The organism is Dickeya undicola (genome assembly GCF_000784735.1).
Classification (GTDB): Bacteria; Pseudomonadota; Gammaproteobacteria; order Enterobacterales; family Enterobacteriaceae; genus Dickeya; species Dickeya undicola.
The window spans coordinates 1-57,671 of the sequence record NZ_JSYG01000032.1 but is presented as its reverse complement, the minus strand read 5'-3'; the positions used below and the strand labels follow the sequence as shown (position 1 = coordinate 57,671).

The 57,671-nt window shown below is 54.4% G+C and carries 51 protein-coding genes, 8 tRNA genes and 1 other RNA gene (1 of these 60 running past the window's edge); 36 read left to right on the top strand and 24 right to left on the bottom strand.

Going from position 1 to position 57,671, the window contains the following annotated elements:
• Positions 1 to 151, bottom strand: the 5' end (the start) of a protein-coding gene (locus OB87_RS14285) for a PhoH family protein (protein WP_033570092.1). It extends 902 nt beyond the left edge of the window; 151 of the gene's 1,053 nt are visible here — the first part of the coding sequence; its start codon is at positions 149 to 151; the stop codon falls past the left edge of the window.
• Between the two features lie 230 nt (positions 152 to 381).
• Positions 382 to 1,806 (bottom strand): tRNA (N6-isopentenyl adenosine(37)-C2)-methylthiotransferase MiaB, encoded by a 1,425-nt coding sequence (miaB, locus tag OB87_RS14280; RefSeq protein ID WP_033570273.1) that lies wholly within the window; start codon positions 1,804 to 1,806, stop codon positions 382 to 384.
• A 223-nt stretch (positions 1,807 to 2,029) separates the two neighbouring features.
• On the opposite strand from miaB, the gene ubiF reads away from it, so the two are divergent.
• Together ubiF and OB87_RS14270 are read left to right on the top strand one after the other, a co-directional pair.
• Positions 2,030 to 3,196: a 3-demethoxyubiquinol 3-hydroxylase gene (gene ubiF, locus OB87_RS14275; RefSeq protein WP_033570091.1), complete on the top strand. Its 1,167-nt coding sequence runs from the start codon at positions 2,030 to 2,032 to the stop codon at positions 3,194 to 3,196.
• A gap of 161 nt (positions 3,197 to 3,357) precedes the next feature.
• On the top strand, positions 3,358 to 3,687 hold the full coding sequence (locus OB87_RS14270) for a DMT family transporter (protein ID WP_033570090.1): 330 nt from the start codon (positions 3,358 to 3,360) through the stop codon (positions 3,685 to 3,687).
• A gap of 129 nt (positions 3,688 to 3,816) precedes the next feature.
• Here OB87_RS14270 and OB87_RS14265 read toward each other — a convergent pair.
• The 10 genes from OB87_RS14265 to nagB form a co-directional block, all read right to left on the bottom strand.
• Positions 3,817 to 3,891, bottom strand: a tRNA-Gln gene (locus OB87_RS14265).
• An 8-nt stretch (positions 3,892 to 3,899) separates the two neighbouring features.
• A tRNA-Met gene (locus tag OB87_RS14260) sits at positions 3,900 to 3,976 on the bottom strand.
• A 42-nt stretch (positions 3,977 to 4,018) separates the two neighbouring features.
• Positions 4,019 to 4,093 (bottom strand) — tRNA-Gln (locus tag OB87_RS14255).
• Positions 4,094 to 4,131: 38 nt separating this feature from the next.
• A tRNA-Gln gene (locus OB87_RS14250) sits at positions 4,132 to 4,206 on the bottom strand.
• Between the two features lie 56 nt (positions 4,207 to 4,262).
• A tRNA-Leu gene (locus OB87_RS14245) sits at positions 4,263 to 4,347 on the bottom strand.
• Positions 4,348 to 4,356: 9 nt separating this feature from the next.
• Positions 4,357 to 4,433, bottom strand: a tRNA-Met gene (locus OB87_RS14240).
• Between the two features lie 218 nt (positions 4,434 to 4,651).
• Positions 4,652 to 6,316: an asparagine synthase B gene (gene asnB / locus OB87_RS14235; protein WP_033570089.1), complete on the bottom strand. Its 1,665-nt coding sequence runs from the start codon at positions 6,314 to 6,316 to the stop codon at positions 4,652 to 4,654.
• A gap of 294 nt (positions 6,317 to 6,610) precedes the next feature.
• Positions 6,611 to 7,834, bottom strand: coding sequence for a DNA-binding transcriptional regulator NagC (gene nagC, locus OB87_RS14230; protein WP_033570088.1), 1,224 nt, complete (start codon positions 7,832 to 7,834; stop codon positions 6,611 to 6,613).
• Positions 7,835 to 7,864: 30 nt separating this feature from the next.
• Positions 7,865 to 9,016 carry an N-acetylglucosamine-6-phosphate deacetylase gene (gene nagA / locus OB87_RS14225; protein ID WP_033570087.1) on the bottom strand — a complete coding sequence of 384 codons (1,152 nt, stop codon included), beginning with the start codon at positions 9,014 to 9,016 and terminating at the stop codon, positions 7,865 to 7,867.
• 22 nt (positions 9,017 to 9,038) lie between these two features.
• Positions 9,039 to 9,839 (bottom strand): glucosamine-6-phosphate deaminase, encoded by an 801-nt coding sequence (gene nagB / locus OB87_RS14220; protein ID WP_033570086.1) that lies wholly within the window; start codon positions 9,837 to 9,839, stop codon positions 9,039 to 9,041.
• Between the two features lie 336 nt (positions 9,840 to 10,175).
• Here nagB and nagE point away from each other — a divergent pair, with 336 nt between their 5' ends.
• Entirely contained in the window at positions 10,176 to 11,648 is a 1,473-nt protein-coding gene (gene nagE, locus OB87_RS14215; RefSeq protein WP_033570085.1) for an N-acetylglucosamine-specific PTS transporter subunit IIBC, read from the top strand.
• A gap of 165 nt (positions 11,649 to 11,813) precedes the next feature.
• Positions 11,814 to 13,472 (top strand): glutamine--tRNA ligase, encoded by a 1,659-nt coding sequence (glnS, locus tag OB87_RS14210; protein WP_033570084.1) that lies wholly within the window; start codon positions 11,814 to 11,816, stop codon positions 13,470 to 13,472.
• A 78-nt stretch (positions 13,473 to 13,550) separates the two neighbouring features.
• Here glnS and fur read toward each other — a convergent pair whose 3' ends face one another.
• On the bottom strand, positions 13,551 to 13,997 hold the full coding sequence (fur, locus tag OB87_RS14205) for a ferric iron uptake transcriptional regulator (protein ID WP_033570083.1): 447 nt from the start codon (positions 13,995 to 13,997) through the stop codon (positions 13,551 to 13,553).
• A gap of 346 nt (positions 13,998 to 14,343) precedes the next feature.
• Positions 14,344 to 14,871, bottom strand: a complete 528-nt coding sequence (gene fldA, locus OB87_RS14200; RefSeq protein WP_033570082.1) for a flavodoxin FldA — start codon at positions 14,869 to 14,871, stop codon at positions 14,344 to 14,346.
• Positions 14,872 to 15,290: 419 nt separating this feature from the next.
• On the opposite strand from fldA, the gene OB87_RS14195 reads away from it, so the two are divergent.
• Positions 15,291 to 16,982 (top strand): methyl-accepting chemotaxis protein, encoded by a 1,692-nt coding sequence (locus OB87_RS14195; RefSeq protein ID WP_033570081.1) that lies wholly within the window; start codon positions 15,291 to 15,293, stop codon positions 16,980 to 16,982.
• 62 nt (positions 16,983 to 17,044) lie between these two features.
• Here the strand turns inward: OB87_RS14195 and ybfE are convergent, their stop codons facing one another.
• On the bottom strand, positions 17,045 to 17,326 hold the full coding sequence (ybfE, locus tag OB87_RS14190) for a LexA regulated protein (protein ID WP_033570272.1): 282 nt from the start codon (positions 17,324 to 17,326) through the stop codon (positions 17,045 to 17,047).
• Between the two features lie 288 nt (positions 17,327 to 17,614).
• Positions 17,615 to 18,385 (bottom strand): esterase, encoded by a 771-nt coding sequence (gene ybfF / locus OB87_RS14185; RefSeq protein WP_033570080.1) that lies wholly within the window; start codon positions 18,383 to 18,385, stop codon positions 17,615 to 17,617.
• Positions 18,386 to 18,641: 256 nt separating this feature from the next.
• On the opposite strand from ybfF, the gene seqA reads away from it, so the two are divergent.
• Together seqA and pgm are read left to right on the top strand one after the other, a co-directional pair.
• Positions 18,642 to 19,184, top strand: coding sequence for a replication initiation negative regulator SeqA (gene seqA / locus OB87_RS14180; RefSeq protein ID WP_033570079.1), 543 nt, complete (start codon positions 18,642 to 18,644; stop codon positions 19,182 to 19,184).
• Positions 19,185 to 19,209: 25 nt separating this feature from the next.
• Positions 19,210 to 20,853, top strand: a complete 1,644-nt coding sequence (gene pgm, locus OB87_RS14175) for a phosphoglucomutase (alpha-D-glucose-1,6-bisphosphate-dependent) (RefSeq protein ID WP_033570078.1) — start codon at positions 19,210 to 19,212, stop codon at positions 20,851 to 20,853.
• Positions 20,854 to 20,919: 66 nt separating this feature from the next.
• Here the strand turns inward: pgm and OB87_RS14170 are convergent, their stop codons facing one another.
• From OB87_RS14170 to kdpF, 7 genes are all read right to left on the bottom strand, one after another.
• A complete protein-coding gene (locus OB87_RS14170) occupies positions 20,920 to 21,348 on the bottom strand; it encodes an EamA family transporter (RefSeq protein WP_033570077.1) in 429 nt (142 codons plus the stop codon).
• Positions 21,349 to 21,432: 84 nt separating this feature from the next.
• On the bottom strand, positions 21,433 to 22,122 hold the full coding sequence (kdpE, locus tag OB87_RS14165) for a two-component system response regulator KdpE (protein ID WP_033570076.1): 690 nt from the start codon (positions 22,120 to 22,122) through the stop codon (positions 21,433 to 21,435).
• Entirely contained in the window at positions 22,119 to 24,848 is a 2,730-nt protein-coding gene (gene kdpD, locus OB87_RS14160; RefSeq protein WP_033570075.1) for a two-component system sensor histidine kinase KdpD, read from the bottom strand. Before kdpD ends, kdpE begins: the two co-directional genes overlap by 4 nt.
• A gap of 28 nt (positions 24,849 to 24,876) precedes the next feature.
• Positions 24,877 to 25,452 carry a potassium-transporting ATPase subunit KdpC gene (kdpC, locus tag OB87_RS14155; protein WP_033570074.1) on the bottom strand — a complete coding sequence of 192 codons (576 nt, stop codon included), beginning with the start codon at positions 25,450 to 25,452 and terminating at the stop codon, positions 24,877 to 24,879.
• A 15-nt stretch (positions 25,453 to 25,467) separates the two neighbouring features.
• On the bottom strand, positions 25,468 to 27,534 hold the full coding sequence (gene kdpB / locus OB87_RS14150) for a potassium-transporting ATPase subunit KdpB (protein WP_033570073.1): 2,067 nt from the start codon (positions 27,532 to 27,534) through the stop codon (positions 25,468 to 25,470).
• 14 nt (positions 27,535 to 27,548) lie between these two features.
• Positions 27,549 to 29,234 (bottom strand): potassium-transporting ATPase subunit KdpA, encoded by a 1,686-nt coding sequence (kdpA, locus tag OB87_RS14145; protein WP_033570072.1) that lies wholly within the window; start codon positions 29,232 to 29,234, stop codon positions 27,549 to 27,551.
• Positions 29,234 to 29,323, bottom strand: a complete 90-nt coding sequence (gene kdpF, locus OB87_RS14140) for a K(+)-transporting ATPase subunit F (protein ID WP_023637686.1) — start codon at positions 29,321 to 29,323, stop codon at positions 29,234 to 29,236. Before kdpF ends, kdpA begins: the two co-directional genes overlap by 1 nt.
• A gap of 387 nt (positions 29,324 to 29,710) precedes the next feature.
• Between kdpF and OB87_RS14135 the strand changes: the two genes are divergently transcribed.
• From OB87_RS14135 to pxpA, 7 genes are all read left to right on the top strand, one after another.
• Positions 29,711 to 29,917, top strand: coding sequence for a YbfA family protein (locus OB87_RS14135; protein WP_123251218.1), 207 nt, complete (start codon positions 29,711 to 29,713; stop codon positions 29,915 to 29,917).
• Positions 29,918 to 30,182: 265 nt separating this feature from the next.
• A complete protein-coding gene (locus OB87_RS14130) occupies positions 30,183 to 31,142 on the top strand; it encodes a YbgA family protein (RefSeq protein WP_033570070.1) in 960 nt (319 codons plus the stop codon).
• A gap of 28 nt (positions 31,143 to 31,170) precedes the next feature.
• Complete coding sequence (phrB, locus tag OB87_RS14125) at positions 31,171 to 32,601, top strand: deoxyribodipyrimidine photo-lyase (RefSeq protein WP_033570069.1); 1,431 nt, start codon at positions 31,171 to 31,173, stop codon at positions 32,599 to 32,601.
• A gap of 31 nt (positions 32,602 to 32,632) precedes the next feature.
• Positions 32,633 to 33,376 (top strand): type 2 GTP cyclohydrolase I, encoded by a 744-nt coding sequence (locus OB87_RS14120; RefSeq protein ID WP_033570068.1) that lies wholly within the window; start codon positions 32,633 to 32,635, stop codon positions 33,374 to 33,376.
• A 69-nt stretch (positions 33,377 to 33,445) separates the two neighbouring features.
• Entirely contained in the window at positions 33,446 to 34,105 is a 660-nt protein-coding gene (pxpB, locus tag OB87_RS14115; RefSeq protein WP_033570067.1) for a 5-oxoprolinase subunit PxpB, read from the top strand.
• Positions 34,099 to 35,028 carry a 5-oxoprolinase subunit PxpC gene (pxpC, locus tag OB87_RS14110; protein WP_033570066.1) on the top strand — a complete coding sequence of 310 codons (930 nt, stop codon included), beginning with the start codon at positions 34,099 to 34,101 and terminating at the stop codon, positions 35,026 to 35,028. Before pxpB ends, pxpC begins: the two co-directional genes overlap by 7 nt.
• On the top strand, positions 35,018 to 35,755 hold the full coding sequence (pxpA, locus tag OB87_RS14105; RefSeq protein ID WP_033570065.1) for a 5-oxoprolinase subunit PxpA: 738 nt from the start codon (positions 35,018 to 35,020) through the stop codon (positions 35,753 to 35,755). The genes pxpC and pxpA overlap by 11 nt, the downstream gene beginning before the upstream one ends.
• An 87-nt stretch (positions 35,756 to 35,842) precedes the next feature.
• On the opposite strand, the gene OB87_RS14100 is transcribed toward pxpA, so the two are convergent.
• Positions 35,843 to 37,129, bottom strand: coding sequence for a citrate synthase (locus OB87_RS14100; RefSeq protein WP_033570064.1), 1,287 nt, complete (start codon positions 37,127 to 37,129; stop codon positions 35,843 to 35,845).
• Positions 37,130 to 37,776: 647 nt separating this feature from the next.
• On the opposite strand from OB87_RS14100, the gene sdhC reads away from it, so the two are divergent.
• The 22 genes from sdhC (at position 37,777) to OB87_RS19985 (ending at position 57,611) form a co-directional block, all read left to right on the top strand.
• Positions 37,777 to 38,166 (top strand): succinate dehydrogenase cytochrome b556 subunit, encoded by a 390-nt coding sequence (gene sdhC / locus OB87_RS14095; RefSeq protein WP_033570063.1) that lies wholly within the window; start codon positions 37,777 to 37,779, stop codon positions 38,164 to 38,166.
• Positions 38,160 to 38,507 carry a succinate dehydrogenase membrane anchor subunit gene (gene sdhD / locus OB87_RS14090; protein ID WP_033570062.1) on the top strand — a complete coding sequence of 116 codons (348 nt, stop codon included), beginning with the start codon at positions 38,160 to 38,162 and terminating at the stop codon, positions 38,505 to 38,507. Before sdhC ends, sdhD begins: the two co-directional genes overlap by 7 nt.
• Entirely contained in the window at positions 38,507 to 40,273 is a 1,767-nt protein-coding gene (sdhA, locus tag OB87_RS14085) for a succinate dehydrogenase flavoprotein subunit (RefSeq protein ID WP_033570061.1), read from the top strand. Before sdhD ends, sdhA begins: the two co-directional genes overlap by 1 nt.
• Positions 40,274 to 40,291: 18 nt before the next feature.
• Positions 40,292 to 41,008: a succinate dehydrogenase iron-sulfur subunit gene (locus OB87_RS14080; RefSeq protein WP_033570060.1), complete on the top strand. Its 717-nt coding sequence runs from the start codon at positions 40,292 to 40,294 to the stop codon at positions 41,006 to 41,008.
• 240 nt (positions 41,009 to 41,248) lie between these two features.
• Entirely contained in the window at positions 41,249 to 44,056 is a 2,808-nt protein-coding gene (gene sucA / locus OB87_RS14075) for a 2-oxoglutarate dehydrogenase E1 component (RefSeq protein ID WP_033570059.1), read from the top strand.
• 17 nt (positions 44,057 to 44,073) lie between these two features.
• Positions 44,074 to 45,300 carry a 2-oxoglutarate dehydrogenase complex dihydrolipoyllysine-residue succinyltransferase gene (gene odhB, locus OB87_RS14070; protein WP_033570058.1) on the top strand — a complete coding sequence of 409 codons (1,227 nt, stop codon included), beginning with the start codon at positions 44,074 to 44,076 and terminating at the stop codon, positions 45,298 to 45,300.
• A 138-nt stretch (positions 45,301 to 45,438) separates the two neighbouring features.
• Positions 45,439 to 46,605, top strand: a complete 1,167-nt coding sequence (sucC, locus tag OB87_RS14065) for an ADP-forming succinate--CoA ligase subunit beta (protein ID WP_033570057.1) — start codon at positions 45,439 to 45,441, stop codon at positions 46,603 to 46,605.
• Complete coding sequence (sucD, locus tag OB87_RS14060) at positions 46,605 to 47,477, top strand: succinate--CoA ligase subunit alpha (protein WP_033570056.1); 873 nt, start codon at positions 46,605 to 46,607, stop codon at positions 47,475 to 47,477. The genes sucC and sucD overlap by 1 nt, the downstream gene beginning before the upstream one ends.
• 703 nt (positions 47,478 to 48,180) lie before the next feature.
• Positions 48,181 to 49,746 (top strand): cytochrome ubiquinol oxidase subunit I, encoded by a 1,566-nt coding sequence (gene cydA, locus OB87_RS14055; RefSeq protein ID WP_033570055.1) that lies wholly within the window; start codon positions 48,181 to 48,183, stop codon positions 49,744 to 49,746.
• Between the two features lie 12 nt (positions 49,747 to 49,758).
• Positions 49,759 to 50,898: a cytochrome d ubiquinol oxidase subunit II gene (gene cydB, locus OB87_RS14050; protein ID WP_033570054.1), complete on the top strand. Its 1,140-nt coding sequence runs from the start codon at positions 49,759 to 49,761 to the stop codon at positions 50,896 to 50,898.
• 16 nt (positions 50,899 to 50,914) lie between these two features.
• Positions 50,915 to 51,031 carry a cytochrome bd-I oxidase subunit CydX gene (gene cydX, locus OB87_RS19990; protein WP_012770583.1) on the top strand — a complete coding sequence of 39 codons (117 nt, stop codon included), beginning with the start codon at positions 50,915 to 50,917 and terminating at the stop codon, positions 51,029 to 51,031.
• Positions 51,028 to 51,321 carry a cyd operon protein YbgE gene (gene ybgE / locus OB87_RS14045; protein WP_033570053.1) on the top strand — a complete coding sequence of 98 codons (294 nt, stop codon included), beginning with the start codon at positions 51,028 to 51,030 and terminating at the stop codon, positions 51,319 to 51,321. Before cydX ends, ybgE begins: the two co-directional genes overlap by 4 nt.
• Before the next feature lie 134 nt (positions 51,322 to 51,455).
• Positions 51,456 to 51,860 (top strand): tol-pal system-associated acyl-CoA thioesterase, encoded by a 405-nt coding sequence (gene ybgC, locus OB87_RS14040; RefSeq protein WP_033570052.1) that lies wholly within the window; start codon positions 51,456 to 51,458, stop codon positions 51,858 to 51,860.
• The gene (gene tolQ, locus OB87_RS14035) at positions 51,857 to 52,543 is read left to right on the top strand and encodes a Tol-Pal system protein TolQ (RefSeq protein ID WP_033570051.1); all 687 of its coding nucleotides are present in this window, start codon (positions 51,857 to 51,859) and stop codon (positions 52,541 to 52,543) included. The genes ybgC and tolQ overlap by 4 nt, the downstream gene beginning before the upstream one ends.
• A gap of 12 nt (positions 52,544 to 52,555) precedes the next feature.
• The gene (gene tolR, locus OB87_RS14030; protein WP_012770579.1) at positions 52,556 to 52,981 is read left to right on the top strand and encodes a colicin uptake protein TolR; all 426 of its coding nucleotides are present in this window, start codon (positions 52,556 to 52,558) and stop codon (positions 52,979 to 52,981) included.
• 110 nt (positions 52,982 to 53,091) lie between these two features.
• Positions 53,092 to 54,288: a cell envelope integrity protein TolA gene (gene tolA, locus OB87_RS14025; protein ID WP_033570050.1), complete on the top strand. Its 1,197-nt coding sequence runs from the start codon at positions 53,092 to 53,094 to the stop codon at positions 54,286 to 54,288.
• A gap of 132 nt (positions 54,289 to 54,420) precedes the next feature.
• The gene (tolB, locus tag OB87_RS14020; RefSeq protein ID WP_033570049.1) at positions 54,421 to 55,707 is read left to right on the top strand and encodes a Tol-Pal system beta propeller repeat protein TolB; all 1,287 of its coding nucleotides are present in this window, start codon (positions 54,421 to 54,423) and stop codon (positions 55,705 to 55,707) included.
• A gap of 38 nt (positions 55,708 to 55,745) precedes the next feature.
• Positions 55,746 to 56,252 (top strand): peptidoglycan-associated lipoprotein Pal, encoded by a 507-nt coding sequence (pal, locus tag OB87_RS14015; protein WP_012770576.1) that lies wholly within the window; start codon positions 55,746 to 55,748, stop codon positions 56,250 to 56,252.
• 9 nt (positions 56,253 to 56,261) lie between these two features.
• Positions 56,262 to 57,083: a cell division protein CpoB gene (gene cpoB / locus OB87_RS14010; protein WP_033570048.1), complete on the top strand. Its 822-nt coding sequence runs from the start codon at positions 56,262 to 56,264 to the stop codon at positions 57,081 to 57,083.
• A 174-nt stretch (positions 57,084 to 57,257) separates the two neighbouring features.
• Positions 57,258 to 57,333, top strand: a tRNA-Lys gene (locus tag OB87_RS14005).
• Positions 57,334 to 57,366: 33 nt separating this feature from the next.
• Positions 57,367 to 57,442, top strand: a tRNA-Lys gene (locus OB87_RS14000).
• A gap of 44 nt (positions 57,443 to 57,486) precedes the next feature.
• Positions 57,487 to 57,611: non-coding RNA, RtT sRNA (locus OB87_RS19985), on the top strand.
• Positions 57,612 to 57,671: the final 60 nt, after the last annotated feature.

The window sequence follows — 57,671 nt, the reverse complement described above, 5'->3', positions numbered from 1 at the left end:
CTACCAGCTTGAAGTTGTTGTCGCGATGATTGATCTCTATGCCGAGACGGCGTTCCAGCTGTTTGATGTTGTCGTCAAACGGGCCGCACAGACTGAGCAGGCGTTTGTTGTCCGCGGGTTCGAGGGCAATTTCTTTTATCGTTACGTTCAAACTATTCCTCTTGGGTTTAAGCAGAATGAGCAATGACGCTGTGCCACAGGCAGTGATGTCTGCCCGGATGTGGCGCAGAGATTACCCTGATTATTTATCGTGAACCCCGTAGGGTGCAAGTCACATTCGGTATAAAGGCAGCGGGGGAGATGAATCTAGTCTGGATGTTGCCGTAAAGAAAAAGCGGGCCGCTTGACGGCCCGCCTGAGAACAATCATCCGAACTCTGTATTACGGTTGATAGAGGCCAACGCCAAGCTCGTTCTCTTTACGGGTACGTGCGATAACCGACGTCGGCGATTCGCTAACACGCAACTCCATTTGATCTTCAGTACGGACAACCACGCCACGCAACGAGTTCGGGTAAACATCGACAATTTCCACGTCGACGAATTTGCCGATCATGTCGGGCGCGCCTTCAAAGTTCACTACGCGGTTGTTTTCAGTACGGCCTGACAATTCCATCACGCTCTTGCGTGAGGTGCCTTCTACCAGAATGCGTTGTACTGTGCCCATCATCCGGCGGCTGTATTGCATCGCTTGCTGGTTGATGCGTTCCTGCAGAATGTACAGCCGCTGCTTTTTCTCGTCTTCAGTTACGTCGTCCACCATGTCGGCGGCCGGGGTGCCAGGGCGAGGTGAGTAGATAAAGCTGAAGCTTATGTCGAAATCGACATCGGCGATCAGTTTCATGGTCTGCTCGAAATCTTCCTGCGTTTCACCCGGGAAACCGACGATAAAGTCGGAACTGATCTGGATATCCGGGCGGGCTTTGCGCAGTTTGCGGATGATAGCTTTGTATTCCAGCGCGGTGTGGCGGCGCTTCATCATGGTCAGTACGCGGTCGGAGCCGCTCTGAACCGGCAGGTGCAGGAAGCTTACCAACTCCGGCGTATCTTCGTACACGCTGATGATATCGTCGGTGAACTCGATCGGGTGGCTGGTAATAAAGCGGATGCGGTCGATACCGTCAATGGTTGCCACCAGACGTAGCAGTTCGGCAAAACTGCAGATGTTGTCATCGTGCGTTGTGCCACGGTAAGCATTCACGTTCTGGCCCAGCAGGTTGACTTCACGCACGCCCTGAGCCGCTAATTGGGCGATTTCAAACAGAACGTCGTCAACCGGGCGGCTGACTTCTTCGCCACGGGTATAAGGCACCACACAGAAGGTGCAGTATTTATTGCAGCCTTCCATGATGGAGACGAAGGCGGTCGGCCCTTCGGCGCGAGGTTCCGGCAGCCGGTCAAATTTTTCTACTTCCGGGAAGCTGATGTCCACGATGGGGCTGCGGGTGCCCTGCACATGGTTAATCATTTCCGGCAGACGATGCAGGGTCTGTGGCCCGAAAATCACGTCTACGTAATGCGCACGGTCACGAATGTGTTCACCTTCCTGCGAAGCTACGCAGCCGCCTACGCCGATAATCAGATTCGGGTTGACGTCTTTGAGCGTTTTCCAACGGCCGAGCTGATGAAACACTTTTTCCTGCGCCTTTTCACGGATCGAACAGGTATTCAGCAGCAGAATGTCGGCTTCTTCCGCGACGTCGGTCAGCTGGTAACCGTGCGTACTTTCCAGGAGGTCGGCTATCTTCGATGAATCGTATTCGTTCATCTGACAGCCCCAGGTTTTGATATGCAGTTTCTTTGTCATCGTCATCGACTAGCCATTACTCAGTGCGGGTAAACACGCTTACCTTCAACGGGGCGCATACATGCGGGCGCGTATTGTAATCTTTTGCCGTCGTTGTGACCAGAGTGAGCGGCACGTCGCTTTTCTGAAAAACGTTGCCGAAATCCAGTAAACTATCGCTATCTTTTGTCTTTCTGGCACCGGTGTCTTCTTTTATCGGTGCAGTAGAAACAGTGGGGCAGCTATGCACTATGATGCGGTGATTGTCGGTGGAGGCATGGTGGGTGCCGCCGCCGCGTTGGGACTGGCGCAAAACGGTTTTCAGGTGGCGGTGCTGGAGCAGGAAACGCCGTCGCCGTTTGTGATAGGGAGTGCGCCGGATGTGCGGGTATCGGCGATTGGTCAGGCATCGGTCCGGTTACTGGAGCAACTCGGTGTCTGGCAGGGCGTGGGGCAGATGCGCAGCGCACCTTACCGGCGGCTCGAAACCTGGGAATGGGACAATGCGCATGTGGTGTTTGATGCGGCTGACCTCGGGTTATCCGAACTGGGGTTTATGGTCGAGAACCGTATTCTGCAATTGGCGCAGTGGCAGGTGCTGGAGAAAACACCGGGTGTGACATTATTGTGCCCGTGGCGATTACAGCATATGCACCGTGAAGAGCGGCAATGGGTGCTGACGAGCGAACAAGACGATAGCCTGTCTGCGTCTCTGGTGATTGGCGCTGATGGTGCCAATTCGAAAATCCGCCACTGGGCGGGCATTGGTATCACGGGGTGGCAATATCGCCAGTCCTGCATGTTGATCAGCGCTGAAATGGCTGGCTCGCAGCAGGATGTGACCTGGCAGCGATTTACACCGTCTGGGCCACGTGCGTTTCTGCCGTTGTTTGACGGCTGGTGCTCGCTAGTGTGGTATGACAGCCCGCAGCGTATCCGCCAGTTACAGGCAATGCCACTTCCTCAATTGAACAAGGCTATCGCCGAGACGTTTCCCGCACGGCTGGGTGAAGTCAATGCGGTCGCCGTCGGCGCGTTTCCGCTGGTGCGTCGTCATGCGCAGCAGTATGTGCTGCCGGGGCTGGCTCTAATTGGTGATGCGGCGCATACCATCAACCCGCTGGCGGGGCAGGGCGTGAACCTGGGGTATCGGGACGTTTCCACGCTGCTCGATGTGGTGATTCGGGCGCGTGATGAAGGCGCTGTTTGGTTCGATGAGTCGGTGTTGCAGCGCTATCAGCGACAGCGCAAACCGGACAATCTGTTGATGCAAAGCGGGATGGACCTGTTTTACGGCGTGTTCAGTAATCGGCTACCGCCGCTTGAGTTTGCCCGTAATCTGGCATTGATGGCAGCACAGCGCGCTGGAAAAGTGAAACAGCAGGCGTTGCGTTACGCATTAGGGTTGTAAATAGCGTAACTGTTAGGCTGTTTTTATGATTTTTTCGCCGTCATGCCGTCTTCATGTAGCGTCGTTACATTGAATGCCGTGATCTCTGCCAAGAGACGACCAATATAACGCGTTATCCTGACGACATGCGGCGAATTCCTTAATTCTGAGTAGTGAACCTGATGACCTATTTATTTCTTTGTCTGGCGATTGTGTCAGAAGTGGTGGCGACAACGGCGCTGAAACTGTCGGAGAGTTTTACCCGGCTGGTGCCGAGTGTGGTAACGGTGGTGTTCTACGCCATTGCTTTTTACTGTCTGACTGTTTCTATGCGGGTATTGCCAACCGGTATCATTTACGCCATCTGGTCGGGCGCAGGTATTGTGCTGATCGCGGCAATAAGCTGGATTTTTTATGATCAGCGGTTGGACTGGCCTGCGGTATTGGGAATGGCGCTAATTATTGCCGGTGTGGCGGTGATTAACCTGTTTTCCAATTCGGTGGCGCATTAATGAACGGGCCGGTACTGGCGTTAAGCCGGTGCCGGTTATCGTGATGCAGACGAAAAGTCGATGAGCGATAAACAATAAAACGATAAAAGCGTAAAAAAGAAAAAGCCCGCTTGCACGGGCTTTTCTATATGGCTGGGGTACGAGGATTCGAACCTCGGGATGGCGGAATCAGAATCCGCTGCCTTACCGCTTGGCGATACCCCAATTTAATGTGGTGGCTACGACGGGAATCGAACCTGTGACCCCAGCATTATGAGTGCTGTGCTCTAACCAGCTGAGCTACGTAGCCAAATACTGCACTGTCAAAAGCCTGAAGCTTTGTGACTGAAAATGGCTGGGGTACGAGGATTCGAACCTCGGGATGGCGGAATCAGAATCCGCTGCCTTACCGCTTGGCGATACCCCAACAGGGTGCACATCGCATGATGTGTCTCACTTCATTTATGGCTGGGGTACCAGGATTCGAACCTGGGAGTGGCGGGATCAAAACCCGCTGCCTTACCGCTTGGCGATACCCCAATAAAACCGTTGCATACCTAGGCTGACGCTTTGGTTTTCTGCACTGACAAAGGTAATGGTGCGGGAGGCGAGACTTGAACTCGCACACCTTGCGGCGCCAGAACCTAAATCTGGTGCGTCTACCAATTTCGCCACTCCCGCAGGAAAAAATGGTGGCTACGACGGGAATCGAACCTGTGACCCCAGCATTATGAGTGCTGTGCTCTAACCAGCTGAGCTACGTAGCCATCTTTTCCGCGTCACCTTCATCGGCGTTGCGGGGCGCATTATGCGGAGTTGGCCTTTTGGCGTCAACACATTTTTTCCCTAAAAACGGCGTATTCGCGCTGTTTGTTTGGGTTATGAACAGTCTGGTGAGAAAAGCGTCAGAAAGCAGACTTTTGACTGTATTCCATAAGAAAAACGGGCCGCTAAAGGCCCGTTTGAAACAGTAAAATAAAACCGATTACTGATAGGCGGATTGATGCACGCCGACGGCGCGACCTGACGGGTCATCCATCTTTTTGAAAGATTCATCCCACTCAATGGCCTTGGCGGATGAACAAGCTACAGACGGGCCGCCAGGGACACATTCAGCTGCGCTCGGGACTGGGAACAGTTCTTCAAAAATTTCGCGGTACAGGTAGCCTTCTTTGGTAGTTGGCGTGTTGTACGGGAAACGGAAGTGCGCGGTTTCCAGTTGCTGGTCAGAAATTTGTTTGGCCGCAACCTCTTTCAACGAGTCGATCCAGCTGTAACCCACGCCGTCAGAGAACTGCTCTTTCTGACGCCAGGCTACGCTGTGCGGCAGATAGGATTCGAAGCACTCGCGCAGAATGTGTTTTTCCATCTTGCCGTTGCCGCACATTTTGTCTTTCGGGTTGATGCGCATCGCTACGTCCAGGAATTTCTTGTCCAGGAACGGTACGCGGGCTTCGACGCCCCAGGCGGACATCGCCTTGTTAGCGCGGGCACAGTCATACTGGTGCAGCGCCAGCAATTTACGCACGGTTTCTTCATGGAATTCTTTCGCGTTCGGCGCTTTGTGGAAGTAGAGATAACCGCCGAATACTTCGTCCGAACCTTCGCCGGACAGTACCATCTTGATACCCATCGCCTTGATTTTACGGGACATCAGGTACATCGGCGTTGACGCGCGGATGGTGGTGACGTCATAGGTTTCGATGTGGTAAATCACGTCGCGGATGGCGTCCAGACCTTCCTGTACCGTGAAATGAATTTCGTGGTGCACCGTGCCCAGATGATCCGCAACATCGCGCGCGGCTTTCAGGTCAGGTGCGCCTTCCAGGCCGACCGCGAACGAGTGAAGCTGCGGCCACCAGGCTTCGCTGCGCTCGTCGTCTTCCACGCGACGGGCGGCGAACTTCTTGGTGACGGCGGAAATGATGGAAGAGTCCAGCCCGCCGGACAACAGCACGCCGTAAGGCACGTCGGACATCAGGTGGCTTTTCACCGATTCTTCCAGCGCTTCGCGCAGTTCGTTGGCGTCGGTCACGTTATCTTTAACATTGTCGTAATCGAACCAGTCGCGACGATAGTATTCGCGAATCTCGCCGTCCTGACTCCACAGGTAGCTGCCTGCCGGGAACTCTTTGATGGTGCGGCATACCGGCACCAGCGCTTTCATCTCAGAGGCTACGTAGAAGTTGCCGTGTTCGTCATAACCCATATAAAGCGGGATGATGCCCAGGTGATCGCGGCCGATCAGATAGGCGTCTTTTTCGCTGTCATACAGGGCAAAGGCGAACATGCCGCGCAGTTCGTCCAGGAATTCTGGACCTTTTTCCTGATACAGCGCCAGAATCACTTCGCAGTCGGAACCGGTCTGGAACTGATAGCGATCGCCATATTGCTGACGCAGAGCCTGATGGTTGTAAATTTCGCCGTTCACGGCCAGTACGTGGGTGTGTGCCTGGTTGTAGAGTGGTTGCGCGCCGGTGTTGACGTCGACGATAGACAGACGCTCATGCGCCAGAATGGCTTTGTCGCTAGCGTAAACACCAGACCAGTCCGGGCCACGGTGACGCATCAGACGGGACAGTTCCAGCGCTTTTTTGCGCAATTCAACCGGATCGGTTTTCAGATCAAGCACACCAAAAATAGAACACATACAAGAGGCTCCCTTTATCCACGCATCACAACGTGAAACAGTCAAAGTGTATGGCGGTAATCAGGCGCTTTTCCTTGCCGTATCTCACCCCTGAGGGTGACTTGCCGCCGTATCGGTAACACTGATTTAGCATCAAAAGGGGATGGCAGTTCAATATCATTTAATGAAAAAAGCCATTGTGCTGGTGAATGTGTAATTTCTAGTTTGATTTATTGGTTTTTATTTAAAATGGTGGAGAGATGGCGCCGGATTTTTAGCGATCTCATAATCCGGCCTTATAGCAGAAAACTAAACTTACTGATTTTCAAGCAGACGTTGCAGTAATACACCATTCAGCATCGCGCGTTTTACCAGCGCAAAAGCACCAATAGCGGATAAGTGCTGCAATTCGGAGACGACGACCGGCAGGTTTTGCCGAAAGTCTTTCAACACCTGAGCATTGATACAGCGTTGAATGGCAGGCAGCAGAATTTTATCTGCGCCGGTAATTTCACCGGCGATGACCACTCGCTGCGGATTGAACAGGTTGACCGCAATCGAAATGGCTTTGCCCAGATGCTGCCCGGCTGACTCGATCAGTTCACGGGCCAGAAGGTCACCCCGGTTAGCGGCTTTGCAGATAGCGGCGATTTGGCAGTCATCCTGCGTCAGTTTGCTGGGAAACCCCTGTTCCAGCAGATGATGTGCCCGCTGCTCCAGCGCGCCGTTCGACACCACCGTTTCCAGACAACCGAAGTTACCGCAGTGGCAGCGGTCACCCAGTGGGCCAATCTGGATATGGCCGATTTCCCCGACATTACTGTTGCTGCCGAGAAAGATTTTTCCGTTGACCAGAATGCCAGCCCCCACGCCGCGGTGAACCCGCACCAGCAAAGAGTCCTGACAGTCACGTGTCGCGCCGAAGTAATGCTCGGCCAGCGCCAGGCTGCGAATATCGTGGCCGACAAAGCTGTGCACGTTAAAGTGCTGTTGAAGGTTATTCACCAGCGGCCAGTTGTCTACGCTGATGTGCGGCATATAACGCACGACACCAGCGATAGGGTCGACCAACCCCGGTAGCACCACTGAAATGGCGATCAGCTCGCGGATACGACGTTGGTGACGGGCAATGAACTGATCGATAACCGCGAACAGCGCGCTTTCCAGCGTGTCCTGAGTGGTTTCCGGCAGGTTACAGTGTTCTTCTTCCAGCCGTTTTCCCTGCAAATCGTATAGGGCGAGGGTGGCGTCGTGGCGGCCAAGCCGCACCGCGACGGTATGGAACGGACGCGTTTCGGAAATGATGGAAATGGCGCGACGCCCGCCAGTCGACGCCTGCTGATCCACTTCTTTGATCAGGCCGCGTTCCAGTAACTGGCGGGTAATTTTGGTGACACTGGCGGGAGCAAGCTGGCTCTGCTCTGAAATCTGAATCCGGGAAATAGGGCCCTGTTGATCGATCAGGCGGTACACGACCGCACTGTTAAGTTGCTTGACCAGATCAATGTTCCCTATCTGGGGTTGTCCGCCTGTGGTCATGACGCGTTACTCGTGTCGATGCAATACGTTTTACTGTTTATGAAAAACTTCTTCACCATTCACAAACGTATTGAGGATGTCAAAATCGCGGGTCAATACCGTCAGATTAGCCACGTGGCCCGTCTCAATACTTCCCAGTCGGTGGTCTTCTCCGATGGCTCTTGCCGGGTAGAGTGTCGCCATTCTTAGCGCCTCGTCCAGCGCGATACCCGCATGTTCTACGCAATTGCGCACGGCTTCTATCATGGTAAGCGCTGAACCGCTCAGGGTGCCGTGCTCGTCCACGCAAATGCCGTCGCGGTAGTATATGGTTTTACCGGCAAATGTGAACCGGTCGATAGCCGAGCCCGCCGGTGCGGTAGCGTCGGTGACCAGTACCAGTTTGTCACCCTTGATGCGTTTGCTGTTGCGAATGTTGGCCCAACTGACATGGCGGCCGTCGGCGATGATGCCGCAGTAGACTTCCGGCGCGTCATAGACGGCACCAACCAGGCCAGGTTCTCGCCCGGCAAGGGGCGGCATGGCGTTGAACAGATGAGTGGCGAAGCGAATACCGGCCGCAAAGCCTTGTTTGGCTTGTTCCCAACTGGCGTTGGAGTGACCGGCGGACACCACGATACCCGCAGCGGTCAGTTGCCGAATAACCGCTGTTGATACCATTTCTGGTGCCAGCGTAATTTTACTGATCACATCGGCGTTATCGCACAGATAACTGAGTAATGACTCGTCCGGCTGGCGAATAAAGGCGGCATCATGGGTGCCTTTTTTTAGCGGATTGAGCCAGGGGCCTTCCAGATGCAGCCCCAGCGCCTGATGACGATGTTGGGCGAGCCAGGCACGCATCACACCGATGCCGTGACGCATAAATTCGTCAGCGGAGGTGATGAGCGTCGGCAGAAAGCTGGTACAGCCGGATTTTTCGTTGGCCCGCTGCATGGTGTCTAGCGTTTTGACGGTGATGTTATCCAGCGCGTCGTTGAATTGGACGCCGCCGCAGCCATTTAATTGCAGGTCGATAAAGCCAGGGGCCAGTAGCGCACCGGCGAGGTCACGTCGGGGCAGGTTATCAGGCAGTTCGTGTGTGTGGCAGACTGCCTCGATCAAACCATCGGCGACAACGACTGCGTAGTCGTCAAGGATCTGATGGCCGGTAAAAATACGGCTGTTGGTTAAAGCGTACATCTCTAAGCTCCTGGCTCACCGATTACAGATTTTTGATATTTTCAGCTTCCAGCTCGCGGAAATATTTCACGGTTTTCACTTTCAATTCCATCGTGGAAGGTTCGTCGCATACCATTAACGCTTTGGCGTGCAACTGCAGGCAACTGATGGTCCACATGTGGTTAACGTTGCCTTCCACGGCGGCCTGAAGTGCCTGTGCCTTGTGGCGGCCGCTGACCAGAATCATCACTTCTTCTGCATCCAGCAGCGTACCTACCCCCACCGTCAAGGCATATTTCGGCACTTGATTGACGTCGCCGCCAAAGAAACGGGAATTGGCGATGCGAGTTTCTTCCGTCAACGTCTTGATCCGTGTACGGGACACCAGAGAAGACGCCGGTTCGTTGAACGCGATGTGACCATCGTTGCCAACGCCGCCCATGAACAGGTGAATCTTGCCGTAAGACTTGATTTTTTCTTCATAACGCTGACACTCGGCGGCGATATCTTCCGCGTTGCCGTTCAACAGGTTAATGTTTCCCTCCGGAATATCAACGTGATTGAAAAAATTCTGGTACATGAAGGTACGGTAGCTTTCCGGATGGTTCGCCGGTAACCCGACGTATTCATCCATATTGAAGGTGATGACGTGTTTAAAGCTGACCAATCCGGCTTCATACAGTGCAATCAGGGCTTTATAAGCTTCCAGCGGCGAACTGCCCGTCGGCAGGCCGAGCACGAATGGGCGATCGGCCGTCGGTTTGAAGGCATTGATGCGCTCGACGATATAGCGGGCGGCCCATTTGCCAACCTCGGCAGGGGTCGTTAGCGGAATCAGTCTCATGGGGCTCTCCTCAGAAAATCGGTTAGTGAAAGCAATTCTTCATCGGGTAAACGCAGTCAGATAGCATGGCCGTCAGGTAATATGCCCGCACTACGTTTCGGTGTTCATCTGGGGCTAGTGTAACGCGTTTTTTTTAGTCTTGAAATAAGTTGCATCGGCGTCGCGCCATAAACTTTTTGTATGTGATTTTCTGGTGATAATTATCACATAATCACCGTTATTAATTTGCGAAACGAATTATTATTTTGGCACTCTTGTCAGGCCTATATTGCTGACGGGTGATTCTATAACAAGGCTGACAGACAATTTTTGCCCGTAAGGGAAAGAGAGGGGAAGGTGAGTACACTCGGTTATTTACAAAAAGTAGGCCGTGCCCTGATGGTGCCGGTTGCCACGTTGCCCGCCGCTGCCATCCTGATGGGGGTGGGGTACTGGATTGATCCGGTCGGTTGGGGCAGTGAAAGCGCACTGGCCGCGCTGTTGATCAAGTCTGGCTCCGCCATTATCGAGCACATGGCGGTGTTGTTTGCGGTCGGCGTTGCTTATGGTATGTCGAAAGATAAAGACGGTGCCGCGGCGTTGTCCGGATTTGTCGGTTACCTGGTGCTGACGACATTGTGTTCGCCTGCGGCAGTGTCGATGATTCAACACATCCCACTGGCGGAAGTGCCAAAGGCGTTCGGTAAGATTGAGAACCAGTTCATTGGTATTCTGGTTGGGGTCATTTCCGCCGAGCTGTACAACCGTTACAGCCAGGTCGAATTACCTAAGGCACTGTCCTTTTTCAGTGGTCGCCGATTAGTGCCGATTCTGGTTTCGATGCTGATGATCGTGGTGGCGTTTGTGCTGATGTATGTCTGGCCAGTTATCTACAACGCGCTGGTTTCCTTTGGGGAGCATATCCAGCAACTGGGATCGGTCGGTGCGGGTATCTACGCCTTCTTCAACCGTCTGCTGATTCCGGTGGGGTTGCACCATGCATTGAACTCGGTGTTCTGGTTTGATGTGGCTGGCATTAACGATATTCCTAACTTCCTGAGTGGTCAGCAGGCGATTGACGCAGGCAAAGCCGTACCCGGTATTACCGGGCGCTATCAGGCAGGTTTCTTCCCGATCATGATGTTTGGTTTGCCGGGGGCGGCGCTGGCGATTTATCACTGTGCGCGTCCGGAAAATCGTAGCCGGGTGGCAGGGATCATGGTAGCAGCGGCATTTGCTGCTTTCTTCACCGGTATTACCGAGCCGCTGGAGTTCTCCTTCATGTTTGTGGCACCGGTGCTGTATGTGTTGCACGCTGTACTGACCGGGATTTCGGTATTCATCGCGGCCAGTATGCACTGGATTGCCGGTTTTGGTTTCAGTGCCGGTCTGGTGGATATGGTGCTGTCTTCGCGCAACCCGCTGGCGACGAACTGGTACATGTTGCTGCTGCAAGGTGCTGCATTCTTTGTCATTTATTACGTGGTGTTCCGCTTCACCATCACCCGTTTTAACCTGATGACGCCGGGGCGTGAAGCTGCGGCGGGGCAACCTTCATCCGAAGGAACTGCTGCTCCTGCGGGCAACAGCCAGTCGGTGGCACGAGGCTACCTGCAGGCTATCGGCGGCAAGGATAATCTGACAGGCATCGACGCTTGCATTACCCGTTTGCGCCTTAGCGTGAAGGATTCCGGCCTGGTGGATGAACCTGCCGCACGCAACCTGGGGGCGGCCGGGGTCATTCGTCTCAACAAGCAAAGCGTGCAGATTGTGGTGGGGACTCAGGCGGAAAACATTGCGGCGGCATTACGCGAAGTGTCGCAGGAATAATTCGACATCGACCCATTACCGTCAGATGCCGGGAAACGGAGCATACGGAGACGTATGCTCCGTTTTTTTATCTTAAACTTTCGTGAAACAAACGGTTGTTTCCCGGCGTGGCTTGTTGGATCATTAGTGGTTATGGGTTGTTTTTTCGCATTTGAGGAACCAAGCATGAGTGAGGCTGAAGCCCGCCCAACCAACTTTATTCGCCAGATCATTGATGAAGATTTGGCTACTGGCAAACACGATCATATCCAGACGCGTTTTCCGCCAGAACCGAACGGCTACCTGCACATTGGTCACGCCAAGTCCATCTGCCTGAACTTTGGTATTGCCGAAGATTACAGCGGCAAGTGTAACTTGCGTTTTGATGATACCAACCCGGTAAAAGAAGATATCGAGTACGTTGAGTCCATCAAGCATGACGTTCAGTGGCTGGGTTTTTCCTGGAGCGGCAACGTTCGCTACTCCTCTGACTATTTTGATCAGTTGCACTTTTACGCGATTGAACTGATTAATAAAGGGTTGGCGTATGTCGATGAGTTGACGCCGGAGCAGATCCGCGAATACCGTGGCACCCTGACCTCTCCGGGCAAGAACAGCCCGTACCGCGACCGTAGCGTTGAAGAAAACCTGACGCTGTTTGAGAAAATGCGCAGTGGCGGTTTCGCCGAAGGCACCGCGTGCCTGCGTGCCAAAATCGATATGGCCTCACCGTTCATCGTTATGCGTGATCCGGTGCTGTACCGTATCAAATTTGCCGAGCACCATCAGACCGGCAAAAAATGGTGCATCTACCCGATGTACGATTTCACCCACTGCATTTCCGATGCGCTGGAAGGTATTACCCATTCGCTGTGTACGCTGGAATTCCAGGACAACCGCCGCCTGTATGATTGGGTGTTGGATAATATCTCCATTCCTGCCCACCCGCGGCAGTATGAGTTTTCCCGCTTGAATCTGGAATACGCGGTGATGTCCAAGCGTAAACTGAACCAGTTGGTGAACGAGAACGTGGTGGAAGGCTGGAACGATCCGCGTATGCCGACGATCTCCGGCTTGCGTCGTCGTGGGTATACTGCGGCATCTATTCGTGAGTTCTGCCGCCGTATCGGTATTACCAAGCAGGACAACACCGTGGAGATGGCGGCGTTGGAATCCTGTATCCGCGACGATCTGAACGAGAACGCGCCACGGGCGATGGCGGTGCTGGACCCGGTGAAGGTCGTGATTGAGAACCTGCCGGAAGGGCATGAAGAGTGGCTCACTATGCCTAATCATCCCAATAAACCGGAAATGGGTTCGCGCCAGGTGGCGTTCAGCCGCGAGGTGTATATCGATCGCGCTGATTTCCGCGAAGAGGCCAACAAGCAGTACAAACGTTTGGTGCTGGGCAAAGAAGTGCGCCTGCGTAACGCTTATGTTATTAAGGCCGAGCACATTGATAAAGACGAACAGGGCGTGATCACCACGATTTACTGCAGCTGTGATACGGAAACCCTGAGCAAGGATCCGGCTGACGGTCGTAAAGTGAAAGGCGTGATCCACTGGGTATCGGCGGCTCATGCACTGTCGGCGCAGTTCCGCTTATATGATCGGCTGTTCAGCGTCGCTAACCCTGGCGCGGCGGAGGACTTTCTCTCCACCATTAACCCGGATTCGCTGACTATCGCCCAGGGCTTTGTTGAAGCCAGTCTGGGTCAGGCTGAAGTTGAAAAAGCCTATCAGTTCGAACGTGAAGGGTATTTCTGCGCTGATCGCGTTTATTCCAGCGCGGATAATCTGGTGTTTAACCGGACGGTCGGTTTGCGGGACAGTTGGGCGGGGTAACAGCCGCCCGGCTACCAGGAAAACGACAAAAATAAAACCGCCGCGGCGGTTTTATTTTTTCTCAGCTTATCTGAGTGATTAGCGCTCGTTGTGCGCGCTGTCATCTTCACGGCAATCACCACTACTGCAATGACCGTACAAATACAGGCTGTGGTTGGTCAGCTTGATGCCGTGTTTCTCGGAAATCTCACGCTGACGCGCTTCGATAGACTCGTCGCTGAATTCAATCACTCTGCCGCAATCCAGACAGATCAGATGGTCATGGTGGTGCTGCTGCGTGAGTTCGAAAACCGATTTACCGCCTTCGAAGTTATGGCGGGTAACGATGCCAGCATCGTCGAATTGGTTAAGCACACGATAAACGGTAGCCAGGCCAATCTCTTCCCCCATATCAATCAGCTTTTTATATAAGTCTTCCGCGCTGACGTGGTGGCATTGAGGATCCTGAAGTACTTCCAGAATTTTCAGTCGTGGAAGTGTGACTTTCAGGCCAGCCTTCTTTAATGCGGTATTGTTGTCAGTCATGCGGATTTAGTCCTGTTACTTGCTTTATCTGGGAGGCTATTAGCCTAGTATCATCGGTCGGCTTAAAAAAGGTCACTGTGTCTCAATTATAGAACCGCGCCGTCGAAATGAAAACCATAGAAATTTTACAATATGATTCTTGCTAACTCTCTGTATTCAGAGCCATTCCCTGCAATAGACATAGTGTATATCGGAGCCGGTCATTACCTGCAACCCAGTTGACCGTGTGGGCATTGTACCCTGTTGGGGTGAAAAGTTAAAAAAATGTATCACTGATTGTGATAGGTTTTATCTATCTAAATGGATGTGGCTCTGCATACATCGGTATCAGAGCCACACAGGTGAATCAGGCCAGCAGTGCTTTCAGGTTCATTTCTTCACTGATTTGCTTGACCCAGGTGGAGACGCGCTCGCTGGTCAGTTCTGGCTGGCGATCTTCATCAATGGCCAAACCGATAAAGTGGGTGTCGTCCGCCAGACCTTTTGATGCTTCAAAGTAATAGCCTTCGGTTGGCCAATGACCAACGATGACTGCACCACGTGGTTCGATAATATCGCGGATGGTCCCCATGGCATCACAGAAGTATTCAGCATAGTCTTCCTGATCACCGCAACCGAAGATAGCGACCAGTTTGCTATCAAAATCAATCTCTTCCAGCGTCGGAAAGAAGTCATCCCAGTCACACTGCGCTTCGCCGTAATACCAGGTTGGAATACCCAGCAGCAGGATGTCAAAACGCTCAAGGTCTTCTTTGCTGCTTTTGGCAATGTCATGCAGTTCGGCGACGTCGTTGCCCAATTGCTGCTGGATCGTCTTGGCAATGTTTTCGGTATTGCCGGTGTCACTGCCAAAAAAAATGCCTATGAGAGCCATGGATAAAATAACCTCTTGATTCTTAAGGGTATGGTGCTTGTATCACCCGAGATCCGCTAATGATAGCAGACACTGTCTAATGGATAAACGTGTATCTTTTTGCCATATCGTGAAATGGCATGGAAGCGATGAGTTGATTGTTTTTGCGTCACTTCCTTAATGTTTTTTTAATTTTTTTAAAATACGATATTCGTACAGATAACTGAAAATATGGGTAATTTGTTAACTATCTAATTTTTATTAGCTTTTTAACGACACAAAACACTAAACATTCCTATATTTTTGACGATGACAGAGCATGGTGCTTTCATTGAATGTAAATGTGCAGCAATGTTTCTTACAAAGCGAGAGACTTTCTCATCGCATAAATCAAACCAAGACTTACCTCTTCGACCAATAGCCCAGTTATGGAGTCAACTATGCAATTCCTAAAAAATATTGCCATTCGCACCGCCATGTTGTGGGTGCTTGGCATCTTCTGTGCGTTATGGATTGCTGTCTCGGTCTACACCATGTATTCGTTCCGCACAATGAACGAAACGTCTAAAACCAGTGCATTGCTGGTTAACAATATGAATTTGGTTAATACCGGTAACGATCAGTACTTTCGTATGGTGACCCGACTGGCACGTGCGGTTGACTATCGTCAGAGCGGTGATGATCAGAAAGCGGACGAACAGCAAAAATCATCACAGGCCGCACTGGATTTACTGAAATCTAACCTGGAAGCATTCAAGAAGATTGATCATGCTGGCATGTCGCCGGAGCTGGTTGACGCGGTAATCCGCGATTGGGGAAATTTGGTTACCCAAGGCGTTGAGCCGATGTTCCAGCGTGCGGCGGACAAAAAGTTCGATGACTATGACAAGTTTGCCAAAGACATCGTACCGTCCTTCAGCCGCCAGTTTAACGCCTCCTTCACCAACTTTAATAAAGCGGGGTCGACGATGTTCGTCGATACGGGCAATCGACTGGAGAGTATCACGGGTATCGGTCAGAACATTCTGCTAGCCGGGTTGATCGCGGGCCTGGTGATGTTGTTCCTGACCGACCGTTATCTGGTGGCTTGTCTGGTACGCCCACTAAATGACCTGCGTGATCATTTCCTGGTGATTGCCAATGGCCGCCTGGGTAAACCGATTCTGGATTTTGGTAACAACTGTGTGGGGCGTTTGTTCCCGCTGTTGCGTGATATGCAGAGCAGCCTGGCGAATACGGTCAGCACCATTCGCACCAGTGCTGACTCTATTTATCAGGGCGTGTCGGAGATCGCTTCCGGTAACAATGACCTGGCAGCGCGTACCGAGTCACAGGCGGCAGCGCTGGAAGAAAGCGCCGCCAGTATGGAACAACTGACATCAACAGTGAAACAGAACGCTGAAAACGCCAGCCACGCCAGTCAGCTGGCCCGTCAAGCTTCCACCACCGCCAGTAAGGGGGGGGAGTTGGTTGATAATGTGGTGAAAACCATGGCGGAAATCTCCGGCAGCTCGAAGAAAATCGCCGAGATTACTAGCGTAATCAACGGTATTGCTTTCCAGACCAACATTCTGGCGCTGAACGCAGCGGTGGAAGCCGCCCGTGCTGGTGAACAAGGGCGTGGCTTTGCCGTGGTGGCCGGTGAGGTGAGAAGCCTGGCGCAGCGTAGTGCGCAGGCAGCAAAAGAGATCGAAAACCTGATTGCCGAGTCGGTACGCTGTGTAGATAACGGTTCAGCGTTGGTGGCCGATGCGGGCAGCACCATGAGCGAAATTGTGACTGCGGTAACCAACGTCACCGATATCATGTCGGAAATAGCCACAGCATCGGATGAGCAGAGCAAGGGGATCGCCCAGGCCGGACAAGCGATCACGGAAATGGATGGCGTGACCCAGCAGAATGCTGCACTGGTGCAGGAAGCGTCGGCGGCAACGCGTTCGCTGGAAGAGCAGGCGATGGTGTTGACCGAAGCGGTATCGGTATTCCGGCTGTCGGAAGAACAGTCGGGTGGTTTGTCGCCGAGACGCGAGCGCCAGGCACCGCCGAAAGCCGTGGCGGCTCCCGCTAAAGCCCTGCCAGCCGCTACGACTGGCAGCAGTAAAAAGAGCAGCGATAACTGGGAAACATTCTGATAATCGTGGAAACGTTCTGATGTAATAAGGACGACCGGCGTCATGGACGACGCCAGTGAGGGTCACTCTTCTTGTTCTGCCAACTGCGCCAGCAGTATTTGTTCGATCAGTTCACTGCGGCTGATGTTTTTCTGCTCAGCCAATGCATTCAAAATGTCTACCGCTTCGCTATTGATTTTCAGCTCAACACGACGCAGACCTCGCACCCGGTCACGCCGTAACTGATTGCGTTTATTGATTCGTAACTGCTCGTCGCGGGAGAGCGGGTTGGTTTTGGGCCGCCCCGGACGACGCTCGTTCGCGAACAGATCCAGCGTGGTGCGATCCGTTTGTTCTTTTGCCATAAATAATGGTGCTGCAAGAAATTCGGCCAAAACGCTGCGTTTGATCACCGGGAGTCGAGTACCGGGTGAGCCGTCGCTTGCGACAACTCAGGCTGCGTTTTGATGAAATGTGGTTAACGATGCAAGTGGCCAGACAGCCGCCCCTCAATACTGAGCGCGCCATAATACCCCAGCCGTTGCGGTGGCGACAACGGTTTACTGAGGCGTAGCGCGCAATTAAACCGTGATTGACGCAGGCTGGCGCGGATGTGTCTGGTCGTTGTGGTTCCCGCATCGCTTGCTTTGTTGTTAGTCAGCGTCCAGAAAACGGTGGATGGCGCGCAACACCGCTTCCGGTTTTTCTGCGTGCACCCAGTGGCTGGCACCACTCACCACGTATGCCTTGGCCGCAGGGAACTGGCGCAGCAGCGTATCACGATAGCGATCATCAAGATAAGGTGACTCGCTACCACGAATAAACAGGATTGGACCGGGCCAGGCAGGCACGTCCTGCCAGCCCACGAGGTGCTCGTATTGGTCCCACAAGACGGGGACGTTAAAGCGCCATTCTCCCTGCTGGAAAGACTTCAACAAAAACTGGATGACGCCTTCTTCGCCCGGCAGGTAATCGCGCATGATTTCCGCCGCGTTGGAACGTTGCGTTACACCAGCATCGTTAACGGCGTGAATGGCAGCGAATACGTTGTCATGACGACGCACCTGATAGTCCACCGGCGCGATATCAATCGCCACAATGCGCTCGATACGCCCGACAAGCACTCCGGTGAGCGCCATTGACACCTTTCCCCCCATGGAGTGACCGATCAGGATGACACGTTCCAGTCCTAGCTCATCAAGCAATTCACGTACATCCTGCGCCATTGCGGGGTAGTTCATCTCCGGTGCGCGGGGTGACAACCCATGATTACGCAGATCAATCTGCAACGTATCGTGGTGTTTTTGCAGGTCACGGGCGAGTACGCCAAGATTGTCCAGGTTGCCAAATAAACCGTGAATGAGAATAACCGGTAACCGGTCCTGCGGGTGTTGTGCGTTTTGCCAGCGATAATTCAATTTCATGGTGAAGTTCATTCAGAGAGACAGTGGCTTAGGGTATCATGACTTTACCATGACGCTTCGCCGCAGGGTAAACTCTGTCAGGCGGCGCTCGTTGGGGCAGGGGATAGAAAGCCGCATTCATATAACAGGAATGCGTGCACAAATTCAGGATAATCCTGAATTTGGCGTCACTGGCCTCTGTCGCTGTTCGCGGGTTGCGCATAGCCTGTATAATTCCTGATGATTGATTAAAGACATAAAACAGTACTGGATAAAAATGAAAACTATTGAGGTCGACGACGAGCTTTACCGTTATATCGCCAGCCACACTCAGCATATCGGCGAGAGTGCATCGGATATTTTACGGCGTATGCTGAAATTCAGTAGCGCGCAGCAGCCAGCGGCAGCAGCGGTAACGCCGTTGCCAGCGGTGTCGACAATCGCCCAGCCAGCCACGGTGCAGCCGTCTCGTGACCGGGTAAGAACCGTGCGCGAGTTGTTGCTGTCGGACGAATATGCCGAGCAGAACAAGGCGGTCAATCGTTTTCTGATGGTACTGTCCACCCTGTATCGCCTGTCGCCAGAAGCGTTTGCAGCGGCGACCGACTCATTGCATGGCCGCACCCGCGTCTATTTCGCTGCCGACGAGCAGACTTTGTTGCTGCACGGCGCTCAGACCAAACCCCGGCACATTGACGACACGCCTTACTGGGTTATCACCAATACCAATACCGGTCGCAAGCGCAGCATGGTCGAGTACATCATGCTGGCGATGCAGTTCCCGCCGGAACTGACTGAGAAAGTTTGCGGCACTATTTAAATCACTGCGTCAGGAAGAAACGCCAATGGCTAATCACCCAAGAGCCGGACAACCTACCCGGCAAAGCGACCTGATTAATGTCGCACAGTTGACGTCCCAGTATTATGTGTTGCGCCCGGATGTCACTAATCCGGCACAGTCGGTTAAATTCGGCACCTCCGGGCATCGTGGTTGCGCTGCCCGCCACAGCTTCAATGAAGCCCATATTCTGGCGATTGCTCAGGCGATTGCCGAAGAGCGTAGCCGTCAGGGCATCACGGGGCCGTGCTACGTGGGGAAAGATACCCATGCGTTGTCCGAACCGGCGTTTATCTCGGTGTTGGAAGTACTGACGGCCAACGGCGTTGACGTCATTGTTCAGCAGGATAACGGTTTTACCCCGACACCTGCGGTGTCAAACGCGATTCTGGTCCACAACCGTCAGGGCGGCGCGCTGGCGGATGGCATCGTGATTACCCCTTCTCATAATCCACCAGAAGACGGTGGCATTAAATACAATCCACCCAATGGCGGCCCGGCAGACACCAACCTGACGAGCGTGATTGAAAAACGTGCCAACGCGCTGTTGGCGGATAATCTGCGTGAAGTGAAGCGTCAGTCGTTGGATAAAGCGCGTCAGAGCGGTCATCTGCACGAGCGCGACCTGGTTGAGCCGTATGTCGAGGCGCTGGGCGAGGTGGTGGACATGGCGGCGATTCAGCGAGCCGGTCTGAAACTGGGTGTCGATCCGCTTGGCGGCTCCGGCATTGCTTACTGGCAACGCATCGCCGAGCGCTACCAGCTGGACCTGACGCTGGTCAATGATGCCATCGATCAGACCTTCCGTTTCATGACGCTGGACCATGATGGTGTGATCCGTATGGATTGCTCGTCCGTCTCGGCGATGTCGGGTTTGCTGGCGCTGCGCGACAAGTTTGACTTGGCTTTTGCCAACGATCCGGATTATGACCGTCACGGCATTGTTACCCCGGCCGGGTTGATGAACCCGAACCACTATCTGGCGGTGGCTATCAACTATCTGTTCCGTCATCGTCCGCAGTGGAGCGAGTCGGTAGCGGTTGGTAAGACGCTGGTGTCCAGCGCCATGATCGACCGGGTAGTGGCGGACCTCGGCCGTAAACTGGTGGAAGTGCCGGTTGGTTTTAAATGGTTTGTGGATGGTCTGTTTGACGGGACATTAGGCTTCGGTGGTGAAGAGAGCGCTGGTGCGTCGTTCCTGCGTTTTGACGGCAAGCCGTGGTCGACCGACAAAGATGGCATCATTCTGTGTCTGCTGGCAGCGGAAATTACCGCGGTGACCGGTAAAAACCCGCAACAGCACTATGATGCGCTGGCTGAGCGTTTCGGAGCGCCGAGCTACAATCGCTTGCAGGCATCGGCGACTCATGCGCAGAAAGCCGCGTTATCCAAACTGTCGCCAGAAATGGTGTCCGCCAGTACGCTGGCAGGTGACCCAATCACTGCTCGCCTGACTGCTGCACCTGGCAATGGCGCGTCGATTGGTGGCCTGAAGGTGATGACTGACAACGGTTGGTTTGCTGCGCGTCCGTCCGGTACGGAAGAAGCCTACAAAATTTACTGCGAAAGTTTCCTCGGTGCGGAGCACCGCGAGAAAATCGAGAAAGAAGCGGTTGAGATCGTCAGCGCGGTGCTGAGCAGCGCGAAGTAACGAAACAACCGGTTTGAAATCAGGGCGCTGTGTCAACAGCGCCTTTTTTATCGCCAACCCGTTGTATTATCCTAACGCCACCAGTAGCGCACCGGCGGAAATCAGCGCAACGCCAACCCCGGCCAACAGCGACACTTTTTCTCCCAGCAGCAATGCCGCCAGAATCACCGCGAACACCACGCTAAGTTTATCGATAGGGGCTACTTGGGCGACGTTCCCGCTTTTTAGCGCCATAAAATAAAACAGCCAGGACAGTGCGCCCGCTAAGCCGCTCAGTACGATGAACAGCATCGCCTTGTGGTTGGACAGTACGTCAGCGAACAGCGAGGTTTTGCCCTGAGCCACTACCACGCCGACCAGAAATAGCGCCATGATCACCGCACGAATGGCGGTGGCGGTATTGGCGTCCAGCTGTTGCAGGCCGATTTTTCCAAACAGTGCTACCAGCGAGGCGCACAACGCCGACAGCAAGGCGTAAAGTAACCAGCTACTCATTGATATTTTTCTCGCGGATAAAAATCAGGATGCTACGCCTGACGCAGGCGAGGGGCCAGGCGTATCCATCATTAAAGGGGAAAGCTAGGGCATAAACCGGTAGCCGATGGCCGTCTCGGTCAGAAAGTGGCGCGGCCGGGCCGGGTCGTTTTCCAGTTTCTGGCGCAAATGCCCCATGTAGATACGCAGATAATGGCTGTGCTCTACCGCATTTGGGCCCCAGACCTGATTGAGCAGTTGGCGCTGCGTCAGCACCTTGCCGGGGTTGGCGAGCAGCGTCGCCAGTAGCCGGAATTCAATCGGTGTCAGATGCAATTCCTGCTGGTCACGGGTCACCTGGCGATTGACCAAATCCACGCTAATGTTGGAAAACGTGATGAGCGGGCTTTCCTGCTGAGGCGTGCTGAAGCGGCGTAACGCTACCCGCACTCGTGCGAGTAACTCGCCGATGCCGAACGGTTTGGTGAGGTAATCATCAGCACCCACGTCCAGCGCGTCTATCTTGTCTTGCTCATCGGTACGAGCAGAAAGCACGATAATCGGAATCGTGCTCCACTGACGTAGATCCCGGATGTAATCGATACCGTCGCCGTCGGGCAGACCCAGATCGAGAATAATCAGGTCAGGCTTGCGGGTCGCCGCTTCGATCAATCCCCGTTGTAGTGTATCAGCGTCGAATACGCGGCAACCTGCACCCTCCAGCGCGTTGCGGACAAAACGCCGGATCTCTTTTTCATCTTCTACGATCAGGATGTTGGTCTGTAACAGGGTCAGGACTCCATCTCTTCAGGTTCGAGAACCGGTGGTGGCGCCAGCGGTAGAGTAAAGTGGAACACCGCACCGCCGTCATCCGCGTTGGTGGCCCAGATTCGTCCGCCGTGAATCTCCACAATGGCTCGGCAAATTGCCAGACCCAACCCAACACCGGGAATGGACGACTCTTTGTGCCCGCGGGCGAACTTGTCAAAAATCACTTTTTCCTGACCTTCAGGGATGCCGGGGCCGTTATCCCGTACCTGTACTTCCAGCATATCGCCGGAGGTCGGAGTCGAAATCTGGCTGGCAGAGAGGGTGATCGTCGCCTGCTCGCCAGCGTATTTGATGGCGTTTTCCAGCAGGTTGATCAACACCCGTTCGATCAGGCTGGCATCGCAGTACACCAGGGTCATGTCCTGCGGCAACCGTAAATGAATAGTATTGTTTGCCAGTGAATTTTCCAACTGCCGTAACGCACTTCCGGCGAGTTCTTCCAGTGTTTGCCACTCTTTGCGCAAATTAAAGCCATCGGACTGGATGCGTGCCATATCCAGCAGGTTGTTGACCAGCCGGGTGGTGCTGAGAATGTGCTGGCGGATCTGGCTGGCCTGCGGCGCATAGGGCGAGCCTTCAGAAGCCAGGTTAAGCGTCAGAATCTCCGCCTGACCAAACAGCACCGTCAACGGGGTGCGTAAATCATGGGACAGCGCGGCCAACAGCGAATTGCGCAGTTGCTCACGCTCGGCGTCCAGCCGGGCGTTTTCCGTGCTTTTGACCAGATGCAAACGCTCCAGAGCGTTGGCTATCAGGACGGTGAAGGTTTCCAGCATTCGTTGCTGTTCCGGAATCATCAACTGGCGAACATTATTTGGCTCGACGGCGATGACGCCGAAGGTCAGTTGTGGTGTTGCCAGCGGCAGAATCTGGTAGGGAACACCCGGCAGGGTGCTGGTGCCCGCCCCGGCGGGGGCCGCGTGGTCGTAGCTCCAGCGAGCGATGGCTTGATCGATGATCAACTGATCTGGCTCGTCGAGCGCGGCCTGTTGTAGATAGGCGCTGGGGGAGGCTACGTGATCAGCCAGCAGAATGGCTATTTTGGCCTGAAAGGTAGAACGCAGGAAATGATGACTGGCCTTGGCGATATCCTGCACTGATAGGCTGCGGTTAAGCGCTTTGGACATTTCGTACAGATGCCGCACTCGCTGCTCGCGGTAGCGGGCGACGCGAGCCTGATAACGTACCCCGGCGGTCAGGTTTCCCACCAGAATACCGATGGTCAGCATCACGGCAAACGTGACCAGATATTGCGCATCTGCTACCGCGAATGTTCCTTTAGGCACCACAAAAAACAAATCGAAACTGGCGACATTGATGACCGCGGCGAACACCGATGGCCAGCGGCCATAAAACAGCGCGATGATGACTACCGCCAGCAGATAGAGCATCACCAGGTTGACCGGTTCCAGCATCGAGAACGGCGACCACAACGCCAGCAGCGTAATCAATGCGCAGAGCAGAGCAGCAACACCGCAGCCGTAAAACTGCAAGCGCCATTTGTCGGTAATTCCCCTGACATCCGGGGTCTTGGGCGGAGGCGGTGTGCTATCATCCTGCACCGACACCACGACCAAATCGAGGTCCGGCCCTAGCTTGCCGAGCTTCTCAGCAAAACGAGTGCGACGCCACCAGCCGAGTTTCTGCTCGGTGTGACGACCAATCACGATCTTGCCCAGATTGTGTTCGCGGGCATAGCGCAGCACCGCGCGTTCCACCGATGGGTCAGAAAGGGTGGCGGTTTCCGCCCCCAGATCCTGTGCCAGTTTCAGCGCACGCAGGATCGCCCGTCGCTCGCCTTCCGGCAGACGGTGCAGGCGTGGTGTTTCGACGTAAACCGCGTGCCAGATGCTGCCCAGACGGGCAGCCAGACGGGCGGCGGTACGCACCAGCTTTTCGTTACCCACGCCACGGCCGATGCACAGCAGGATGGCGTCGCGGGTATGCCAGACCCGTTCGCGCCCTTGACTGGCACGCATCGCCCGCATCTGGTCGTCCACCCGGTCGGCCATTCGCCGGAGCGCCAGTTCGCGCAGAGCAAGCAGGTTGCCTTTGCGAAAGAAGTTTTCGATGGCGCGTTCTGCCTGCATCGGCAGGTAAACCTTGCCTTCATTGAGACGCTGGCGCAGGTCATCAGGTGGCAGGTCCACCAGCACCACTTCTGTGGCGTCGTCAAAAATCGGATCTGGGACGGTTTCCCGCACCCGGATGCCGGTCACGCCGCCGACGATATCGTTCAGGCTTTCCAGATGCTGCACATTGACGGTAGTGAACACGTCGATGCCCGCGTCCAGCAGTTCCTGTACGTCCTGCCAGCGTTTGGGATGACGGGAACCCCGGATGTTGCTGTGCGCCAGTTCATCGATCAGAATCAGCGCAGGGCAGCGCGCCAGCGCTGCGTCCAGATCAAATTCATGATGATGTCGGCCGTAATGGCTGATTTTCTTCATCGGCAAATGTGGTAACCCCTCCACCAGCGCAGCGGTTTCACTGCGCCCGTGGGTTTCCACCACCCCGACCAGCACATCCAGCCCCTGGGCTTTCAGTCGCTGTGCTTCCTGCAACATGGCGTAGGTCTTCCCAACCCCGGCGCAGGCACCGAAGAAGATTTTCAGTTTGCCGCGCGGCTGTTCTTCAATCTGGCTCAGCAGGCTGTCCGGGTCGGGGCGACGCTGTTCCTCGTCGGTCATTTCTGTTCCTCGTCGGGTGACGCGTTAATCAAGGTAGTGGTTTTAGCTGGTCTAACGCCATATTCAATTCTACGACATTCACCACCGGTGTTCCGATAAATGCAGGCCACGGCGTGCGCGTATAGCGATTGATCAACTGCTCGACCTGATCCTGCGTCAGACCGCGTGCTTTGGCGACCAGCCCAGCCTGATAATCGGCAGCCGACACCGAAATGTGCGGGTCCAGGCCGCTGGCCGAGGCGGTGACCAGCTCCACCGGTACAGGGGCATTGTCGCCCCGGCGCTGGTGCCAGGCCGCCACGTTCTGACTGATGGCCTTGTCCAGCGCAGGGTTGCTGACGGCAAGGTTGCTGCCGCCGGACGCCATCGCATTGTAGGCGCTGTCCGAGGTGGCGGACGGGCGGCTCAGGAAGTAGCCGTCACGGCTGAAGGCTTGCCCAATCAGCGACGAGCCGACCACGTCGTCTTGCCGGTACAGCAGAGAACCGTTGGCCTGCACTGGGAACAGCCATTGCCCCAGTGCGGTAACCAGCAACGGGTAGCCGACGCCGGTGATCAGGGTCATCAACAGTAATAAAACCAGGGAAGAACGGACATAACTCATGATAATTACCTTTAATTACGCCAGCCCGGCGACAGTCAGCAGCACGTCGATCAGTTTGATGCCGACGAACGGCACCAGCAGACCGCCCAGTCCATAAATCCACAGGTTGCGGCTCAGCAGCGCTGCGGCGCTCATCGGTTTATAACTGATCCCTTTCAGTGCCAGCGGGATCAGAAACACGATAATCAGTGCGTTGAAGATCACCGCCGACAGCATCGCCGAGGCGGGGGAGTGCAGTTGCATCACGTTGAGTGCGTTCAACTGCGGATAGGTAGCGGCGAACGCGGCCGGAATAATGGCGAAGTATTTGGCTACGTCGTTGGCGATGCTGAATGTGGTCAGTGAGCCACGAGTCATCAGCATCTGTTTGCCGATATGCACTACCTCGATAAGCTTGGTGGGGTTGGAATCCAGATCCACCATGTTGCCAGCCTCTTTGGCCGCCTGGGTGCCGGAGTTCATGGCAACGGCCACGTCAGCCTGCGCCAGCGCCGGGGCGTCGTTGGTGCCGTCGCCGGTCATGGCTACCATGCGGCCTTCTGCCTGATACTGGCGAATCAGCGCCAGTTTGGCTTCCGGTGTGGCTTCTGACAGAAAATCGTCCACGCCCGCTTCGGCAGCAATGGCGGCGGCGGTCAGCGGGTTATCACCGGTGATCATCACCGTCTTGATACCCATGCTGCGCAGTTCGGCGAAACGCTCCTTGATACCGCCTTTGACGATATCCTTGAGTGCGACCACACCCAGCACACGCTTGCCTTCGGCGACCACCAGCGGGGTGCTGCCCTGACGCGCTACATTGGCGACAGCATCTTCCACTTCCACCGGGAACTGGCCCTGATTGGCTTCGATATAGCGGCGTAGCGCGTCTACCGCGCCTTTGCGGATGGTGCGCCCCTGAATATTGACGCCGCTCATGCGGGTTTGCGCCGAGAAGGGGACGAAGGTGGCATCCAGGTCCCGCAAGGCGCGCTCACGCAGGCCGAAACGCTGTTTGGCCAGCACCACGATGCTGCGCCCTTCCGGGGTTTCATCCGCCAGCGAGGCCAATTGCGCGGCGTCGGCCAGTGCCTGTTCGCTCACGCCCGGCGCAGGGAGAAACGCGGAAGCCTGACGATTGCCCAGCGTGATAGTGCCGGTCTTGTCCAGCAGTAACACGTCGATATCGCCAGCGGCCTCGACAGCTCGACCACTGGTGGCGATGACGTTGGCACCTAGCATCCGGCTCATACCGGCAATGCCGATGGCCGACAGCAAGCCACCGATGGTGGTGGGAATCAGGCACACCAGCAACGCCACCAGTACGGTAATGCTAATCACCGAGCCGCTATTGTTGGCCGTGACGCTAAACCAGGAAAACGGCGACAGCGTGGCAACCACCAGCAGGAAAATGATAGTCAGTTCCACCAGCAAAATGGTGAGTGCCACCTCGTTCGGGGTTTTGCGGCGTTTGGCGCTCTCCACCATGGCGATCATCCGGTCGATAAAGGTTTCGCCAGGGTTGACGCTGCACTGAATCACCAGCCAGTCAGACAGCACGCGGGTGCCGCCGGTCACCGAGGCAAAATCGCCGCCGGATTCGCGGATCACCGGGGCGGACTCACCGGTGATGGCGCTTTCGTCCACCGAGGCACCGCCCTCCAGTACTTCGCCGTCGCAGGGGATCATTTCGCCCGCGGACACCAGGACCACATCGCCTTTGCGCAGGCTGTCGGCTGGGACTTTCTGGGTGGCGGCGTCATGGTGCGGCGCGGCCAGCTTGTTCGCCCAACTGGTTTTTTTCACGCCTTTGAGGGTTTCTGCCTGCGCCTTACTGCGCCCTTCTGCCAGCGCTTCAGCGAAGTTGGCGAACAGTACTGTCACCCACAGCCACAGTGAAACGGCACCGGTGAACCCCGCGTGGCCCGTGGTTTGTCCGCTGACTATCGCCAGCCAGATACCGGCGGTCAGCAGGCTGCCGATATACACCACGAACATGACTGGATTGCGCCATTGGACGCGCGGATCGAATTTTTTTACCGAATCCACCAGCGCGTTACGCAACAGAGCGGAATCAAAAAGCGTTTGCTGTTTACGAATCATCTTCTTTCTCCGGCTCAGTGAACCAGACTTGACTGTAAATGCTCGGCAACTGGACCCAGTGCCAGGGCAGGAATAAAGTTCAGCGCGCTAATCAGCAAAATAATGGTGATCAGCAGACCGATGAACAGCGGGCCTCGGGTGGACAACGATCCTTTGGTTTCCGGCTGGCGTTTTTTCGCCACCAGTGAACCGGCGATCGCCAGCACCGGAATCAGCGACGAGAAGCGGCCCAGCAGCATCGCGATACCCAGCGTCGGGTTGTAAAACGGGGTGTTGACGCTAAGGCCGCCAAAGGCGCTGCCATTGTTGTTAGCGGCAGAAGAATAGGCGTACAACACCTCGCTAAAGCCATGCGCGCCGGGGTTCAGGATGCCAGCACGGCCGGCTTCGGTACCGAGCGCCAGCGCGGTGCCCAGCAGTACCAACGCCGGGGTGATCAGAATCGCCAGCGCCGCCATTTTCATTTCCCAGGCTTCGATTTTCTTACCGAGGTATTCCGGGGTTCGGCCGATCATCAGCCCGGCAATAAACACGGTCAGCATCACGAACACCATCATGCCGTAGAAACCGGAACCTACGCCGCCGAAGATCACTTCGCCTATCTGTATCAGCCACATGGGGATCAAACCGCCCAACGCGGTAAACGAGTCATGCATGGCGTTGACCGCGCCGCAGGAGGTGGCGGTGGTGATGGCGGCAAAAAAGGCTGATGTCAGAATGCCGAAACGGGATTCCTTGCCTTCCATGTTTTGTGCGCTGTCCGCGCCCAGCGACAACAGATGCGGGTTGCCACTGACTTCGGCGTACATCACTACTGCGGTGGCGGCGATCAGCATCAGCGACATCGCCCACAGCAGGGTATGGCCCTGATGACGGTCATTCACCACCCGGCCAAAGGCAAAGCACAGCGCAGCTGGAATCAGCAGGATGGACAGCAACTGCACGAAGTTGGTCAGCGCATTCGGGTTTTCGAACGGATGAGCCGAGTTGGCACCGAAAAAGCCGCCGCCGTTGGTGCCCAGCATTTTAATGGCTTCCTGCGAGGCCAGTGGCCCCATCGGCAGCACTTGTGATGCGCCTTCCAGCGTAGTCACATGCTGATAGGGCAGGAGGTTCTGAATACTGCCTTGGCTAATAAAGAACAGGCTGAGCAACAGAGAAATCGGCAGCAGCAGATACAGAGTGATACGCAGCAGATCCAGCCAGGCGTTGCCCAGGTCGTGGGTGGTACGGCGGGCGAAGGCGCGCATCAGCACAAAAGCCACGGCGATGCCGGTGGCGGCAGACAGGAAGTTCTGTACCGTCAGCCCGACCATCTGGCTGAAATAGCTCAGGGTATTTTCCCCGCTGTAAGCCTGCCAGTTGGTGTTGGTCACAAAGCTTATCGCGGTGTTGAGCGCCAGATGCCAGGACAGGCCCGGCATCTGCTGCGGGTTCAGTGGCAGATGATCCTGATACGCCAGTATCAGGAACAGCAGCACGATACCCAGCAGGTTGAACACCAAAATCGCGCCAGTGTAGTGTTGCCATCCCATTTCACGGGTTGAAAAACCACACAGCCGGGCCACGCCCTGTTCGTAACGGCGCATACAACCGGTTTCACCTTCCACCAGCCGTGCCATAAACTGGCCGAGCGGCTGTGCCAGCACCAGCAGGATCGCAAACAGGCTGACGATCAATAAAAAAGCATCGCTGGACATCAGAATTCCTCCGCGTTGAGCAATGCATAAAAAAGATAAACCAGCAGTAGAACCACCAGCATACCGCCTGCCATCAGGCCAATATTCACAGGTCACCTCCAACGGTGTTAACTCGCTATCATCCGGTTGTTTCCCTTCTCAGGTACGCCTGGGAAATGGGATTCTTCCTACGACGCTCAGGCTACGCAGAGCGGAAAAAAGAAGGTGCAAATTTCCATGAAGCAGGCGTAAAAAAAGTATAAAAATGATGAAATATTCGGCGGTTAGGCTACCGCTGTGTTGGATAAAAAGGCTCGTGTCGGCCCATTTCAGCAGGGGGTTGTTTAGCCTTGTTGGCGGTAACGATTGGGAATCAAAAAATTAACAATGATTTAACTTATTGATGTTGGTGGAAAAATAGTTAATTCTCGTGTTGTTATCTGGTCCGATGAGTGTAGGATTTAATCAGAGGTCAACCGTTTTATCAGGAGGCGTTAATCATGTCCTATGTTGTTTATCCTTGGTATCGGGTGGTTCTGCGCCGCATCGGTGTGGTGCTGGTCGGGATTCTGGCACTACCGGTGATGCTGTGCTGGCGTGGCCGTTCCCGTTTTTACAGCTATCTGCATCGCGTTTGGCTAAAGACCAGTGAGAAACCGGTGTGGCTGGAACAGTCGGAACATGCCGCTGGCTACTTTTACTGATTAAACCCGTTCATTCAGGAAAGCCGCAGGGCGGCTGTTCTTCCTTTCTACGCTTCCTATGCCGTTGTTATTGCTCGTGTCTTCTTTTTCCGTTTCTTTTGCTGAATATCTGACCGCTTCCCTCTGCGTAGCTGTAGCGCGCTCTGCTATGATTTTGCCAGTCATCGCGGTGCGAATGCGCTGACTTTGGCGTTTATACGCCGGGAAAGCCGGATAATTCCGCTATGCTATTGAGATAGCACTCTCTTTTAATAAAGGGGACACCATGACAGCCGATCTGATTCCCGTTGGTATCAGTGCCTGCCTGCTTGGCAATCCGGTACGCTTTGATGGCGGCCATAAACGACTGACCTTTGCGGTTGAGCAGCTTGCTCCCTATTTCCATTTTGAACCGGTATGCCCAGAGATGGCGATCGGTTTGCCGGTGCCGCGTCCGGCGTTGCGGCTGGTCAAGTCGGACGACGGGCGTCTGCACCTGCTGGCTAGCAATGGCTCCGGGCTGGATGTGACGGATAACATGGCCGCGTTTTCCACTGAAAAGGCGGCGGAACTGGCGCACCTATGTGGTTATATCGTCTGCGCCAAATCGCCGAGCTGTGGCATGGAGCGGGTTAAAATTTATGATGCCGCTCAGAACAACGCGCGTAAAAGCGGGGTGGGGCTGTTTACCCAACAAATAAGGGAAACGCTGCCGTGGTTGCCGGTGGAAGAAGATGGCCGCCTGCATGATCCGGCGCTGCGTGAAAACTTCATCGCACGGGTTTATGCATTGCATGAATTCAACCAGTTATGGAAGAACGGGTTGAGTCGCGGTGCGTTGATGAGCTTCCATAGCCGCTACAAGCTGCTGCTGTTAGCGCATTCGCAGCCGGAATACCGAAAACTGGGACCATTCGTTGCAGCGATGGATCAGTGGGATTCGCTGGAAGCGTTTGCGGCAGAGTACCGGCTGCGGTTTATGACGCTGCTGTCGCGCCCGGCAAGCCGACGCAATCACACCAATGTGCTGATGCATGTGCAGGGGTATTTTCGTCGCCAGTTGACCGCGGGACAGCGGCAGGAACTGACTCAGTTGATCGATCGTTATCGTCAGGGGATGCAGCCCTTGCTGGCACCGCTCACCCTACTGCGTCATTACATGACGGAGTACCCGGATGCCTGGCTGGCGCAACAGCGCTATTTTGACCCTTACCCGGAGGCGCTGCGGTTACGTTATGGACACTAATTTTTTCGCCGTACGTTAAGGATGGTTCATGACCACACATCTGGTCTGGTTTCGTCACGATTTACGCCTTACCGATAATTTGGCGTTGCACGCCGCCTGCCAGGATCCCGACGCACGGGTTGAGGCGGTATTTATCGCCACGCCACAACAGTGGGCCAGCCATGAGATGGCTCCCTGTCAGGCGGCGTTTTTGTTAAACAATCTGCGTAGTGTGCAACAGGCACTGCGGGAGAAAGGCATCCCGCTGCACTACCAGCAGTGCGATGATTTTGCCGCCAGTGTTCGCTGGCTGGCTGATTTCTGCCGCGAGCGTCAGGTGACGCGTCTGTTTTACAACCGCGAATATGAATGGAATGAGCGTCAACGTGATCAGCAACTGGAACTGGCGCTAACCGGTGTCACTGAATGCCGGGGATTTGACGACAGCCTGCTATTGCCGCCCGGTAGCGTAGTCACTGGCGCTGGCGATATGTACAAGGTGTTTACGCCATTTCGCACTGCTTTTCTCAAACGGCTGCAACAAGGCGATGTCGGTTCGGTGCCTGCGCCGACTGCGCGCCAACAGGGCGACATCGTTCTGGCGTCGCTGGCACCGTTCGACTATCCGCAAACCGACGTTGATGCCGATTTTCCGGCTGGCGAGTCGGCGGCCTTGCAGCGCCTGCGCCAGTTTTGCCGTGAGCAAGTGATGTTTTATCATGAGCAGCGCGATCTACCGGCGCTGGCCGCTACCAGCAAGCTATCGCCGTATCTGGCGTTGGGGGTACTGTCGCCGCGTCAGTGTTTCAATCGTTTAACGATGGAACATCCGGACTGGCTGGTCCGGCCAGAAAGTGGTGCATTTACCTGGTTCAATGAGCTGGTGTGGCGCGAGTTTTACCGCCATCTGCTGGTGTTCAGCCCGGCGTTGTGCAAACACCAGCCGTTTATCGGTTGGACGCGGCGGGTGGCATGGCGCCACGCGCCAGACGAACTGGCAGCGTGGCAACGGGGGATGACCGGTTATCCTATCGTTGATGCGGCGATGCGTCAGTTGAACCAGACTGGCTGGATGCACAACCGGTTACGGATGATTTGCGCCAGTTTTTTGGTGAAAGATCTGCTGATCGACTGGCGTGAAGGCGAGCGTTACTTCATGAGCCAACTGCTGGACGGCGATTTGGCCGCCAATAACGGCGGTTGGCAGTGGGCGGCATCCACCGGCACCGACGCCGCGCCTTATTTTCGTATTTTCAACCCGACGACGCAGGGCGAGCGCTTCGACCCGGAAGGCGTGTTTATCCGGCGCTGGGTGCCGGAGCTGGCGCAGGTTCCGGGCAAGGCCGTTCATCAGCCCCACGATTGGGCTGTACGCCAGCAGCAGCGTATCGACTATCCCTTGCCGATGGTTGATCACAAACAGGCACGCGCACGCACGCTGGCGGCATTTGAAGCCGCGAAAAGCGGCGAAACGGCATGATCGCCACTCAAGACAGAAAGGAGCACAAGCTATGCGTAATACCGAACTGGAAAGCCTGATCAACGGTTTCCTCAATGTGGCGGCGTTTCAGGACTACGGGCCCAACGGGTTGCAGGTGGAAGGGCGCAGCGAAGTGCGGCGTATCGTCACCGGCGTCACCGCTTGCCAGGCATTGCTGGATGCTGCCGTGGCGCAGCAGGCTGACGCGGTGCTGGTGCATCACGGCTATTTCTGGCGTAACGAACCGGCGGTAGTGCGCGGCATGAAACGCCAGCGTCTGAAGACCTTGTTGGCAAATGACCTCAACCTGTACGGCTACCACCTGCCGTTGGACGCGCATCCGGAAGTCGGTAATAACGCCCGTCTGGCGGCGATGCTGGGGATCCGGGGGCTGGGCGAGATTGAATCGCTGCTGCCATACGGCGAACTGCCCGAACCTTGCAGCGGCGACGATTTGCGCCAGCGGCTGGAAGCGGTACTGGAGCGGCCGGTGCTGCATAGTGGCGACAACGCGCCTGCGCAGATCCGGCGTATCGCCTGGTGTACCGGCGGCGGGCAGAGCTTTATCGATCAGGCGGCTGACTTTGGCGTCGATGCCTTCATCACCGGCGAGGTATCGGAGAAAACCATCCACACCGCCCGTGAAATGGGGCTGCATTTCTATGCTGCGGGTCATCACGCTACCGAGCGGGCTGGGATCCGCGCACTGGGCGAATGGCTGGCGTCACAACATGGCTTTGACGTGACATTCATTGATATCCCTAACCCGGCGTAATTGAGCTGTTAGAGGCCGTCGATCATGACGGCGGTGGGATGAGGAAGCCGACATCGGGCTGGAGGAAAGATGCAACGTGCACGCTGTTATCTGTTGGGTGAGAAAGCGGTAGTGTTGGAACTGGAGCCACCGCTGCGACTGGAAAGCCAGCAACGAATCTGGGGGCTGGCGGAGCGTCTGGCCGGGCACGACGACGTGAGTGAAGTCATCCCCGGTATGAATAACCTGACGGTGGTGCTCCGTCATCCTCGTCAGCAGGCGCTGGATGCTATTGAACGGCTGCAACGCTGGTGGGAAGAGAGCGAGTCGCTGACCGATGTGCCACAGCGCGAGGTGGTGATTCCGGTGATCTACGGCGGCGAACAAGGGCCAGATCTGAACGTGGTGGCGGAGCATTGCGGCATGACCGCGCAACAGGTGGTGGAGCGTCATGCCGCCGGGCGTTATGTGGTCTACTTCCTCGGTTTCCAACCCGGTTTTCCGTATCTCGGCGGGTTGGATGAGGCGTTGTCCACACCGCGACGCGCTGAACCTCGGGTGTTGGTGCCCGGCGGTTCGGTCGGGATTGGCGGCAGCCAGACCGGTGTTTACCCGCTCAGTACACCGGGCGGCTGGCAGTTGATTGGCCGCACTTCGCTGGCGCTGTTCCAGCCAACGCAGACGCCACCTACGCTGTTGCGGCCGGGTGATCAGGTACGCTTTGTTCCGCAGCGGGAGGGAATATGCTGAAGATTATCCGGGCAGGGTTGCAAACCACGGTGCAGGATCTCGGGCGTCCGGGGTGGCGGCAATTGGGCATCAGCCAGTGCGGTGCGTTGGATAACCCAGCGTTGAAACTTGCCAATTTGCTGGTGGCAAATGACATGAACACCGCGGCGCTGGAAATCACGCTGGGGCAACTGGTTGCTACCTTCACCACACCGTGCTGGGTTGCGCTGACCGGGGCTGATTGCCACGCCACTCTGGACGGCAAAACGTTATGGACCGGCTGGTGTTTTGCGGTGAAACCGGGGCAGACGTTGCGACTGCGTTCGCCACGTAACGGTATGCGTAGTTATCTGGCGATTTCCGGCGGAATTGATGTGCCGGAGGTGCTGGGATCTCGCAGTACCGACCTGAAGGCGGGAATCGGTGGGCTGGAAGGACGCCCGTTGGCGGACGGCAATGTTTTGCCGCTGGGAAAGGCGCGGCGTTTGCCCAGCCGTTCTATCGGGGTTAAACAACTGCTGTTCAGCAATCGGGTGCGTGTGTTGCCAGGACCGGAGTATCAGGAGTTCAGCGAAGCGGCGCGCGACAATTTTTGGCGTACCGGCTGGCATCTCAGCCCGCAAAGTAACCGTATGGGCTATCGCCTGCTGGGGCCGACGCTGATACGTGAAAATCATCGGGAAATGCTGTCCCACGGCCTGCTACCGGGGGTGATTCAGGTGCCTCACAACGGCAAGCCGATTGTATTGATGGCGGATGCTCAAACGACCGGGGGTTACCCGCGCATCGGTTGTGTGATTGACGCTGACCTATACAACATGGCGCAGTTGCGTCTGGGCGAACCGGTCCATTTTATTCGCTGCTCGCCGGATGACGCGTTGCGGGCATGGCAGGAGCAACATCGTTATCTGGAGCAGTTGGCCTGGAGGCTGCATGGTAATTGATTTGAATGCTGACCTGGGAGAAGGCGGTCAGCACGATGAGGCACTATTACAGTTGATCAGTTCCGCCAATATCGCCTGCGGCTTTCATGCCGGTGATGCTGACCTGATGCGTCAGTCAGTGCGCTGGGCTATCCAGTATGGTGTAGCGATTGGTGCGCATCCGAGCTTTCCCGACCGCGAAAACTTTGGCCGCTCGGTCATGAATCTGCCGCCGGAAACGGTTTATGCGCAGGTGGTGTATCAGATTGGCGCGCTGGCGGCGATCGTTAAGGCTGAAGGGGCTCGCCTGTTTCACGTTAAACCCCACGGTATGCTCTACAATCAGGCCGCACGCGATCCCGCGCTGGCGGATGCCATCGCTCGTGCAATAGCGGCGGTGGAGCCATCGTTGTGTCTGGTCGGGTTGGCAAACAGCGAACTGATTCGGGCCGGTAAGCGGGCTGGATTGAAGACGCGTCAGGAGGTGTTTGCCGATCGCAGCTATCAGGCCGATGGCTCGCTGGTGCCGCGCGATCAGCCTTCTGCTGTGATCAGCAGCGATGAGCTGGCATTGGCCCAGACGCTGGAAATGGTGCAGCGTCAGCGAGTTCGCGCCAGCAATGGCAGTTGGGTCGCGGTGCAGGCGGAAACGGTCTGTCTGCATGGCGACAATGCCCACGCGCTGATCTTTGCGCGTCGGTTGCGAGAAAGCTTCACCCAGTATGGCATACAGGTTACGGCCCGGTAGCGAGAGCCAAAACCTGAATATCGTTATACCCTAAAATAGAAAAGGCCGGGCTAGATGCCCGACCTTGATTGACTCACCGTAATGGTATTAGCGTTTGGTGATTAACGGTTCGAAATCACGTTCGTCGTGGCCGGTGTACAGCTGGCGCGGACGGGCGATCTTCAGACCTTCGCCGTGCATTTCGCTCCAGTGAGCGATCCAGCCGACGGTACGGGCCATCGCGAAAATCACTGTGAACATGGTAGATGGAATGCCCATGGCTTTCAGGATGATGCCAGAGTAAAAGTCCACGTTCGGATAGAGTTTGCGCTCAATGAAGTACGGGTCGTTCAGCGCGATGTTTTCCAGCTCCATCGCCACTTCCAGCAGGTCATCCTTGGTGCCCAGTTCTTTCAGCACTTCATGACAAGTCTGGCGCATCACGGTGGCGCGCGGGTCGTAATTCTTGTATACGCGGTGACCAAAGCCCATCAGGCGGAACGAATCGTTCTTGTCCTTGGCGCGTTTGATGAAGGCCGGAATATGCTCGACGGAGCTGATTTCTTCCAGCATACGCAGACAGGCTTCGTTGGCACCGCCGTGTGCCGGTCCCCACAGCGAAGCGATGCCCGCGGCGATACAGGCGAACGGGTTTGCACCGGAAGAGCCAGCAGTACGCACGGTGGACGTAGACGCGTTCTGCTCATGATCAGCATGAAGGATCAGGATGCGGTCCATGGCGCGTTCCAGCACCGGATTGACGACATATTCTTCGCACGGCGTAGCGAACATCATGTGCAGGAAGTTACCCGCATAGGACAGGTCGTTACGCGGATACACGAACGGCTGGCCGATGGAGTATTTGTAGCACATGGCCGCCACAGTCGGCATTTTCGACAGCAGGCGGTAGGCCGCGATTTCGCGGTGACGCTCGTTACTGATGTCCAGCGAGTCATGGTAGAACGCCGCCAGCGCACCCGTCACGCCGCACAACACCGCCATGGGGTGGGAATCACGGCGAAAACCGTGGAACAGGCGGGTGATCTGCTCGTGAATCATGGTGTGGCGGGTAACGGTAGTCTTGAAAGTGTCGTATTGTTCCTGCGTCGGCGCTTCGCCAAACAGCAGGATATAACAGACTTCCAGATAGTTGGATTTTTCCGCCAGCTGCGCGATAGGGTAGCCACGGTGCAGCAGTACGCCCACATCGCCGTCAATATAAGTGATTTTGGATTCACAAGATGCGGTAGAGGTAAAACCGGGGTCAAACGTGAAATAACCTTTAGAACCGAGGCTACGAATATCAATTTCGTCGTTGCCAAGCGTACCAGATAGGACATTTAGCTCAATAGACTCTTTACCGTCTATAGTAAGCGTTGCTTTTTTATCAGCCATTTACAGTCTCCTTAGCGCTTTAATCTTTAATTTTAAAAATTCGTCACTGCAGAAATACCGTCATGCCCGCACGCTGGACAAAGTAAACAGACCAGACGTCACTCTGCGGTCTGCAAGAAGACCGGGGTACAGAGTTGACCCGATGTCAGGCGGTCACAGTCAGGGTGAACACGTTGCTCTCCCAGCTGGGGTATTACCCCTGTCCTGCTCTAATTGTAGCTAGTACCTATCACTTTTCCGGGGACTTTGTTTCCCACTGTTACATAACTTTGATGAATGGGAAAGCGCTACCGATGAGCTTTAACAAGGCAATGGGTTTCTTGGGTCCTAGTTGTAATTTAAATGTTTAAGATTTGTCAAATCAGATAATTAATTTTATATAAATTGTGAAATTCGTGATCTTAATCACTGTTCAGGGCAAATGTGCCCAAACAGTTTGTAGGGTAATTGTAATAAGAATGTGAAGTGCCTATACTGCCGCCAGGTCTCCGGAATACCCTGCAGTAGGAGCACCCAGTGTGATCGGTTTGTGTGGCTGAAGAAAAGGATCATGATTCAGGCGCGCATTGACAGAGACAAACATCATCTCACCGTCCACACTGTCTGACCCCACAACAGGTCCGGAGGAAGAAAATAATAAAAGCTGTGTGGGCAAACCCGTGAAAAAACAAAGACCTGTCAATCTGGATCTGCAGACGATCCGGTTCCCCGTTACCGCGATAGCATCTATTCTTCACCGTGTCTCCGGCGTTATTACGTTTGTTGCTGTGGGTATTCTATTGTGGCTGCTCGGCCTCTCCCTCTCTTCACAGGAAGGGTTTGTCCAGGCGGCAGCCATCATGGACAGCTTCATCGTGAAATTCATTGTCTGGGGCATTCTGACCGCGCTGGCCTATCATATTGTAGGTGGTCTGCGCCATCTGCTGATGGATTTTGGCTATATCGAAGAAAACTTCGCGGCGGGATCACGTTCTGCAAAATTCTCTTTCATTATTACTGTCGTGCTTTCATTTTTGGCTGGAGTCCTCGTATGGTAAGCAATGCCTCCGCATTGGGGCGTAATGGCGTACACGATTGGTTATTACTTCGCGCTTCTGCCATCGTCATCGTGCTGTATGTCCTGTATATCGTTGGTTTTGTGGCCAGCGCCGGTAACATCACGTATGAAATCTGGCGTGGTTTCTTCGCCATGCATCTCACCAAGGTGTTCACCCTGCTGACGTTGTTCGCCATTTTGGTCCATGCCTGGATCGGGATGTGGCAGGTGCTGACTGATTACATCAAACCGCTGGCTGTCCGGCTGACGTTGCAGCTGGCTATCGTGGTCGCGTTATTGGTGTATGTCATTTATGGAACTGTTGTGGTGTGGGGTGCGTAATGAATTTGCCAGTCAGAGAGTTTGATGCCGTTGTTGTCGGCGCGGGTGGTGCAGGTATGCGCGCCGCGCTGCAGATTTCCCAAATGGGCCTGTCCTGTGCCCTGTTGTCGAAAGTATTCCCGACCCGTTCCCACACTGTCTCCGCTCAGGGCGGAATTACCGTGGCGCTGGGGAATTCCCACGAGGATAACTGGGAATGGCACATGTATGACACCGTGAAAGGTTCCGACTATATCGGTGACCAGGATGCGATTGAATATATGTGTAAAACCGGTCCGGAAGCGATTCTGGAACTGGAGCACATGGGGCTGCCGTTCTCACGTCTGGATGATGGTCGCATTTATCAGCGCCCGTTCGGCGGTCAGTCCAAGAATTTTGGTGGTGAGCAGGCTGCCCGCACCGCAGCGGCGGCGGACCGTACTGGTCACGCGTTGTTGCACACGCTGTATCAGCAGAACCTGAAAAACCACACCACCATCTTTTCCGAATGGTATGCACTGGATCTGGTGAAAAACCAGGATGGTGCGGTGGTGGGATGTACCGCCATCTGTATCGAAACCGGTGAAGTTGTTTATTTTAAAGCCCGCGCCACCGTGCTGGCGACCGGCGGGGCTGGTCGTATCTATCAATCCACCACTAACGCCCACATTAATACAGGCGATGGTGTTGGTATGGCGCTGCGTGCCGGTGTGCCGGTGCAGGATATGGAAATGTGGCAGTTCCACCCGACGGGGATCGCCGGTGCTGGTGTGTTGGTGACCGAGGGGTGTCGCGGCGAAGGTGGTTACCTGCTGAACAAACATGGCGAGCGTTTCATGGAACGCTATGCGCCGAACGCCAAAGACCTGGCGGGACGCGACGTAGTAGCGCGTTCGATCATGATCGAAATTCGTGAAGGTCGTGGCTGCGATGGCCCGTGGGGTCCGCACGCTAAACTGAAGCTGGATCATCTGGGCAAAGACGTACTTGAGTCACGTCTGCCGGGTATTCTGGAACTGTCCCGTACCTTTGCGCACGTAGACCCGGTGAAAGAGCCGATTCCGGTTATCCCAACCTGCCACTACATGATGGGGGGGATTCCGACCAAGGTTACCGGCCAGGCGCTGACCGTGAACGAGAAGGGCGAAGACGTGGTCATTCCGGGTCTGTTCGCTGTGGGCGAAATCGCCTGCGTCTCTGTACACGGTGCTAACCGTCTGGGGGGCAACTCGCTGCTTGACCTGGTGGTATTCGGTCGTTCCGCCGGTATGCACTTGCAAGAGTCGCTGGCCGAGCAGGGCGATACCCGTGATGCCAGTGATTCCGACGTCGACGCCTCACTGACGCGCCTCAATCGCTGGAACAACACCCGTTCCGGTGAGGATCCGGTGGAGATCCGCAAAGCACTGCAAGCTTGTATGCAGAATAACTTCTCGGTATTCCGTGAAGGTGATGCGATGGCGAAAGGGCTGGAAGAGCTGAAAGTCATTCGCGAGCGTCTCAACAACGCCCGTTTGGATGATACTTCCAGTGAATTCAACACCCAGCGCATCGAATGCCTGGAGCTGGATAACCTGATGGAAACCGCTTACGCCACTGCAGTATCAGCAAACTTCCGCACTGAAAGCCGTGGTGCTCACAGCCGCTTCGACTATCCTGATCGTGATGACGAGAATTGGTTGTGTCATTCGCTGTATCAACCGCAAACCGAAAGCATGACGCGCCGTGAGGTGAACATGCAACCCAAATTGCGCCCGGCATTCCCGCCGAAAGTGCGTACTTATTAATTGCGCGGAGAGAAAGCGATGAAAGTTGAATTTTCCGTTTATCGTTATAACCCGGATGTCGATAGCGCACCGCGTATGCAGGACTATACGCTGGAAGCGGAAGAAGGCCGCGACATGATGTTGCTGGACGCGTTGATTCTTCTGAAAGAACAGGATCCGACGCTGGCGTTTCGCCGCTCCTGTCGTGAAGGGGTGTGTGGTTCTGACGGTCTGAACATGAATGGCAAGAATGGGCTGGCGTGCATTACGCCGGTGTCCACCCTGCGCAACGGTAATAGCAAAATTGTGATCCGTCCCCTGCCGGGACTGCCAGTTGTGCGTGATTTGGTGGTGGACATGGGACAGTTCTATGCCCAATATGAGAAAATCAAACCTTACCTGTTGAATAATGGGAAAAATCCGCCAACGCGTGAGCATTTGCAAGCGCCGGAACAGCGGGAAAAATTGGATGGGCTGTACGAGTGCATCATGTGTGCTTGCTGCTCCACATCCTGCCCATCGTTCTGGTGGAACCCGGATAAGTTTATCGGGCCTGCTGGTCTGCTGGCTGCGTACCGTTTCCTGATCGATAGCCGTGATACGGAAACCAAAGCGCGTCTGGATGACCTGAATGACGCTTTCAGTGTATTCCGCTGTCACAGCATCATGAATTGCGTCAGCGTTTGCCCGAAAGGATTAAACCCAACGCGCGCCATCGGCCATATCAAGTCGATGTTGTTGCAGCGTAGCGCCTGAGTTTCAGACGCATGTAACAAACCGGTTCCCCCGCAATAGGCGGGGGAACTGCAGGAAACCTTTAAAAACCGGCTTATGCGCCTAAACCGTTTTTTAAAGGTTCCTTCAGGATAGGAATATCCACAGCGTGCGTAATCAGGCACAGCAAGTGAACCGTTTTACGGCAACCCGTTTTATAACGGCAATATAAGACATGTTAACCACGGCGAAAACTGAAGCTTATTAGCTTAAGGGATCACAATGCAGAACGGCGCAATGAAGGCCTGGCTGGATTCCTCCTATCTGGCGGGCGCGAACCAGTCCTACATAGAGCAGCTCTATGAAGATTTTTTAACCGACCCGGACTCTATCGATCACAGCTGGCGTTCGATTTTTCAACAACTTCCTACCACTGGGGTTAAACCGGATCAACTTCACTCCAAAACTCGCGACTATTTCCGCCGTTTGGCGAAAGATGCTTCGCGTTATACCTCTTCCATTACCGATCCTGATAGCGATGCCAAGCAGGTTAAGGTATTGCAGCTGATTAACGCTTTTCGTTTCCGTGGTCATCAGCATGCCAATCTTGATCCGCTGGGCTTGTGGAAACAGGAGCACGTAGCGGATCTGGATCTTACCTATCACAACCTGACAGAAGACGATCTGAAAGAGAGTTTTAATGTCGGTTCGTTCGCCATCGGCAAGGAAACCATGCAGCTTGGCGAGCTGTACGCCGCGCTCAAGCAGACCTACTGCGGTTCGATTGGTGCGGAGTACATGCACATCACCAATACCGAAGAAAAACGCTGGATCCAACAGCGCATCGAGTCGGTGGTGGGGCAACCGAGTTTTACTGTCGAAGAAAGAAAACGTTTCCTGAAAGAGTTGACCGCTGCCGAAGGGCTGGAACGCTATCTGGGTGCCAAGTTCCCTGGCGCTAAGCGCTTCTCGCTCGAAGGGGGCGATGCGCTGGTGCCGATGCTGAAGGAAATCATCCGTCACGCGGGTAAAAACGGTACACGCGAAGTAGTAATGGGGATGGCCCACCGTGGACGTCTCAACGTGCTGGTGAACGTGATGGGTAAAAAACCCCAGGATCTGTTCGATGAGTTCTCCGGCAAGCACAAAGATCACCTCGGCACCGGTGACGTGAAATACCATCAGGGTTTCTCGTCTGATATGGAAACCGAAGGTGGCAAAGTGCATCTGGCGCTGGCGTTTAACCCGTCGCATCTGGAAATCGTCAGCCCGGTAGTCATTGGGTCGGTACGCGCACGTATTGATCGTCTGGACAACCCCAGCAGTGCGCTAGTACTGCCGATCACCATTCACGGTGATGCCGCGATTGCCGGTCAGGGCGTGGTGCAGGAAACCCTGAACATGTCCAAGGCCCGCGGCTACGAAGTGGGCGGTACTATCCGTATCGTCATCAACAACCAGATTGGTTTCACCACATCCAATCCGCGAGATGCCCGTTCCACCGAATACTGTACCGATATCGGCAAGATGGTGCAGGCACCGATTTTCCACGTCAACGCTGACGACCCGGAAGCGGTGGCATTTGTCACCCGCCTGGCGCTGGATTTCCGCAACACCTTCCAGCGTGATGTTTTCATCGATCTGGTGTGCTACCGCCGTCACGGCCATAACGAAGCTGATGAGCCGAGTGCCACCCAGCCGGTGATGTACCAGAAGATCAAGAAACACCCGACACCGCGTAAAATCTACGCTGATCGCCTGGAGCAACAGCAATTGGCGACGTTGGAAGACGCCACCGAGCTGGTCAATCTTTACCGCGATGCGCTGGATGCCGGTGAGTGCGTGGTAGACGAGTGGCGTCCGATGGATATGCATTCCTTCACCTGGATGTCTTATCTCAACCATGAATGGGATGAGCCTTATCCGCACAAGGTTGAAACCAAACGCCTGCAGGAACTGGCGCACCGGATCAGTGAAGTGCCGGAAGCGCTGGAAATGCAACCGCGTGTCGCCAAGATTTATAACGACCGCAGTGAGATGGCAGCGGGCGAAAAGCTGTTCGACTGGGGTGGTGCGGAAACGCTGGCTTACGCCACATTGGTGGATGAGGGCATCCCGGTGCGTTTGTCCGGTGAAGACGCCGGGCGCGGTACGTTCTTCCATCGTCATGCGGTGGTGCATAACCAGAAAGGCGGCTCTACTTACACCCCGTTGGCGCATGTACATAATGGGCAAGGTGTGTTCAATGTCTGGGACTCGGTGCTGTCTGAAGAGGCGGTACTGGCATTCGAATACGGTTATGCCACTGCCGAACCACGCACATTGACTATCTGGGAAGCCCAGTTCGGTGATTTCGCCAACGGCGCGCAGGTGGTGATTGACCAATTCATCAGTTCCGGTGAGCAGAAATGGGGCCGTATGTGTGGCCTGGTGATGTTGCTACCACACGGCTACGAAGGTCAGGGACCGGAGCACTCCTCTGCACGTCTGGAGCGTTACCTGCAACTGTGCGCAGAACAGAATATGCAGGTGTGTATTCCGTCCACGCCAGCGCAGGTCTACCACATGCTACGCCGACAGGCGCTGCGTGGTATGCGTCGCCCTCTGGTGGTGATGTCACCGAAATCACTGCTGCGTCATCCGCTGGCTACCTCCACACTGGATGAACTGGCGAACGGTCAATTCCAGCCTGCAATTGGGGAAATTGATGAGCTGGATCCGAAAGCAGTGAAGCGTGTCGTGCTGTGTTCTGGCAAGGTCTACTATGATTTACTGGAACAACGTCGCAAGAATGAACAGAAAGATGTGGCGATAGTGCGTGTTGAACAGCTGTATCCGTTCCCGCATCAGGCCGTGCAGGCCGCGTTGGAACCGTTCGCCCACGTACATGATTTTGTCTGGTGCCAGGAAGAGCCGCTGAACCAGGGCGCGTGGTACTGCAGTCAGCACCACTTCCGTGAGGTGATTCCTTTTGGTGCCTCGTTGCGGTATGCCGGTCGTCCGGCCTCTGCTTCACCCGCCGTCGGCTATATGTCCGTACACCAGAAACAACAACAAGCTCTGGTTGATGACGCGCTGAACGTTAATTAAATGAATAAGGATAGATAATGAGTAGCGTAGATATTCTTGTCCCTGACCTGCCGGAATCGGTAGCTGACGCGACTGTGGCTACCTGGCACAAGAAACCGGGCGACAGCGTCCAGCGTGATGAAGTGCTGGTAGAAATTGAAACCGACAAAGTCGTGCTGGAAGTACCGGCAATTGAAGCTGGTGTGCTGGAAGTCATACTGGAAGATGAAGGTGCTACGGTGACATCTCGCCAGATTTTGGGGCGTTTGCGTCCCGGTGACAATTCTGGCAAAGAAACCAGCGAAAAAGCACAGAGTAAAGAGTCGACGCCTGCACAGCGTCACACTGCCGGGCTGGAAGATGAAAATAATGATGCCCTGAGTCCGGCTATCCGTCGTCTGATTGCCGAACACGATCTGGATGCGGCTGCGATTAAGGGCAGCGGCGTGGGTGGACGTATTACCCGTGAAGACGTGGAAAAACATCTGGCTGGTCAGAAATCGGCTGATAAAAAGGTGGCTGCACCTGCCGCCGCACCGGCTTCATCAACACCTGTTCTGGGCAATCGCAGCGAGAAACGCGTTCCCATGACTCGTCTGCGCAAGCGTGTGGCAGAACGTCTGCTAGAAGCTAAAAACAGCACCGCTATGCTGACTACGTTTAACGAAGTCAACATGAAGCCGATTATGGATCTGCGTAAGCAGTATGGCGAGGCGTTCGAGAAACGCCACGGCATTCGCCTGGGCTTTATGTCCTTCTATATCAAGGCAGTTGTAGAAGCCTTGAAGCGTTTCCCGGAAGTGAATGCGTCCATTGATGGCGAAGATGTGGTTTACCACAACTACTTTGACGTCAGCATCGCGGTATCGACCCCGCGCGGTCTGGTGACGCCGGTACTGAAAGATGTCGATCTGCTGGGTATGGCCGAGATTGAGAAGAAAATCAAAGAACTGGCGGTGAAAGGCCGTGACGGCAAACTGACCGTTGAAGAGCTGACCGGCGGTAACTTCACCATCACCAACGGTGGCGTATTCGGTTCTCTGATGTCAACGCCGATCATCAACCCGCCGCAGAGCGCGATTCTGGGGATGCACGCCATCAAAGATCGCCCGATGGCGGTGGATGGTCAGGTTGTGATTTTGCCGATGATGTATCTGGCATTGTCCTACGATCATCGCCTGGTCGACGGCCGCGAATCGGTCGGTTTCCTGGTTACCGTTAAAGAGATGCTGGAAGACCCGGCCCGCTTGCTGCTGGATGTCTGACGCCTTGCAGTGAAAGGCGGCTGGCCTGCGCCCTGCCGCCTTTATTATGTGCTATGCAGGCCGTTGCGAATGCGCAGCGGCGTTATCCACGACAGAGAGTCTTTGGACTTATCTTCAAACTTAAATGGATAGAACATCATGAATTTACATGAGTATCAGGCAAAACAGCTCTTTGCTCGGTATGGTTTACCTGCACCTACCGGTTACGCCTGCACAACACCGCGTGAAGCGGAAGAAGCTGCATCCAAGATTGGCGCAGGTCCGTGGGTCGTGAAGTGCCAGGTACATGCAGGTGGCCGGGGTAAGGCTGGTGGCGTGAAGCTGGTGAATAGTAAAGAAGAGATTCGCACCTTTGCCGAAAATTGGCTGGGTAAGCGTTTGGTGACCTATCAGACTGACGCCAACGGTCAGCCGGTTCACCAAATTCTGGTGGAAGGCGCGACAGACATTGATAAAGAACTTTATCTGGGTGCGGTCGTCGATCGCGGCACTCGTCGTGTGGTGTTCATGGCATCCACCGAGGGTGGGGTAGAGATTGAGAAAGTAGCGGAAGAAACACCGCACCTGATCCATAAAGTCGCGTTGGATCCGTTGACGGGGCCGCAGCCGTATCAGGGGCGCGAGCTGGCGTTCAAACTGGGCCTCAGCGGTAAGCAGGTCGCACAGTTCACCAAAATTTTCATGGGTCTGGCGACGCTGTTCCTGGAGCGTGATCTGGCGCTGGTTGAAATCAACCCGCTGGTAATCACCAAACAAGGCGATTTGATCTGTCTGGACGGTAAGTTAGGTGCAGACGGTAATGCTCTGTTCCGTCAGTCGGAACTGCGCGAAATGCGTGACCCTTCTCAGGAAGACGCGCGTGAAGCACATGCCGCTCAGTGGGAACTGAACTATGTGGCGCTGGATGGCAATATCGGCTGCATGGTGAACGGTGCCGGTCTGGCGATGGGCACCATGGACATCGTGAAATTGCACGGTGGTTCTCCGGCCAACTTCCTTGATGTGGGCGGCGGTGCGACTAAAGAGCGTGTTACCGAAGCCTTCAAGATCATCCTGTCCGATGACAAGGTGAAAGCCGTGCTGGTGAATATTTTCGGCGGTATCGTGCGTTGCGACCTGATTGCCGACGGTATTATCGGCGCGGTAGCTGAAGTCGGTGTAAATGTTCCGGTAGTGGTGCGTCTGGAAGGCAACAATGCCGAACTGGGGGCGCAAAAACTGGCGGATAGTGGTCTGAATATCATTGCTGCGACCAGCCTGACGGATGCGGCTCAGCAAGTGGTTGCTGCAGTGGAGGGTAAATAATGTCCATTCTGATCGATAAAAACACCAAAGTCATCTGTCAGGGTTTTACCGGTAGTCAAGGGTCGTTCCATTCTGAGCAGGCGATTGCCTACGGTACGCAGATGGTGGGTGGTGTAACACCAGGTAAGGGTGGTACTGAACATCTGGGTCTGCCAGTATTTAATACCGTGCGCGAAGCGGTGGAAGCCACTGGTGCGACAGCGTCGGTTATCTATGTACCGGCTCCGTTCTGTAAAGACTCCATTCTGGAAGCCATTGATGCGGGTATCCAACTGATCATCTGTATCACTGAAGGTATCCCGACGCTGGATATGCTGACAGTGAAAGTGAAGCTTGAACAAAGCGGTGTGCGTATGATCGGGCCGAACTGCCCAGGTGTGATCACACCGGGTGCTTGTAAGATTGGCATCATGCCTGGCCATATTCATCTGCCGGGCAAGGTCGGTATCGTATCTCGCTCTGGTACGCTGACTTATGAAGCCGTGAAGCAGACCACGGATGCTGGCCTGGGTCAGTCGACTTGCGTAGGTATTGGTGGTGACCCGATTCCGGGTTCCAACTTTATCGACATTCTCAAGTTGTTTGAGCAGGATCCGCAAACCGAAGCCATCGTGATGATCGGTGAAATCGGCGGCACCGCGGAAGAAGAAGCAGCCGCTTACATCAAAGAGCACGTTACCAAACCGGTAGTGGGTTACATCGCTGGGGTGACGGCGCCGAAAGGTAAACGCATGGGCCATGCCGGTGCGATTATCGCGGGCGGTAAAGGCACGGCGGATGACAAATTTGCTGCGCTGGAAGCGGCAGGTGTCAAGACTGTACGTAGCCTGGCTGATATCGGCGATGCGGTAAAAGCTGTACTGGGACGTTAAGCCGCAGGCTCAGCGTACTGGAAGAATAGTGTGTAATATTTTTAAAGTTCGACATGTTTGGCCACCTCGGGTGGCCTTTTTTATATTTGAAGCTTGTCGCAAAAATATATCTTAAAAGAAAAGATATTTAATCAATGCGGTAACAATAAAGTAACAATGAAAGCATAAATTAAAAAATTCCATATTTGCGATCAACTCGCGCTATTTTTAATTAATATAAAAAATATATTATTAACGATACGCATCAGAAACCACTAAATCACATTATTTTAACATTTGATGAGATGTAAAATAAAAGGCGAACTTCATTAACATTGAGGCGCTAATTTGTTTTAGATCAAAAATCCAGGCTGGATATCCATTTGAAAATAAGATTAAATTGCGTCAGGTCAATCGCGCTCTTGAGGGTGTGAGGTGCGTGGATTGGTGTGGAATCAAAAAACTCAATCCGCATCACGTAAAAACCTATTTATTGTAGGGATGTAGAGGCGTAATATACCGATACTCTTATATGAGTATGCTATTTGTTATTCTGTGATTTCTTTTTGGCTTACTTTTCAAATGCGCCGTGGTGACGTGGTAGCGCATATTGAGGCCTGTGCTAAAGCAATTGTTGTGTTCTTTAGGTTACTAACTGCCGGGTATTTAGTGGCTTGTCCGTACAGCGAGCTAAAGACCCTCCTGCGAGGAGCAAGGAGTTAAGATGTTTGATGTAGTCGAACTGTCACGTTTACAGTTTGCCTTGACCGCGATGTATCATTTCCTGTTCGTGCCTTTAACGCTGGGGATGGCGTTTTTGCTGGCGATCATGGAAACCGTGTATGTCCTGTCCGGCAAACAAATTTACAAAGATATGACCAAGTTCTGGGGCAAGTTGTTTGCAATCAACTTTGCTCTTGGCGTTTCCACCGGTCTGACCATGGAATTCCAGTTCGGTACTAACTGGTCATATTACTCTCACTATGTCGGCGATATCTTCGGTGCACCTCTGGCAATCGAAGGATTGATGGCGTTCTTCCTGGAATCCACGTTTGTCGGGTTGTTCTTCTTTGGTTGGGATCGCCTGGGCAAGGTGCAGCACATGGCGGTAACCTGGCTAGTGGCATTGGGTTCCAACCTGTCTGCGCTGTGGATCCTGGTGGCCAACGGCTGGATGCAGAACCCGGTCGCGTCGGATTTCAACTTCGAAACCATGCGTATGGAGATGGTGAGCTTTGCTGATCTGGTACTGAACCCGGTTGCACAGGTGAAATTCGTTCACACTGTTGCTGCGGGTTATTGCACCGGTGCAATGTTCATTCTGGGCATTAGCTCCTACTATCTGCTGAAAGGGCGTGATGTTGCTTTTGCCAAACGTTCCTTTGCGATCGCAGCCAGCTTCGGTATGGCGGCGGTGCTGTCTGTTATCGTGCTGGGCGATGAGTCCGGTTATGAAATGGGCGACGTGCAGAAAACCAAGCTGGCGGCCATCGAAGCTGAATGGGAAACCCAGCCTGCACCGGCAGCGTTCACTCTGTTCGGTATTCCGAATCAGGAGACGATGGAGAACAAGTACGCGATTCAGGTTCCTTACATGTTAGGCCTGATCGCCACCCGTTCTACCGACAAGACGGTTACCGGTCTGAAAGAGCTGATGGAGCAGCATGAAGTGCGTGTCCGTAACGGGATGAAAGCCTATCACCTGCTGCAGCAACTGCGTTCCGGCAACACCGATCCAGCGGTTCGTGATGAATTCGTCAAGAACAAGCAGGATCTCGGTTATGGCCTGTTGCTCAAGCGCTACACCACCAATGTGTCTGATGCCAGCGAGGCGCAGATCAAACAGGCAGTCAAAGATTCTATCCCGCGTGTGGCGCCGTTGTATTTCTCCTTCCGCATCATGGTGGCCTGTGGCGTGCTGATGCTGCTGATCATCGGTCTGTCGTTCTGGACAGTGCTGCGCAACAAGATTGGTCAAAAACGCTGGCTGCACCGTATCGCGCTGTACGGCATCCCGTTACCGTGGATTGCTGTTGAAGCTGGCTGGTTTGTAGCTGAATACGGCCGTCAGCCGTGGGCGATTGGTGAAGTGTTGCCGACGGCTGTCGCTAACTCCTCGCTCACTGCGGGAGACATCCTGTTCTCCATGGGACTGATTTGTGGTTTGTACACACTGTTCCTGGTGGCTGAAATGTACCTGATGTTCAAGTATGCGCGTCTGGGTCCAAGCAGCCTGAAAACGGGGGCCTATCACTTCGAACAGCCGATCGCGGCTCAGGAAGCACGGTAACAGGAGTCCACTATGTTTGATTATGAAGTATTGCGTTTTGTCTGGTGGCTGCTGATTGGTGTGCTGCTGATCGGTTTTGCGGTCACTGATGGTTTCGACATGGGCGTTGGTGTGCTGGTTCGCCTGATGGGTCGCAACGATGTAGAGCGCCGCGTGATGATTAACAGCATCGCGCCGCACTGGGACGGCAACCAGGTTTGGTTGATCACGGCGGGTGGCGCACTGTTCGCTGCCTGGCCGATGGTGTACGCCGCCGCGTTTTCCGGTTTCTACATCGCCATGATTCTGGTGCTGGCGTCACTGTATTTCCGCCCGGTCGGCTTTGACTACCGGTCGAAAATCGAAGATCCACGTTGGCGCAACATGTGGGACTGGGGCATTTTCATCGGCAGTTTCGTACCGCCGGTGGTCATCGGGGTGGCCTTCGGTAACCTGTTGCAGGGTGTGCCGTTCCATGTGGATGAGTACCTGCGTCTGTACTACACCGGTAATTTCTTCCAGTTGCTTAACCCGTTTGGGTTGCTGGCGGGCGTTGTCAGCCTGAGCATGATCGTGGCTCAGGGTGCTACTTATCTGGTGATGCGTACCTCTGGTGATCTGCACTTCCGTGCCAAAAAGGTTGCGCAGTTTTCTTCGCTGGCGCTGACAGTTACCTTTGCTCTGGCTGGGGTCTGGGTGGTTTATGGCATCGACGGCTATGCGGTGACTTCGGTCATCAATACCGCTGGTGAATCTAACCCGTTGCATAAAGAAGTGGTGCGTCAGGCTGGTGCCTGGCTGGTCAACTTCAATCAGCACCCGATCCTGTGGGCTATCCCGCTGTTGGGCGTTGTACTGCCGCTGATGACGGCTGTCATGGCTCGGGCTGAAAAAGGCGCGATGGCGTTCCTGTTCTCCTCGCTCAGTATCGCCTGTGTGATTCTGACGGCTGGGATTGCCATGTTCCCGTTCATTATGCCGTCGGTAACGGTGCCGAATGTCAGTCTGACTATGTGGGATGCCACCTCCAGCCTGCTTACGCTTAGAGTGATGACCGTGGTAGCGATTATTTTCGTTCCCATCGTGCTGTCCTACACCATCTGGTGTTACTACAAGATGTTTGGACGCATCACCAAAGAGCATGTTGAGCAGAACTCTCATTCGTTGTACTAAGTAAGGAGCCTGACTTATGTGGTATTTTGCCTGGATATTGGGAACGCTTCTTGCTTGTTCGCTGGGCGTGATTACTGCTCTGGCACTGGAACAGAGCGAAGCAACCAAGACGAATCAAGATAAACCGCAATGATTGCTGTCATTGATCGTCTGTACCGCTGTATGGATAAGGGCCCGCTACGGGCCCTTTCCCTGATTATGGCGCTATTGCTGGCCGGTTGTGTATTTTGGGAACCGGCGCGTTTTGCCGCACGCACCAGTTCACTCGCGGTCTGGCAGGGGATGGCACTGATTTGGGCGGTTTGTACCGGTGTTGTCCACGGTGTGGGTTTTCGCCCTCGACGGATACGCTGGCGCGCCTTCTTTTCCCCTCTTCCGGCCTTTGTGATCCTGGCCGCAGGATTGTATTACTACTTCCTGTAAAATAATCTCTCATTCCTTTTGGTTATGGGTTGTCCGCAACCCATAATTATTTACCTTCCTGTACATAGAACCCATTCCAAACCTTATCCCTCTTGCGTATAGTAGCGGGGTTTATCGCGTTACCGGGATGTAGAGTGAGTAATAAAGTGTTCCGCTGGCCAGTGCGTGTCTACTATGAAGATACAGATGCAGGTGGTGTGGTTTATCACGCGCGTTATGTGGCCTTCTATGAACGGGCCAGAACCGAAATGTTGCGCGCACACGATTTTCATCAGCGTGTACTCATGAATGAACATGTTGTCTTTGCTGTTCGTAAAATAACGCTTGAGTATCTTGCCCCAGCGCGTCTTGATGACTTACTGGAAGTGCAAACCGAAATCGTTGTCATGCGCGGCGCTTCCCTGACATTCGCACAGCGAATCCTTGACTCACATGGCACCCTGCTAAGCCATGCCGAGGTTTTAGTCGCATGTATCGATCCATTTCAAATGAAGCCAATTGCGCTTCCTAAGTCTATTGTCGCGGAGTTTAAGCAGTGACTGACATGAATATTCTTGATTTGTTCCTGAAGGCTAGCCTTCTGGTTAAACTTATCATGTTAATTTTAATCGGTTTTTCCATCGCCTCCTGGGCGATTATCATTCAGCGTACCCGTATTCTGAATTCTGCGACGCGTGACGCCGAAGCGTTTGAAGACAAGTTCTGGTCGGGGATTGAACTGTCCCGTTTGTATCAGGAAAGCCAGACTCGCCGCGAAAGCCTGGGCGGAACCGAGCAAATCTTCTATGCGGGCTTCAAAGAGTTTGCCCGTTTACATCGCGCCAACAGCCATGCGCCTGAAGCGGTGGTGGAAGGCGCATCTCGCGCCATGCGTATTTCTATGAACCGCGAGCTGGAAACGCTGGAAACCCACATTCCTTTCCTTGGCACCGTCGGCTCCATCAGCCCTTATATCGGCCTTTTTGGCACCGTATGGGGGATTATGCACGCATTCATCGCGTTAGGTGCTGTGAAGCAGGCGACATTACAGATGGTTGCTCCTGGTATTGCGGAAGCGCTGATCGCCACCGCCATCGGTCTGTTCGCTGCGATTCCTGCCGTTATGGCCTATAACCGCCTGAATCAGCGCGTCAACAAGCTTGAGCAGAATTACGATAACTTCATGGAAGAGTTCATTGCTATCCTGCATCGTCAGGCTTTCTCCAGTGAAGGCAACCGTTAATCGGGAGGTGATATGGCTCGTGCGCGTGGTGGCCGCCGGTCGCTGAAATCCGAGATTAATATTGTTCCCCTGCTGGACGTGTTGCTGGTGCTGCTGCTGATCTTCATGGCGACCGCACCGATCATTACCCAGAGTGTGGAAGTGGATCTGCCGGATGCAACTGAATCCAAAACCGTATCCAGTAACGATAATCCACCCGTGATTGTCGAGGTATCCGGTGTAGGGCAATACAGTTTGGTGGTTGATCATAATCGTATGAATCAACTGCCTGCGGAGCAGGTGGTGGCTGAAGCCCAGTCTCGTCTGACCGCGAACCCGAAAACGGTCTTTTTGATCGGGGGTGCCAAGGATGTTCCTTATGATGAGATCATCAAGGCGCTGAATTTGTTGCATCAGGCTGGTGTCAAATCTGTCGGGTTAATGACACAGCCGATTTGACCGGCGAGTCCGTGAATGATGAAGTTTGTGGATGATAACGTTTGTACACGATGATGTTGTCACATGATGAGTAGTCATTTTTCTGGCAAAACTGTTTTTGGGAACCCCTTGTGTTAAAGGCAAACGAACGAAACGATAAGCTAAAGCGTGCCGTCATTATATCGGTCGTTTTGCACGTTATTCTGATTACGTTGCTGATTCTGAGTTCGCTCAACCAGAAGATGGATGATGCCAGCGGCGGTGGCGGCGGGTCATCCATTGACGCGGTAATGGTCGATCCCAGTGCGGTGGTCGATCAGTACAACCGGCAGCAGCAACAGCAGAGTGATGCCCGTCGTGCTGAACAGTTGCGTCAAAAGCAGGCGGAACAGCAGGCTGAAGAGCTGCAGGCGAAGCAGGCGGCGGAGCAGCAACGCCTGAAGGAATTGGAAAAAGAGCGTCTGCAGGCACAAGAAGAGGCGAAACAGCAGGCGCAGGAACAGGCCGAGCAACGTAAGCAGGCAGAAGAAGCCGCTCAAAAAGCGAAAGAACAGCAGAAGCAGGCAGAAGCTGCGGCCGCTAAAGCCAAAGCGGAGGCGGAGCAGCAAGCGAAAGCCGCCGCTGCAGCGAAGAAGCAGGCCGAAGACGAAGCGAAAAAACAGGCTGCTGCCGATGCGAAGAAAAAGGCGGAAGAAGAGGCTAAAGCCAAAGCTGCCGCCGCAGCAGAAGCCAAGAAGAAAGCAGAAGAGGAAGCCAAAGCTAAGGCGGCGGCTGATGCGAAGCAGAAAGCTGAGGAAGAGGCTAAGGCTGCCGCAGCAGAAGCAGCCAAGGAAAAGGCAGCTGCAGACGCTGCCAAGAAGGCAGAAGCGGCCGCTGCTGCTAAGAAAGCGGCTGATGATAAGAAAAAAGCGGCTGCCGCGGCGGCCAAGCAGGCCGGTGAAGTAGACGACCTGCTGGGTGGGCTGGCTGCATCGAAGAATGCGCCGAAAGGTGGCGGCAATGCTGCTGGTGGTGGAGCACCGGCCGGGGTGGGCAATAATAAGAAGAGCGGGGCATCCGGCGCGGCGCTGGACAGCTATGGCAGCCAGGTTCGTACCGCGATTCAGAGCAAGTTTTATGACTGGGAGTCCTACAAAGGGCGTACCTGTACGTTACGTATCAGACTGGCACCGGATGGTCTGCTGGTTGATGTGAAGAGCGAGGGGGGCGATCCTGCGCTGTGTCAGGCGGCGATTGCAGCGGCCAAACAGGCGCGGATACCAAAGCCACCCAGCTCTGATGTATATGAAGCTTTCAAGAACGCACCGATAGACTTTAAACCGCAGTGACCCGGTGGCCAGTTGGCGGAGTTTAAGACTATGACTATATCTGGTCACCGTGCACATCGTGTTTGTTGATATGGGTTTGTTAAAACGCTGCCAGGTTATCGTAGGCTCTGGAGCCTGGATAAGGGAGATGAGATGAAGCAGGCATTAAAAATTGCATTGAGTTTTCTGATGCTGTGGACGGCTGTGTTACATGCAGAAGTCCGCATTGAAATTACCCAGGGGGTCGATTCCGCGCGCCCAATCGGTGTGGTTCCGTTCAAGTCGACGGGCGGCGCTGTTCCGGAAGAAATCGGCAGTATTGTCGCTGCGGATTTGCGCAATAGTGGTAAATTCAACCCGATCGATCCGAGCCGTATGCCACAACAGCCGGGTAGTGCCGCTGAAGTGACTCCAGCCGCCTGGACCGCTCTGGGTATTGATGCGGTCGTGGTCGGCCAGGTTCAACCGACTGCGGATGGTTACCTGGTGTCCTATCAACTGGTGGATACCTCTGGCAGTGCAGGTAGTGTGCTGGCTCAGAACCAGTTCAAAGTGACCAAACAGTGGCTGCGTTATGCCGCCCACACAGCCAGTGATGAAGTGTTTGAAAAACTGACCGGCATCAAGGGCGCTTTCCGTACTCGCATTGCTTATGTGGTACAGACCAATGGCGGGCAGTATCCGTATGAATTGCGTGTAGCAGACTACGACGGTTACAACCAGTTTGTGGTACATCGCTCTCCGGAACCGCTGATGTCTCCGGCGTGGTCGTCAGATGGCAGCAAACTGGCGTACGTGACATTCGAAAGCGGCCGTTCTGCGCTGGTTGTTCAGACGTTGGCTAATGGTGATATCAAACAAGTCGCATCTTTCCCGCGTCATAACGGTGCTCCGGCGTTCTCTCCGGACGGCTCCAAACTGGCGTTTGCACTCTCCAAGAGCGGCAGCCTGAATCTGTATGTAATGAATCTGGGCTCTGGTCAGATTTCTCAGGTGACCGATGGTCGTAGCAACAACACTGAGCCGACCTGGTTCCCCGATAGCCAGACGCTGGCCTATACTTCTGACCAGGCTGGTCGTCCGCAGATTTATAAAATTGGTATCAACGGCGGTGCTCCTCAGCGTCTGACCTGGGAAGGTGCCCAGAATCAGGATGCTGAGATCAGCAGCGATGGTAAATTCCTGGTGATGGTCAGCTCCAACGGTGGCGCTCAGCACATCGCCAAACAGGATCTGGTAACGGGTGGCGTTCAAGTGTTAACGGACACGTTCCTGGATGAAACGCCGAGTATCGCACCCAATGGCACCATGGTAATCTACAGTTCCAAACAAGGGCTGGGTTCCGTGCTGCAACTGGTTTCGACCGACGGGCGTTTTAAAGCGCGTCTTCCGGCAACCGATGGTCAGGTGAGATTCCCTGCCTGGTCGCCGTATATGTAATCAAAATATGTACAATAACCTATTTAAAGGACATAGAAATGCAATTCAATAAAGTGCTGAAAGGCCTGATGTTGGCTCTGCCGGTGCTGGCTATTGCCGCATGTAGCTCCAACAAACACGCTAATAACGACCAGTCTTCCCTGAATGGCGGCGCTGGCATGGAAAATGGCGGCAACATGTCTTCTGCTGAGCAGGCTCGTCTGCAGATGCAGGAACTGCAGCGCAACAATATCGTTTACTTCGATCTGGACAAATACGATATTCGTCCTGATTTCGCTCAGATGCTGGATGCACACGCTGCTTTCCTGCGCAGCAACCCGTCCTACAAAGTGACTGTTGAAGGTCATGCGGACGAACGCGGTACACCGGAATACAACATCGCGCTGGGCGAACGTCGTGCCAACGCTGTGCAGATGTACCTGCAGGGTAAAGGCGTGTCTGCTGATCAGATCTCCGTGGTTTCTTACGGTAAAGAGAAACCTGCTGTTCTGGGTCATGACGAAGCTGCATGGTCCAAAAACCGTCGTGCCGTTCTGGTATACTAAGAGAATCGCATGAGCAGTAACTTCAGACATCACATGTTGAGTCTGTCGTTACTGGTTGGCGTAGCGGCCCCCTGGGCCGCTACTGCCCAGGCGCCAATCAGTAATGTCGGCTCTGGCTCGGTAGAAGATCGAGTCACTCAGCTGGAGCGTATTTCTAACGCTCACAGTCAGTTATTAACCCAACTTCAGCAACAACTCGCCGACACTCAGCGCGATATCGATGGCTTGCGCGGCCAGATCCAGGAAAACCAATATCAGCTGAATCAGGTCGTTGAACGTCAGAAACAGATCTATCAGCAGATTGACAGTCTGGGTTCTCAAAGCGGCAGTCAGTCTTCTGCTGCTGCGTCATCGGCTGCTGGAGCGGGCAACGCAGCGCCTGCAGCGGCGGCAACCAGCAATACTGGTGCGGCAAATAGCCCCAGCGCTGATTCGGCTGCGGCACCCGCCATGACTGGTGATGCCAATACCGATTACAACACGGCGGCGTCGCTGGTATTGGAAAAAAAGCAGTATGATCAGGCCATCGTGGCGTTTCAAAATTTCGTCAAGAAATACCCTGATTCAACCTACCAGCCGAATGCCAACTACTGGTTAGGGCAATTGTTCTACAATAAGGGTAAAAAAGATGATGCGGCTTATTATTTCGCCAATGTCGTCAAAAGTTACCCCAAATCTCCTAAAGCTTCGGAAGCAATGTTCAAGGTTGGCGTCATCATGCAGGAAAAAGGTCAGACTGATAAGGCCAAAGCAGTCTACCAGCAGGTAGTAAAAAACTACCCGAATACCGATGGTGCCAAGCAAGCTCAGAAGCGTTTAGCCGGTTTGTAATTCCCTTTCTGGTGCAAAAATTGCGCGATATGCGTGGTTTTTGCGCCAGAACGTTCAAGGGATAAGCAATTGAATTTTTTTTTCGGAAAATAGGTTGCACAGAAAAATTATATTAGTAATATATGCCGCCGTTGCCAGGGCGATGCTGAATCGCTGAAAGCAGCAAGATGTTTTGGGTCGTTAGCTCAGTCGGTAGAGCAGTTGACTTTTAATCAATTGGTCGCAGGTTCGAATCCTGCACGACCCACCAAAACAAGAATCTCTGTGTAGCATATCCCGTAGCGGGTCGTTAGCTCAGTCGGTAGAGCAGTTGACTTTTAATCAATTGGTCGCAGGTTCGAATCCTGCACGACCCACCACCGCTAAATAAATCACTCCTCTTTAATTCGCTCACCATTATTTCAATATCGCACAGTCGTGCAGGTGAGAAGCTGCGTTCAGGCTCGAGCCGAGCGAAGCGAGACAACAGCGCATCGCGCTGGCCCGAAGGGCGAGGCCGCAGGCCGAGTCATCCTGCACGACCCACCACCGCTAAATAAATCACTCCTCTTTAATTCGCTCATTGTTGTTTCAATATCGCACAGTCGT

What these genes read in the sequence shown, in the direction of transcription:
- miaB (WP_033570273.1), bottom strand. Translation starts at nt 1,806, where the DNA reads ATGACAAAGAAACTGCATATCAAAACCTGGGGCTGTCAGATGAACGAA.
- ubiF (WP_033570091.1), top strand. Translation starts at nt 2,030, where the DNA reads ATGCACTATGATGCGGTGATTGTCGGTGGAGGCATGGTGGGTGCCGCC.
- OB87_RS14270 (WP_033570090.1), top strand. Translation starts at nt 3,358, where the DNA reads ATGACCTATTTATTTCTTTGTCTGGCGATTGTGTCAGAAGTGGTGGCG.
- asnB (WP_033570089.1), bottom strand. Translation starts at nt 6,316, where the DNA reads ATGTGTTCTATTTTTGGTGTGCTTGATCTGAAAACCGATCCGGTTGAA.
- nagC (WP_033570088.1), bottom strand. Translation starts at nt 7,834, where the DNA reads ATGACCACAGGCGGACAACCCCAGATAGGGAACATTGATCTGGTCAAG.
- nagA (WP_033570087.1), bottom strand. Translation starts at nt 9,016, where the DNA reads ATGTACGCTTTAACCAACAGCCGTATTTTTACCGGCCATCAGATCCTT.
- nagB (WP_033570086.1), bottom strand. Translation starts at nt 9,839, where the DNA reads ATGAGACTGATTCCGCTAACGACCCCTGCCGAGGTTGGCAAATGGGCC.
- glnS (WP_033570084.1), top strand. Translation starts at nt 11,814, where the DNA reads ATGAGTGAGGCTGAAGCCCGCCCAACCAACTTTATTCGCCAGATCATT.
- fur (WP_033570083.1), bottom strand. Translation starts at nt 13,997, where the DNA reads ATGACTGACAACAATACCGCATTAAAGAAGGCTGGCCTGAAAGTCACA.
- fldA (WP_033570082.1), bottom strand. Translation starts at nt 14,871, where the DNA reads ATGGCTCTCATAGGCATTTTTTTTGGCAGTGACACCGGCAATACCGAA.
- OB87_RS14195 (WP_033570081.1), top strand. Translation starts at nt 15,291, where the DNA reads ATGCAATTCCTAAAAAATATTGCCATTCGCACCGCCATGTTGTGGGTG.
- ybfE (WP_033570272.1), bottom strand. Translation starts at nt 17,326, where the DNA reads ATGGCAAAAGAACAAACGGATCGCACCACGCTGGATCTGTTCGCGAAC.
- ybfF (WP_033570080.1), bottom strand. Translation starts at nt 18,385, where the DNA reads ATGAAATTGAATTATCGCTGGCAAAACGCACAACACCCGCAGGACCGG.
- seqA (WP_033570079.1), top strand. Translation starts at nt 18,642, where the DNA reads ATGAAAACTATTGAGGTCGACGACGAGCTTTACCGTTATATCGCCAGC.
- pgm (WP_033570078.1), top strand. Translation starts at nt 19,210, where the DNA reads ATGGCTAATCACCCAAGAGCCGGACAACCTACCCGGCAAAGCGACCTG.
- OB87_RS14170 (WP_033570077.1), bottom strand. Translation starts at nt 21,348, where the DNA reads ATGAGTAGCTGGTTACTTTACGCCTTGCTGTCGGCGTTGTGCGCCTCG.
- kdpD (WP_033570075.1), bottom strand. Translation starts at nt 24,848, where the DNA reads ATGACCGACGAGGAACAGCGTCGCCCCGACCCGGACAGCCTGCTGAGC.
- kdpC (WP_033570074.1), bottom strand. Translation starts at nt 25,452, where the DNA reads ATGAGTTATGTCCGTTCTTCCCTGGTTTTATTACTGTTGATGACCCTG.
- kdpB (WP_033570073.1), bottom strand. Translation starts at nt 27,534, where the DNA reads ATGATTCGTAAACAGCAAACGCTTTTTGATTCCGCTCTGTTGCGTAAC.
- kdpA (WP_033570072.1), bottom strand. Translation starts at nt 29,234, where the DNA reads ATGTCCAGCGATGCTTTTTTATTGATCGTCAGCCTGTTTGCGATCCTG.
- OB87_RS14130 (WP_033570070.1), top strand. Translation starts at nt 30,183, where the DNA reads ATGACAGCCGATCTGATTCCCGTTGGTATCAGTGCCTGCCTGCTTGGC.
- phrB (WP_033570069.1), top strand. Translation starts at nt 31,171, where the DNA reads ATGACCACACATCTGGTCTGGTTTCGTCACGATTTACGCCTTACCGAT.
- OB87_RS14120 (WP_033570068.1), top strand. Translation starts at nt 32,633, where the DNA reads ATGCGTAATACCGAACTGGAAAGCCTGATCAACGGTTTCCTCAATGTG.
- pxpB (WP_033570067.1), top strand. Translation starts at nt 33,446, where the DNA reads ATGCAACGTGCACGCTGTTATCTGTTGGGTGAGAAAGCGGTAGTGTTG.
- pxpC (WP_033570066.1), top strand. Translation starts at nt 34,099, where the DNA reads ATGCTGAAGATTATCCGGGCAGGGTTGCAAACCACGGTGCAGGATCTC.
- pxpA (WP_033570065.1), top strand. Translation starts at nt 35,018, where the DNA reads ATGGTAATTGATTTGAATGCTGACCTGGGAGAAGGCGGTCAGCACGAT.
- OB87_RS14100 (WP_033570064.1), bottom strand. Translation starts at nt 37,129, where the DNA reads ATGGCTGATAAAAAAGCAACGCTTACTATAGACGGTAAAGAGTCTATT.
- sdhD (WP_033570062.1), top strand. Translation starts at nt 38,160, where the DNA reads ATGGTAAGCAATGCCTCCGCATTGGGGCGTAATGGCGTACACGATTGG.
- sdhA (WP_033570061.1), top strand. Translation starts at nt 38,507, where the DNA reads ATGAATTTGCCAGTCAGAGAGTTTGATGCCGTTGTTGTCGGCGCGGGT.
- OB87_RS14080 (WP_033570060.1), top strand. Translation starts at nt 40,292, where the DNA reads ATGAAAGTTGAATTTTCCGTTTATCGTTATAACCCGGATGTCGATAGC.
- sucA (WP_033570059.1), top strand. Translation starts at nt 41,249, where the DNA reads ATGCAGAACGGCGCAATGAAGGCCTGGCTGGATTCCTCCTATCTGGCG.
- odhB (WP_033570058.1), top strand. Translation starts at nt 44,074, where the DNA reads ATGAGTAGCGTAGATATTCTTGTCCCTGACCTGCCGGAATCGGTAGCT.
- sucC (WP_033570057.1), top strand. Translation starts at nt 45,439, where the DNA reads ATGAATTTACATGAGTATCAGGCAAAACAGCTCTTTGCTCGGTATGGT.
- sucD (WP_033570056.1), top strand. Translation starts at nt 46,605, where the DNA reads ATGTCCATTCTGATCGATAAAAACACCAAAGTCATCTGTCAGGGTTTT.
- cydA (WP_033570055.1), top strand. Translation starts at nt 48,181, where the DNA reads ATGTTTGATGTAGTCGAACTGTCACGTTTACAGTTTGCCTTGACCGCG.
- cydB (WP_033570054.1), top strand. Translation starts at nt 49,759, where the DNA reads ATGTTTGATTATGAAGTATTGCGTTTTGTCTGGTGGCTGCTGATTGGT.
- cydX (WP_012770583.1), top strand. Translation starts at nt 50,915, where the DNA reads ATGTGGTATTTTGCCTGGATATTGGGAACGCTTCTTGCTTGTTCGCTG.
- ybgE (WP_033570053.1), top strand. Translation starts at nt 51,028, where the DNA reads ATGATTGCTGTCATTGATCGTCTGTACCGCTGTATGGATAAGGGCCCG.
- tolR (WP_012770579.1), top strand. Translation starts at nt 52,556, where the DNA reads ATGGCTCGTGCGCGTGGTGGCCGCCGGTCGCTGAAATCCGAGATTAAT.
- tolB (WP_033570049.1), top strand. Translation starts at nt 54,421, where the DNA reads ATGAAGCAGGCATTAAAAATTGCATTGAGTTTTCTGATGCTGTGGACG.
- pal (WP_012770576.1), top strand. Translation starts at nt 55,746, where the DNA reads ATGCAATTCAATAAAGTGCTGAAAGGCCTGATGTTGGCTCTGCCGGTG.
- cpoB (WP_033570048.1), top strand. Translation starts at nt 56,262, where the DNA reads ATGAGCAGTAACTTCAGACATCACATGTTGAGTCTGTCGTTACTGGTT.